51 protein-coding genes (2 of these 51 running past the window's edge) are annotated in these 57108 nt (G+C 65.7%); 22 read left to right on the top strand and 29 right to left on the bottom strand.

The genetic code is table 11. The annotated features are described in order from the left end of the window. The 4 genes from ACW17U_RS18450 to ACW17U_RS18435 form a co-directional block, all read right to left on the bottom strand. On the bottom strand, positions 1-8 hold the 5' portion of the coding sequence (locus tag ACW17U_RS18450) for a DUF418 domain-containing protein (RefSeq protein WP_492054305.1). The gene continues 1189 nt to the left of window position 1, outside the view; only the first 8 of its 1197 coding nucleotides appear in the window; it begins with the start codon at positions 6-8; the stop codon falls past the left edge of the window. Positions 9-77: 69 nt separating this feature from the next. Beyond that, complete coding sequence (locus ACW17U_RS18445) at positions 78-1397, bottom strand: MFS transporter (protein WP_492054304.1); 1320 nt, start codon at positions 1395-1397, stop codon at positions 78-80. Positions 1398-1447: 50 nt separating this feature from the next. Then, positions 1448-6301: an NAD-glutamate dehydrogenase gene (locus tag ACW17U_RS18440; RefSeq protein ID WP_492054303.1), complete on the bottom strand. Its 4854-nt coding sequence runs from the start codon at positions 6299-6301 to the stop codon at positions 1448-1450. Positions 6302-6575: 274 nt separating this feature from the next. Then, on the bottom strand, positions 6576-7706 hold the full coding sequence (locus ACW17U_RS18435; protein ID WP_084746111.1) for an AI-2E family transporter: 1131 nt from the start codon (positions 7704-7706) through the stop codon (positions 6576-6578). A gap of 97 nt (positions 7707-7803) precedes the next feature. Here ACW17U_RS18435 and ACW17U_RS18430 point away from each other — a divergent pair, with 97 nt between their 5' ends. Beyond that, positions 7804-9333, top strand: coding sequence for a helicase HerA-like C-terminal domain-containing protein (locus ACW17U_RS18430; protein WP_062150283.1), 1530 nt, complete (start codon positions 7804-7806; stop codon positions 9331-9333). Between the two features lie 31 nt (positions 9334-9364). Here the strand turns inward: ACW17U_RS18430 and ACW17U_RS18425 are convergent, their stop codons facing one another. After that, positions 9365-11809 (bottom strand): EAL domain-containing protein, encoded by a 2445-nt coding sequence (locus ACW17U_RS18425; protein ID WP_492054302.1) that lies wholly within the window; start codon positions 11807-11809, stop codon positions 9365-9367. A gap of 131 nt (positions 11810-11940) precedes the next feature. Beyond that, on the bottom strand, positions 11941-12924 hold the full coding sequence (galE, locus tag ACW17U_RS18420) for a UDP-glucose 4-epimerase GalE (RefSeq protein ID WP_492054301.1): 984 nt from the start codon (positions 12922-12924) through the stop codon (positions 11941-11943). A 201-nt stretch (positions 12925-13125) separates the two neighbouring features. Between galE and ACW17U_RS18415 the strand changes: the two genes are divergently transcribed. Together ACW17U_RS18415 and ACW17U_RS18410 are read left to right on the top strand one after the other, a co-directional pair. Next, entirely contained in the window at positions 13126-14433 is a 1308-nt protein-coding gene (locus ACW17U_RS18415; protein WP_492054300.1) for a UDP-glucose dehydrogenase family protein, read from the top strand. A gap of 1 nt (position 14434) precedes the next feature. Beyond that, the gene (locus ACW17U_RS18410; protein ID WP_492054299.1) at positions 14435-15409 is read left to right on the top strand and encodes an NAD-dependent epimerase/dehydratase family protein; all 975 of its coding nucleotides are present in this window, start codon (positions 14435-14437) and stop codon (positions 15407-15409) included. Here the strand turns inward: ACW17U_RS18410 and ACW17U_RS18405 are convergent. The 4 genes from ACW17U_RS18405 to ACW17U_RS18390 all read right to left on the bottom strand — a co-directional run bounded on the left by ACW17U_RS18405 (position 15394) and on the right by ACW17U_RS18390 (position 19270). Further along, entirely contained in the window at positions 15394-16299 is a 906-nt protein-coding gene (locus ACW17U_RS18405; RefSeq protein WP_492055764.1) for a DMT family transporter, read from the bottom strand. The two genes, ACW17U_RS18410 and ACW17U_RS18405, sit on opposite strands and share 16 nt — an antisense overlap. A 5-nt stretch (positions 16300-16304) precedes the next feature. Then, a complete protein-coding gene (locus tag ACW17U_RS18400; protein ID WP_492054298.1) occupies positions 16305-17192 on the bottom strand; it encodes an SDR family NAD(P)-dependent oxidoreductase in 888 nt (295 codons plus the stop codon). Between the two features lie 80 nt (positions 17193-17272). Beyond that, complete coding sequence (locus ACW17U_RS18395; protein ID WP_062150305.1) at positions 17273-18148, bottom strand: WecB/TagA/CpsF family glycosyltransferase; 876 nt, start codon at positions 18146-18148, stop codon at positions 17273-17275. Between the two features lie 123 nt (positions 18149-18271). Next, complete coding sequence (locus tag ACW17U_RS18390; protein ID WP_492054297.1) at positions 18272-19270, bottom strand: NADPH:quinone oxidoreductase family protein; 999 nt, start codon at positions 19268-19270, stop codon at positions 18272-18274. A 69-nt stretch (positions 19271-19339) separates the two neighbouring features. Here ACW17U_RS18390 and ACW17U_RS18385 point away from each other — a divergent pair, with 69 nt between their 5' ends. The 6 genes from ACW17U_RS18385 to ACW17U_RS18360 all read left to right on the top strand — a co-directional run bounded on the left by ACW17U_RS18385 (position 19340) and on the right by ACW17U_RS18360 (position 26698). After that, positions 19340-20215 carry an isoaspartyl peptidase/L-asparaginase family protein gene (locus ACW17U_RS18385; RefSeq protein ID WP_492054296.1) on the top strand — a complete coding sequence of 292 codons (876 nt, stop codon included), beginning with the start codon at positions 19340-19342 and terminating at the stop codon, positions 20213-20215. 63 nt (positions 20216-20278) lie between these two features. Then, positions 20279-21919, top strand: a complete 1641-nt coding sequence (gene pgm / locus ACW17U_RS18380; protein WP_492054295.1) for a phosphoglucomutase (alpha-D-glucose-1,6-bisphosphate-dependent) — start codon at positions 20279-20281, stop codon at positions 21917-21919. 80 nt (positions 21920-21999) lie between these two features. Continuing rightward, positions 22000-23619 carry an AbgT family transporter gene (locus tag ACW17U_RS18375; protein WP_492054294.1) on the top strand — a complete coding sequence of 540 codons (1620 nt, stop codon included), beginning with the start codon at positions 22000-22002 and terminating at the stop codon, positions 23617-23619. Positions 23620-24182: 563 nt separating this feature from the next. Further along, positions 24183-24515 carry a ribonuclease E inhibitor RraB gene (locus ACW17U_RS18370; protein WP_492054293.1) on the top strand — a complete coding sequence of 111 codons (333 nt, stop codon included), beginning with the start codon at positions 24183-24185 and terminating at the stop codon, positions 24513-24515. 64 nt (positions 24516-24579) lie between these two features. Then, the gene (locus ACW17U_RS18365) at positions 24580-26235 is read left to right on the top strand and encodes a lysine--tRNA ligase (protein ID WP_492054292.1); all 1656 of its coding nucleotides are present in this window, start codon (positions 24580-24582) and stop codon (positions 26233-26235) included. Positions 26236-26488: 253 nt separating this feature from the next. Beyond that, the gene (locus ACW17U_RS18360; protein ID WP_062150317.1) at positions 26489-26698 is read left to right on the top strand and encodes a hypothetical protein; all 210 of its coding nucleotides are present in this window, start codon (positions 26489-26491) and stop codon (positions 26696-26698) included. An 18-nt stretch (positions 26699-26716) separates the two neighbouring features. Here ACW17U_RS18360 and ACW17U_RS18355 read toward each other — a convergent pair whose 3' ends face one another. Continuing rightward, positions 26717-27358: a S24 family peptidase gene (locus ACW17U_RS18355; protein WP_492054291.1), complete on the bottom strand. Its 642-nt coding sequence runs from the start codon at positions 27356-27358 to the stop codon at positions 26717-26719. Positions 27359-27548: 190 nt separating this feature from the next. Between ACW17U_RS18355 and ACW17U_RS18350 the strand changes: the two genes are divergently transcribed. The 8 genes from ACW17U_RS18350 (at position 27549) to ACW17U_RS18315 (ending at position 35766) form a co-directional block, all read left to right on the top strand. Then, positions 27549-28028 carry a MerR family transcriptional regulator gene (locus ACW17U_RS18350; RefSeq protein ID WP_492055763.1) on the top strand — a complete coding sequence of 160 codons (480 nt, stop codon included), beginning with the start codon at positions 27549-27551 and terminating at the stop codon, positions 28026-28028. 55 nt (positions 28029-28083) lie between these two features. Next, positions 28084-29877 carry an acyl-CoA dehydrogenase C-terminal domain-containing protein gene (locus tag ACW17U_RS18345; protein WP_492054290.1) on the top strand — a complete coding sequence of 598 codons (1794 nt, stop codon included), beginning with the start codon at positions 28084-28086 and terminating at the stop codon, positions 29875-29877. A gap of 2 nt (positions 29878-29879) precedes the next feature. Beyond that, entirely contained in the window at positions 29880-31043 is a 1164-nt protein-coding gene (locus tag ACW17U_RS18340; RefSeq protein ID WP_492054289.1) for an acyl-CoA dehydrogenase family protein, read from the top strand. A 17-nt stretch (positions 31044-31060) separates the two neighbouring features. Next, positions 31061-31423 carry a hypothetical protein gene (locus ACW17U_RS18335; RefSeq protein WP_492055762.1) on the top strand — a complete coding sequence of 121 codons (363 nt, stop codon included), beginning with the start codon at positions 31061-31063 and terminating at the stop codon, positions 31421-31423. Further along, entirely contained in the window at positions 31423-31902 is a 480-nt protein-coding gene (locus tag ACW17U_RS18330) for an OsmC family protein (protein WP_492054288.1), read from the top strand. Before ACW17U_RS18335 ends, ACW17U_RS18330 begins: the two co-directional genes overlap by 1 nt. Before the next feature lie 24 nt (positions 31903-31926). Further along, a complete protein-coding gene (locus tag ACW17U_RS18325; RefSeq protein ID WP_062150336.1) occupies positions 31927-33132 on the top strand; it encodes an acetyl-CoA C-acetyltransferase in 1206 nt (401 codons plus the stop codon). Positions 33133-33157: 25 nt separating this feature from the next. Next, on the top strand, positions 33158-35356 hold the full coding sequence (locus tag ACW17U_RS18320; protein ID WP_492054287.1) for a 3-hydroxyacyl-CoA dehydrogenase NAD-binding domain-containing protein: 2199 nt from the start codon (positions 33158-33160) through the stop codon (positions 35354-35356). A gap of 209 nt (positions 35357-35565) precedes the next feature. Continuing rightward, entirely contained in the window at positions 35566-35766 is a 201-nt protein-coding gene (locus ACW17U_RS18315) for a hypothetical protein (RefSeq protein WP_062150342.1), read from the top strand. Positions 35767-35828: 62 nt separating this feature from the next. Here ACW17U_RS18315 and ACW17U_RS18310 read toward each other — a convergent pair whose 3' ends face one another. The 4 genes from ACW17U_RS18310 to ACW17U_RS18295 form a co-directional block, all read right to left on the bottom strand. Beyond that, on the bottom strand, positions 35829-37841 hold the full coding sequence (locus ACW17U_RS18310) for a TonB-dependent receptor plug domain-containing protein (protein WP_492054286.1): 2013 nt from the start codon (positions 37839-37841) through the stop codon (positions 35829-35831). 26 nt (positions 37842-37867) lie between these two features. After that, positions 37868-38398: a hypothetical protein gene (locus tag ACW17U_RS18305; protein ID WP_492054285.1), complete on the bottom strand. Its 531-nt coding sequence runs from the start codon at positions 38396-38398 to the stop codon at positions 37868-37870. 599 nt (positions 38399-38997) lie between these two features. Then, the gene (locus ACW17U_RS18300; protein WP_492054284.1) at positions 38998-39558 is read right to left on the bottom strand and encodes a polysaccharide biosynthesis/export family protein; all 561 of its coding nucleotides are present in this window, start codon (positions 39556-39558) and stop codon (positions 38998-39000) included. Between the two features lie 119 nt (positions 39559-39677). Then, complete coding sequence (locus ACW17U_RS18295; RefSeq protein WP_062150352.1) at positions 39678-40472, bottom strand: metallophosphoesterase family protein; 795 nt, start codon at positions 40470-40472, stop codon at positions 39678-39680. Positions 40473-40734: 262 nt separating this feature from the next. Here ACW17U_RS18295 and ACW17U_RS18290 point away from each other — a divergent pair, with 262 nt between their 5' ends. Then, complete coding sequence (locus tag ACW17U_RS18290) at positions 40735-41565, top strand: transglutaminase-like cysteine peptidase (protein ID WP_492054283.1); 831 nt, start codon at positions 40735-40737, stop codon at positions 41563-41565. A gap of 170 nt (positions 41566-41735) precedes the next feature. Here ACW17U_RS18290 and ACW17U_RS18285 read toward each other — a convergent pair whose 3' ends face one another. Beyond that, on the bottom strand, positions 41736-41897 hold the full coding sequence (locus tag ACW17U_RS18285) for a hypothetical protein (RefSeq protein WP_492054282.1): 162 nt from the start codon (positions 41895-41897) through the stop codon (positions 41736-41738). A 190-nt stretch (positions 41898-42087) separates the two neighbouring features. On the opposite strand from ACW17U_RS18285, the gene ACW17U_RS18280 reads away from it, so the two are divergent. Further along, positions 42088-42741: an exopolysaccharide biosynthesis polyprenyl glycosylphosphotransferase gene (locus ACW17U_RS18280; protein WP_269465177.1), complete on the top strand. Its 654-nt coding sequence runs from the start codon at positions 42088-42090 to the stop codon at positions 42739-42741. Positions 42742-42819: 78 nt separating this feature from the next. Here ACW17U_RS18280 and ACW17U_RS18275 read toward each other — a convergent pair whose 3' ends face one another. The 3 genes from ACW17U_RS18275 to ACW17U_RS18265 all read right to left on the bottom strand — a co-directional run bounded on the left by ACW17U_RS18275 (position 42820) and on the right by ACW17U_RS18265 (position 48336). Beyond that, a complete protein-coding gene (locus tag ACW17U_RS18275; protein WP_492054281.1) occupies positions 42820-44736 on the bottom strand; it encodes an O-antigen ligase family protein in 1917 nt (638 codons plus the stop codon). A gap of 22 nt (positions 44737-44758) precedes the next feature. Then, positions 44759-46978, bottom strand: a complete 2220-nt coding sequence (locus tag ACW17U_RS18270; protein ID WP_492054280.1) for a GumC family protein — start codon at positions 46976-46978, stop codon at positions 44759-44761. Positions 46979-47040: 62 nt separating this feature from the next. Next, positions 47041-48336 (bottom strand): outer membrane beta-barrel protein, encoded by a 1296-nt coding sequence (locus ACW17U_RS18265; RefSeq protein ID WP_492054279.1) that lies wholly within the window; start codon positions 48334-48336, stop codon positions 47041-47043. A 178-nt stretch (positions 48337-48514) separates the two neighbouring features. Between ACW17U_RS18265 and ACW17U_RS18260 the strand changes: the two genes are divergently transcribed. Further along, positions 48515-48706, top strand: coding sequence for a hypothetical protein (locus ACW17U_RS18260; protein WP_492054278.1), 192 nt, complete (start codon positions 48515-48517; stop codon positions 48704-48706). Positions 48707-49301: 595 nt separating this feature from the next. On the opposite strand, the gene ACW17U_RS18255 is transcribed toward ACW17U_RS18260, so the two are convergent. The 4 genes from ACW17U_RS18255 to ACW17U_RS18240 form a co-directional block, all read right to left on the bottom strand. Further along, the gene (locus tag ACW17U_RS18255; RefSeq protein WP_166504289.1) at positions 49302-49517 is read right to left on the bottom strand and encodes a hypothetical protein; all 216 of its coding nucleotides are present in this window, start codon (positions 49515-49517) and stop codon (positions 49302-49304) included. A 72-nt stretch (positions 49518-49589) separates the two neighbouring features. Beyond that, positions 49590-51053: a bifunctional 3-(3-hydroxy-phenyl)propionate/3-hydroxycinnamic acid hydroxylase gene (locus tag ACW17U_RS18250; protein WP_492054277.1), complete on the bottom strand. Its 1464-nt coding sequence runs from the start codon at positions 51051-51053 to the stop codon at positions 49590-49592. A gap of 1 nt (position 51054) precedes the next feature. Beyond that, positions 51055-51894, bottom strand: a complete 840-nt coding sequence (locus ACW17U_RS18245) for a fumarylacetoacetate hydrolase family protein (RefSeq protein ID WP_492054276.1) — start codon at positions 51892-51894, stop codon at positions 51055-51057. Next, positions 51891-52910: a VOC family protein gene (locus ACW17U_RS18240; RefSeq protein WP_492054275.1), complete on the bottom strand. Its 1020-nt coding sequence runs from the start codon at positions 52908-52910 to the stop codon at positions 51891-51893. The genes ACW17U_RS18245 and ACW17U_RS18240 overlap by 4 nt, the downstream gene beginning before the upstream one ends. A 79-nt stretch (positions 52911-52989) precedes the next feature. Between ACW17U_RS18240 and ACW17U_RS18235 the strand changes: the two genes are divergently transcribed. Then, entirely contained in the window at positions 52990-53616 is a 627-nt protein-coding gene (locus tag ACW17U_RS18235) for a TetR/AcrR family transcriptional regulator (protein ID WP_492054274.1), read from the top strand. A 49-nt stretch (positions 53617-53665) separates the two neighbouring features. Here ACW17U_RS18235 and ACW17U_RS18230 read toward each other — a convergent pair whose 3' ends face one another. The 4 genes from ACW17U_RS18230 to ACW17U_RS18215 all read right to left on the bottom strand — a co-directional run bounded on the left by ACW17U_RS18230 (position 53666) and on the right by ACW17U_RS18215 (position 55778). After that, a complete protein-coding gene (locus ACW17U_RS18230) occupies positions 53666-54190 on the bottom strand; it encodes a DUF2867 domain-containing protein (protein ID WP_492054273.1) in 525 nt (174 codons plus the stop codon). 508 nt (positions 54191-54698) lie between these two features. Continuing rightward, the gene (locus tag ACW17U_RS18225) at positions 54699-55001 is read right to left on the bottom strand and encodes an Hpt domain-containing protein (protein WP_492054272.1); all 303 of its coding nucleotides are present in this window, start codon (positions 54999-55001) and stop codon (positions 54699-54701) included. Next, positions 54991-55365: a response regulator gene (locus tag ACW17U_RS18220; RefSeq protein ID WP_108505461.1), complete on the bottom strand. Its 375-nt coding sequence runs from the start codon at positions 55363-55365 to the stop codon at positions 54991-54993. Before ACW17U_RS18220 ends, ACW17U_RS18225 begins: the two co-directional genes overlap by 11 nt. Beyond that, a complete protein-coding gene (locus tag ACW17U_RS18215; RefSeq protein WP_492054271.1) occupies positions 55362-55778 on the bottom strand; it encodes a response regulator in 417 nt (138 codons plus the stop codon). The genes ACW17U_RS18220 and ACW17U_RS18215 overlap by 4 nt, the downstream gene beginning before the upstream one ends. Positions 55779-55982: 204 nt before the next feature. Here ACW17U_RS18215 and ACW17U_RS18210 point away from each other — a divergent pair, with 204 nt between their 5' ends. Next, positions 55983-56627: a response regulator transcription factor gene (locus ACW17U_RS18210; protein ID WP_492054270.1), complete on the top strand. Its 645-nt coding sequence runs from the start codon at positions 55983-55985 to the stop codon at positions 56625-56627. Here ACW17U_RS18210 and ACW17U_RS18205 read toward each other — a convergent pair. Continuing rightward, on the bottom strand, positions 56624-57052 hold the full coding sequence (locus ACW17U_RS18205; protein ID WP_492054269.1) for a response regulator transcription factor: 429 nt from the start codon (positions 57050-57052) through the stop codon (positions 56624-56626). The genes ACW17U_RS18210 and ACW17U_RS18205 overlap by 4 nt on opposite strands. Then, positions 57039-57108 carry the end of a PAS domain S-box protein gene (locus ACW17U_RS18200; RefSeq protein ID WP_492054268.1) on the bottom strand. It continues 2690 nt past the right edge of the window, so the window shows 70 of its 2760 coding nt (coding positions 2691-2760); its start codon lies off the right edge, out of view — the gene reads right to left on this strand; it ends in the stop codon at positions 57039-57041. The genes ACW17U_RS18205 and ACW17U_RS18200 overlap by 14 nt, the downstream gene beginning before the upstream one ends.

Raw genomic sequence — 57108 nt, 5'->3', positions numbered from 1 at the left:
TTGATCATGTGCCCCCCCAGGCATTTCCGGGGCAGCCTAGACCTGACAGGCCCGGATTTACAACCTCAGGCTCAAGCTCAGGCGGCGGGCGGCCGGTCCGGCGTTCGGAACAGGACCAGGGCTCCGGCGATCATGAAACTGGCGGAAACGGCCACCGCGATCCGCTGATCGCCAAAGGCACTGGTGCCGATGGCGATGATCAGGGGGGCCAGAAAGGCCGTGGCCTTGCCGGACAGGGCGTAGAGGCCGAACCAGCGGCCGGACTCTCCGACCGGGGCCAGCTCGGCCATCCAGGCCCGCAGCGACGCCTGGGCAGGCCCGAAGGTCAGGCCGACAAACAGGCTGAAGAACAGATAGACCTGCTCGGACGTGCTGGCGAACAGGGCTCCGCCGTCCACGGGCGGTGCGACCGGAATCAGGAAGAACAGCCGGTCCGTGCCGACGCAGCCGATCCCGGCAGCACCGAACAGCACCACGGCCACGGCGATCAGCACGGTCTTGCGGGACCCAAGCCTCTGATCCACACGACCGCCGATGAAGGTCCCGATGCCGGCCGTCACCGAAAGGGCGATGGCATAGAGGCCCAGCTCCGTCGTCGTCCAGCCGAACAGTCCGGCCGCCAGCACACCGCCAAAGGCGATGAAGCTGGAAATCCCGTCGCCCAGCAGCATCCGGCCGACCAGGAACTTCAACATGTGGGGCCGGGACGGAAGGGTTTTGATCGTCGTCCACAACTCGGCCAGGGGTCTGGCGTCCGGCGCGACGGCCGGCGGCGTCGGGGCGCTGATCATCAAAGGCCAGCTGAACAGCAGGAACCACAGGGCGACCATCGGGCCCACAATGCGGTCCGGCTCGTGCAGGGCCTTGTCCAGACCGAGCATCGGCTTGTCCGGCAGCGAGAAGGCGAACAGCACGATGAACAGCGAGATGAGGGCCCCGACATAGGCCATGGCCCAGGCCGTACCGGACAGCCGGCCGACCTGGCCCGGTCGGGCGACGAGCGGCAGCAGGGCGTTCATCACCGAGCCGCCGAGCTCGGCCGTGACCCCCGCCACGACCAGGCAGGCCAGGACGGGCAGAATACGCGAGGTATCGCCCGGCGTCGCCAGCCACAGGCCGGCGCTGGCCAGAACAAACGGAACAGCAAGGGCGATCAGCCAGGTGCGTGGATTGCGCCGGGCGTCGACGGCTGCGCCGACCAGGGGACTCAGCACCGCGATCGCCAGGCCCGACACCGCACCGGCATAGCCCAGCAGACTCTGGCCCCGCGCCGCATCGCCCACAAAGCCGGCCGCGAAATAGGGGGTGAAGATGAAGGTGGCGATCAGCGCCCAGTAGGGCTGTTGCGCCCATTCATAGGCAGCCCACGCCACGCGGCGCCGATCATCCTGGTGCATCCCAAGCCCCCCTTCGGCCTCCCCCGGCTGGGGGAGACCGAAATCCAACCCTAGCCTGCGTTGGCCAGTTCGCGCAGCGCCGCATTGGCGATGGTCAGCTTGGCGAAGGTCCAGCCGCCACCGGCGGTCTCGATGTCCTCGACCGTGCGCTTGGCCGAGCGCACCCGATCCATCCGCAGGGCGGCCCAGGAGGTCACCGCCGCCTTGGCCGAAAGCTCATCCTCGCCGGCCTGGGCATTGGCCGAGAACTTCAGCACCGCCTGGGTGATCGCGGTCTGCTCACTGAGCAGGTCCTCGATCAGGCGGCGCACGGCCAGACGCTCGAAGGCGTCGCCGCCGACAAAGGACCCGGCCGCGCCGCGCAGTCGGTCGAAGCCGAAAGCGGCCCCGGCCTGGTGATAGAGCCGAGCCACGGCCTTGACGGTCCAGCTGGAGCCGCCGGCCAGGTCCACCAGATCGGCGGCGATGGTCAGGGGCTGCAGGGCCGCCACGGCCTGGGCCAGGGCTTCCGGCGCACCCTCGGCGACGTAGCCCTTGACCCGCTTGGCCACGGCCTTCTGCTCATAGGGTGACAGCACGGCCGGGGTCATGTCGCGCAGCTCCGCAACCGCCGGACCGTAGTTGTCGACCAGGGTCTTGACCGACGCCTTGTCGCGGAAGGCCCGTCGGGCCAGCCAGAAGGTCAGGCTGCGCAGGGCATAGGCCAGGGCCTTGTAGAGCGCCGTCTGACCGGCGGCCGAGGCGTGGTTGTCCAGCGCGCCGACCTGGGCCCACAGGGCGTCTGCGCCGAGAATCCGGCGCGCAGCCGTGAAACCGGTGACCAGGGCAGTGACATCGCAGCCCGCGGCGGCCTTCAGGCGCGTCGCAAAGGTCGGGCCACACATGTTGACCATCTGGTTGCCGACTACCGTGGCGATGATCTCGCGCTTCAGCCGGTGCTTCTGCATCTGGTCGGCATAGCGATCGAGCGCCGCGGGGAAATAGCCGCGCAGGGTCGCCTCAAACCAGGGATCGTCCGGCGCATTGGAGGCAACGATCTCGTCGAACAGGTCGAGCTTGCCATAGGCCAGCAGCACGGCCAGTTCCGGCCGGGTCAGACCCTTGCCTGCCGCGCCGCGTTCCAGCAGCACGGTATTGGTCGGCAGACCTTCGACCTTGCGGTCCAGGCGTCCGCGGCTTTCCAGATTGACCATGTAACGGATCTGGGAGTCGACCTCGCTGGTGGCATCGCTTTCCAGCAGGGTCAGGGCCAGGGTCTGGTCGTAATTATGCTCCAGCACGTGATGGGCGACATCGTCGGTCATCGAGGCCAGGAGGATGTTGCGGCTGGGGCGATCCAGCTCCCCGGCCCGTTCGAGCAGGCCGGTCAGGATCTTGATATTGACCTCATGGTCGGAGCTGTCGACGCCGGCCGAATTGTCGATGGCGTCGGTATTGATATGGCCTCCGGCCGCCGCGAACTCGATGCGGCCGGCCTGGGTCAGACCCAGATTGGCGCCCTCGCCGACCACCTTGACCCGCAGCTCGGAGCCATTGACCCGCACGGCATCATTGGCCTTGTCTCCGGCGTCGGCATGGCTCTCGCCCCTAGCCTTCACATAGGTGCCGATGCCGCCGAGATAGAGCAGCTCGGCCTTGGAGGTCAGGATCGCGGTCATCAGCTCGGCCGGGGAAACGGCCTCGGCCTTGATCTCGAACAGGGCCCGAACCTCGGCCGACAGCGGAATGCTCTTCAGGCTGCGCGCGAACACACCGCCGCCCGGCGAGATCTTGCTGCGGTCATAATCGTCCCACGACGACCGCGGCAGCTTGAACATGCGGTCGCGCTCTTCCCAGGACGAGGCGGTGTCCGGATTGGGATCCAGGAAGATGTGACGGTGATCGAAAGCGGCCAGCAGACGGGTCTGCTTGGATAGCAACATGCCGTTGCCGAACACGTCGCCGCTCATGTCGCCGACCCCGACCACGGTGAAGGGTTGGGTCTGGATGTCCTTGCCCATTTCACGGAAGTGGCGCTTGACCGCTTCCCAGGCCCCGCGGGCCGTGATGCCCATGACCTTGTGGTCATAGCCGACCGAGCCGCCCGAGGCGAAGGCGTCGCCCAGCCAGAAGCCGTAGTCTTCAGCCACGCCGTTGGCGATATCGGAGAAGGTCGCCGTGCCCTTGTCGGCGGCCACGACCAGATAGGGGTCCTCGCCGTCATGGACGACGACTGAGGGCGGCGGCACGACCCGGTTGTCGGCGTCGATGTTGTCGGTGATGTCCAGCAGGCCCGACAGGAAGGTCTTGTAGGCCCTGATCGCCTCGTTGCGCACCGCTTCGGGGGTTCCGCCGCGCGGCAACTGCTTGGGATAGAAGCCGCCCTTCGAGCCGACCGGCACGATGACCGCATTCTTGACCTGCTGGGCCTTGACCAGCCCCAGCACCTCGGTGCGGAAATCATCCCGGCGATCGGACCAGCGCAGACCACCGCGGGCCACCGGCCCAAAGCGGAGATGCACCCCTTCGATGTGCGGCGCGGAAATGAAGATCTCGCGATAGGGCTTGGGCGCAGGCAGGTCCTCAAGCTCGCGGGAGGCGATCTTGAAGCTGATATAGGGCTTGGGCTGACCGTCGGCCCCGGGCTGATAGAAGTTGGTGCGCTGGATCGCGCCGACCAGGGCGGCGATCCGGCGCAGGACCCGGTCGGCGTCCAGGCTTTCGACGGCTTGCAGAGCCTCGCTGATCTTGGCCTCAACCGCCTTGGCCTGCTCCTTGCGGGTCGGCAGGTCGACGAGAATGGCCGGATCGAACTTGGTCTGGAACAGGTCGAGGATCAGGCGCGACACGCCGGGGTGATCGGCAAGCGCCTGCTCCTGCACGCCCTGGCTGGGGTCGAGCCCCGATTGCTGGCGATAGCGTGCCAGACCCCGGATCAGGGCGGCTTCGCGCCAGCCGATCCCCAGTTCCAGCACCAGACGGTTGAACCCGTCGCTCTCGGCGCGACCGGTCCAGATGGCGACGAAGGCCGCTTCGAAGGCAAGCTTCACATCGCCGAAGGTCAGGTGTTCGCCCTGCTCGTCGGCCAGCACGAACTCATGGACCCAGACCGGCGCGGGTTCACCCCCGTCACCGACGGGCGAAACCTTGTGGCCATCCTCGATCAGGGCCTTCAGGCCCATGTGCTCGAGAATGGGCAGCACGTCGGCCAGGGGCGCGGCGGCAGTCGGTCGATAAAGTTTGAACCGGAAGGTCTTGGCGCTGTCTTCGGGACGGCGGAAGGCCCGGACACGAACGGCCTCGCCTTCGGTCAGGGCATCGATGACCTCGATATCGGCCAGGGCTTCAGCGGCGTCATACTGGTCGCGATAACCAGGCGGGAAGGCGCCGGCATACCGCGCCAGGGTCGAGCCGACCCGTCCAGGCGCGCCGCCGTCGCGGATTGCTGCATCGAAGCGGTCCTCCCAGGTGCGGGCCGTCTCGGCAATCGCCGCTTCCAGCTGGGCCATCTCCGGTTCGCGATGGTCCCCCGGGGTCACACCGATGATGAAGTGAACCCGCGCGAGGGGCGCATCGGTGAAGCTCGGATAATAGGCGGAAACCCGGCCGCCAAAGGCTTCTGCGAGCAGTTTGCCGGCCCGCTCGCGGACGCCGGAATCATAGCGCTCCCGCGGTACGAACAGCAGGGCGGATATGAACCGGTCAAACGGATCACGGCGGGAGAACAGGCTCACCCGCGGGCGGTCATAGAGGTGGAGAACCCCCAGCGCCATGCTCAGCAACTGGTCGGTGTCCGTCTGAAACAGTTCGTCGCGCGGCCAGGTCTCGAGGATGTTGCGCAGCCGCTTGCCGTTGTGGCTATCGGGGTCCTTGCTGGCGCTCTCCAGAACCCGCGCCACCTTGCGGCGGATCAGCGGCACGTCATAGGCGCGGGTTTCGTAGGCTTCGGCCGTGAACAGCCCGACAAAGCGCACCTCGCCGGAGGGCTTGCCGTCAGCGCCGTACCGCCGCACGCCGACATAGTCCATGTAGCCGCGGCGATGGACGCGCGAGCGCAGGTTCGACTTGGCGACGACAATCGGATCGCCGATCTCGATATGGTCCCGAATCTGGCGCGACAGGATGGCCGGCTCACTGCCGCGTCGCAGCACGGTCCGGACTTCATCCCGAAGAACACCCAGATTTCCCTCGGGGCGGTCCAGCGGCTCTTCGGCCGCATAACCACCATCGCTGGTCCGGGGATAGTCATAGACCCGCGCACCGAGGAACACGAAGTGGTCGTCAGCCAGCCAGTCGAGGAAGTCGAGGTCTTCAGCCCGCTCCTCCGCCGGAATGGCGACCTTGGTGTCTCGCAGTTCGGTAATCGTCCGGCGCATCAGGTTGCGCATGGCCTCGAAGTCCTGAACGGCCAGTCGGACATCGGCCAGGGCTTCACTGACAGCCTGGATCAGGGCGGCTTCGCGATCCTCGCCCACCGGCGCAAGATAGATCTGGATCATCGAGCGGCGCTGACCGCCGACCTCGGCCACGGGGTGGAACATGGCGCGGACCTGGAAGCCGGCTTCGGCTACGGCGCCCATGATGCTGTCGACAAGGAAGGGCCGATCCAGCTGGATGATCTCAAGAAGATCTCCGCGCAGAGACGTTCCGTCGGGCTTGCGGGCCGGCCGGAGGCGAATGGCCGGCTCCTCGACGTCAGCGACCGTCTCGCCGAAGCGCCAGAAATCGGCAAGCGCAACAGCGGTATCGTCGGCGTCAAAGCCGGGCAGTTCGTCAGCGGACCAGTCATCCTGGGCCTGGGCGAGAAAATGACCGGCCTGGGCCGGCAGGGACTCAACCGACGACCCCAGGGCTTGGGCGAAAGCCGAGATCAGCTGGCCGCTACCTGGCCCCTGAATCTGGGGGTCATTTTTTGCACCAACCATGGGTTTTCCTCGCGTTTTTTTGGCAGCAACCTAGACTTTTTGGGGCGCGATTCAACCAGGCCGTCAAAAATACGCAAAGGATCTTGCGAATTCAGGAGCTCTGGGAATGTCTTGCAACAACGGAAGCGCCGCCGGTGGGGGAACCGGCGGCGCAGACCCGCCGGGGGGGGCTGGCGGGCATTATCCGCAGCGGGCGCGCCGGAGAACCAGGCTGCGTCGCGCGGGGTCCGACCAATGGGGGGGGCGTCGGACACTTCAGAGATAGGGGCCACTTTCAGGATTTTAAGTCCCCGTCGGCGACTTTCTGTTGGGTGTCGGTGGAAGGCGTGGGGATAGCCGAGCTAGATCCGTCCGAGGCCGCACCGGCAACCTGCGGATCGCCGTCTTCCGACAACAGGATGGCGATCCAGCGCGAGCCGTCAAACTGGGCCAGAATGACCATGAAGGCCACGGTCAGCGGCGTTGACAGAAACATGCCCGGCACGCCCCACAAGGCACCCCAGAGGGCCAGGGAGAGCAGAACCACGGTCGGATCCATGTTCAGGCTGTCGCCCTGCATGCGCGGCAGGACGATGTTGCCAACCACGAAATAGATGGCCTGCAGGGCCAGGAACAGGACGACGGCCGGCACGAAGCTGTCGGGGAACTGCACGAGGGCGAACAGCGGCGGCAGGAAGCAGCCGATCGCACCGCCGACAATCGGGATGTAGCTGGCCAGGAAAATCAGGAAGGCCCAGAAGAAGGCGTTGTCGAGCCGCAGCAGGGCCATGACGAGCCAGGCTCCCACGGCAATCATCAGGCCCGTTACGGTCTGGATCCACAGATACTGCTCGATGCCGTCGCGGATCCGGTGAAACAGCACCATGGCCCGGCCGCGCTCGATCGACTGCGGAAACAGGGCGACGATCTTGCGGCTGAACCCGCGGCGGGACGCGATGATGAAGCCCAGATAGATCAGAACCAGCACCGCGCTGGCCGCGAAGTTCTGCAGGCTCTGGGCGGCCGCGCCGACAAAACGCTGCGGATTGAGCTGGGTGATCAGGTCACCCATCGTCGGGGCCACATGGATGCCGACCGCATGGGCCAGGTTGGCGATCACATCATTGAGCCTCGGCGCATAGGTCTTCAGCTGGTCGACGAAGCCGGCACTGTTCTCGGCGACCAACCATACGGACAGGCCAAACAGCAGGATCAGGAAGACGATCGCGGTCGGCAGGGCCACGTGCTTCGGAAATCGGGCCTTTTGGATCAGGACGCGCGAAAAGCTGTCGATCATCACGGCGAGGAACACCGCCAGGGCCAGGGGCGTCAGAATGTCCCGCATCCAGAGCAGGGCTGCACCGCCCGCGATCACCGCCAGGAAAACCACGGCATTGCGCGTTGCGGCCGAGGAGGAAACGGTCATTCAGCGACTCCAGAAGGGCGCGATACTCTGCCCGCCGCGATTGGCGCGACGCAAGGGCGCGGTTAGGGTCGAACTGCAAGTTTGAAGGAAGTTTCATATGACGCTGACGATTGGTGAAGGTGAAATCCTGATCGGACTGGGGGAAGGACCCGTGACCCAGCGTCTGGACCGGTCAAATCGGCATGGCGTCGTGGCCGGCGCGACCGGCACGGGCAAGACCGTCACCCTGCAGATCATGGCCCAGGCCTTTTCCGAGGCCGGCGTGCCCGTCTTCGCCGCCGACGTGAAGGGCGACCTGTCCGGCATCGCCGTGGCCGGCACACCCAATGACAAGATGCTGGCCCGCGCCGCGACGATGGACCTGACCCTGACCCCCGGCGCGCCCCCGACCGTCTTCTGGGACCTGTTTGGCCAGAAGGGGCACCCGATTCGCACGACCATCTCGGAGATGGGGCCGGTCCTGCTGGCGCGCCTGCTGGAGCTCAATGATGTTCAGGAAGGCGTCCTGACCATCGTTTTCCACGTGGCCGACAAGGATGGACTGCTGCTGCTGGATCTCAAGGATCTGCAGGCCGCGCTGAAATATGTCGCCGACCACGCCGCCGATATCGGCACCCTATATGGCAATGTTTCGCCAGCCACCGTTGGCGCGATCCAGCGCAAGCTTTTGACCCTGCAGAGCCAGGGCGCCGAGAACTTCTTCGGTGAACCGGCGCTGAAGCTGGCGGACATCATGCGTACCGACGTCGCCGGCCGCGGCTATGTCAATTTGCTGGCCGCAGACAAGCTGATCCAGTCCCCCAAACTCTATTCGACCTTCCTGCTTTGGCTGCTGTCAGAACTGTTCGAAGAGCTGCCCGAGCTGGGCGATCCCGAAAAGCCCCGCCTGGTCTTCTTCTTTGACGAAGCCCACCTGCTGTTCAATGACGCACCCAAGCCCCTGCTGGAGAAGATCGAGCAGGTGGTGCGCCTGATCCGCTCCAAGGGCGTGGGGATCTATTTCGTCACCCAGAACCCGGCCGACATCCCGGATGCCGTGCTGGGTCAGCTGGGTGCCCGCATCCAGCATGCCCTGCGCGCCTATACCCCTGCCGATCAGAAGGGCCTGAAGGCGGCTGCCCAGTCCTTCCGGGTCAATCCCTCCTTCGACACCGCCGAGACCATCCAAGGCCTCGGCGTCGGCGAGGCCCTGGTCTCGACCCTCGACGCCAAGGGCGCGCCCTGTGTCGTGCAGAAGACCATGATCCGGCCACCGGCTTCGCGACTGGGACCGCTTACGCCGGAAGAGCGCGCCGCCCTGATCGCCCAGAGCCCGGTCGCCGGGCTCTATGACACCGCCCAGGATCGCGACAGCGCCTACGAAATCCTGCAGGGCCGGGCGCGGGAAGCCCAGCGCGAAGCCGAGGCCTCGCAGGAGGCGGCCGAGGCGGAAAAGCGTCGCGAGGCCGAAGACAAGGTCCGGGCCCGGGAAGAGGCGCGAGAGGCGCGCACCGCGCCGCGACCGAGGGCTTCAAGCCGCCAGGGCATGGCCGAGACCTTCGCCAAGTCGTTGCTGCGCACCGTCGCCAGTCAGGCGGGCCGCGAAATCATGCGCGGCCTTCTGGGGAGCCTGAAGCGCAGTCGCTAGCGAGGCGGCAGGGTTTTGACCCGGTCCGCGGTCAGGCCGCGGACCGCCGCGAACGCCGGGTGGCCTGCGGTTCGGACGGAGCCTGCGTCTGGTCCGGGGCTTGGGCTGGTGCCGGGTTGGCCCGGGTCCAGGCCTCGAGCGTGTGCAAGGGGCCCGGCCGACCGATGGCATAGCCCTGCAGCTCCGCGCAGTCCTCGCTGCGCAGGAAGTTGATCTGTTCCTGGGTCTCGACACCCTCGGCCACGACCGGGATCTCGAGGCTGCGGCCCAGTCCGAGGACGGCCCGGACGATCACGGTGGCGCGGTCGTGGCGATGGATGTTTTCCACGAAGCTCTTGTCGATCTTGATCTTGTCGAACGGGAAGGACTGCAAGGTCGACAGGGATGAGAAGCCGGTGCCGAAATCGTCCATGGCGATGCGGACGCCAAGCGCCTTCAGCCGGCGCAGGTTGTCGAGTGCCCGCTGATAGTCCTTGAACAGGGCGCTCTCGGTGATCTCCAGCTCGAGACGATGCGGTGACAGGCCCGTCGAGATCAGCACCTCATGCACGAGGGTCGGCAGGGCGGGGTTGTTGAGCTGTAGCGGCGACAGATTGACCGCAATCCGCAGGGGTTTCTCCCAGGCAGCGGCATCGGCGCAGGCCTGGCGCAGGACCCATTCGCCCAGCGGGGCGATCAGGCCGTTCTCTTCGGCCACCGGAATGAAGTCGAGCGGCGGGATCATGCCGCGGGTCGGATGCTGCCAGCGGACCAGCGCCTCAAAACCGCAGACCTCACCATCAGCGGCGCGCGCCAGGGGCTGGTAGTAGACCACCAGCTCCCCGTCCGTGATGCCCTGTTTCAGGTCACGGGCCAGGGACCGGCGTTCGCGGATCGACTCGTCCATCTCCCGCTTGAAGAAGCGATAGATGCCGCGGCCGCCCTCCTTGGCGCGAGACAGCGCCATGTCGGCATTGGCCATCAGAGACTCGGCGGTGCGACCATCATCCGGGTAGAGACTGACTCCAAGGCTCGCGCCCATGGTCAGATCCTGGCCCTCGAACATGACCGGTGTTGCCAGGGCATCGAGCATCCGCCCGGACAGCTCGGCGGCGGCCGTCGGTTGATCGCCGCCCCCCACCTGCACCACAATGAACTCGTCGCCACCCAGGCGCGCGGCAAAGGACGGCGCAGTAACGGAATCCTGCAGGCGGCGCGCGGTCTCGACCAGCAGGGCGTCACCGGCCAGATGACCATGCTGGTCGTTGGCTTCCTTGAAGTGGTCGAGGTCGATGCAGATCACCGACAGCGTTTCGCCCGAGGCCTCGACCCGTTCGATGGTCGCCGCCAGACGGGTCTGGAGCGAATTGCGGTTCAGCAGGCCGGTCAGGCCGTCATGTTCGGCCAGGTAGCGGATCTTTTCCTCGGCCGAACGACGCTCGCGCAGATCCCGGACGGCCAGCACGGTCAGACCCGAAGTCTCGGTCCGGGCCCCGTCGTCCATCAGACGGGCAAAAACTTCGACCGGAATTTCGCGGCCACCCTCAACCGGCTGCAGGACGCCTTCGCGGCGGACGTCGTCGCGAGAGCCTTCGCCGCCGCTGAACCGCAGGATCTCGCCGTACAGGGGCTTGCCGGTGATCTCGGCGAGTGGAGCGCCCAGCAGCTCGCAGAAAGCGGCATTGGCATCATTGATGCGGCCATCCTGCACCACGACGATGCCTTCATAGGCCGCATTGGCCAGCCGGCGGATGCGTTCCAGCGCCGAACGGGTGGTCTGGGATTCGATGGCAACCGCGCCGAGGCCGCCCAGAATGATCAGGCCGGTGATGCTGGTGACCGCCAGGGTCAGGACGCCGCCCGACAGCAGCTGATCTGGCACGATGATGGCCGCGTCGGGCACGATGGTGATGGCACCCATGCCTGTGAAATGCAGGCCGCAGACTCCGAGGGTCAGCATGACGCCGCCCAGGACCTGCTTGCCGAGGCTGCGGGCGCGGCCCGCCAGGATCAGGGCGGCCGTACAGCCGGCGACGCCGAACAGGACCGAGGCCCCGACCGTGGCATGTTCCCAGACCAGATGGCCCTGGGTCACGAAGGCAGTCATGCCCGTATAGTGCATGGACGCGACGCCCATGCCGAGGATCAGGCCGCCGGCCATGTCGTTGGTGCGGGTGCGCTGGGCCGAAGCGACGACGAAGCCCGAGCCCATGAACAGCACGGCGATCATCAGGGACAACAGGGTCCCGGTCGGGCTGTAACCGGTTTTGAGGCCGGGATCATAGGCGACCATGCCGATAAAATGGGTGGCCCAGACCCCCGAGCCGCAGACAAGCCCAGTCAGCAGAAGCCAGGCCGCCCGGACCAGCCCCTTGGCGCCGCGCATGCGCGAGTAAAGTCTGAACGCCGTGAAGCAGGCCGCAAAGCAAACGACCGCTGCCACGCCGACCAACCGATAATCATGCTCGGTCGTCAGACAGGTCAAAACCTTTAACACACGCGGTTCCCCCGGATCACAGACCTCAAACGATACGGCAGGAGTTACAAATAAACAGTTTCAACGCGGGGTCGTGCGTGAAACCTCCGCCATCCAGACGAATTGGGGGCCGGATCAGCCCCAATCGCCGGTCACCGGCCCGCTGCGGCCTGGGCCTGATGCCAGCGCCAGGCGCTGCCGAGGATCACATCGAGGTCGCGTGACGGCGACCAGCCCAGATCGGCACGGGCCTTGGCATTGTCGCCAACCAGAATCGGGGCATCTCCCGGACGTCGACCGGCCATCTGCACCGGGAGGGGCCGGCCGGTGGCGCGCTCAACCCCGGAAATCAGCTCCCTGACGGTCGTGCCATGACCCGTACCCAGATTGTAGCTGGTGCTCGACGCCCCGGAGAGAAGCCGGTTCAGGGCCGCGACATGGGCATCGGCCAGGTCCAGAACGTGGACATAGTCGCGCACCGCCGTGCCGTCGCGGGTATCGTAGTCGTCGCCGAAAATCGTGAAATGCGGGCGCTGGCCGAGGGCTACCTGGATGGCCAGGGGAATGGCATGGGTCTCGGGCTCGTGCCATTCGCCGATTCGGCCCTCGGGATCGGCCCCGGCGGCATTGAAATAGCGCAGCACCGTGCTGCGGAAGCCGGCATAGCGGCCATAGTCGGCCAGGGCCTGCTCGACCATCAGCTTGCTGCGGCCATACGGATTGAGCGGGGCCTGGGGATGGGTCTCGTCCATCGGCAAGGTCACCGGATCGCCGAAAGTGGCGCAGGTGGACGAAAAAACCAGGGCCTCGACGCCGGCCCGGCGCGCGGCCTCGACCAGGGTGATCGTGCCGGAAACATTGTTGTCAAAGAACGCACCCGGATCCTTGACCGACTCACCAACCTCGATACGGGCCGCGAAGTGCAGTACGGCAACCGGCTTGTGGGCGTTGAACACCGCATCGAGCCGGGCTGCGTCGCGAATGTCACCAATCTCCAACGGCCCCCACTGCACGTGCTCCCGGTGGCCATTGGACAGGTCATCCAGGACGACAGGCGTGAACCCGGCCTCAGCCAGGGCCAGACAGGTGTGAGAGCCCACATAGCCGGCACCGCCGGCGACCAGAACGGTCCGCATCTTTTTTCCTTCGCACGTCAGGCTTCTGGCTATCGACTTTGGATCAAGGTTGAAAGTCTGCGGTGGCGCATCACGAAGATCGTCATGATGATGTCATCAGCTTGAGTGTCTTAGCCGCGCGGCTTGCCTCGGCACCGCGATTGCTGGATTAGGCAGAGACGTCGCCCGCCGGGCGGCGATCGATCGGATCAGGATGTTTCGATGCGCGTAGCGATGATTGGCACGGGTTATGTCGGCCTGGTGTCCGGGGCGTGTTTCGCCGACTTCGGGCACGTGGTGACGTGCATCGACAAGGATCCCAGCAAGATCGAGCGCCTGGAGCGGGGCGAGATCCCGATCTTCGAACCGGGCCTGGACGATCTTGTGGCGCGCAATGTTCGCGAAGGTCGGCTGTTCTTCACCCTCGAAGGGGCGGAGGCGATCAAGGCCGCTGACGCGGTGTTCATCGCCGTCGGCACCCCGACCCGTCGCGGCGATGGCCACGCGGACCTGTCCTATGTCTATGCCGCAGCCGAGGAGATCGCCGGCCTGATCGAGGACTTTACGGTGATTGTCACCAAGTCGACCGTGCCGGTCGGCACCGGCGACGAGGTTGAGGCGATCATCAGGCGCGTTCGCCCCGACGCCCAGTTTGCCGTGGTCTCCAACCCAGAATTCCTGCGCGAAGGCGCGGCGATCGAGGATTTCAAGCGCCCCGATCGCGTGGTGGTCGGCACCGAGGACGAGCGGGCCCAGGCGGTGATGCGCGACCTCTACCGGCCGCTGTCGCTGAACGAGACCCCGATCGTCTTCACCGGTCGCCGGACCAGCGAGCTGATCAAATATGCGGCCAACGCCTTCCTGGCTATGAAGATCACCTTCATCAACGAGATGGCCGACCTGTGCGAAAAGGTTGGGGCCGACGTTCAGCAGGTGGCCAAGGGCATCGGCCTGGACAAGCGGATCGGCGGCAAGTTCCTCAATGCCGGACCCGGCTATGGCGGATCCTGCTTCCCGAAAGACACCATCGCCCTGGTCAAGACCGCCCAGGATTTCGGGGCTCCGACCCGGCTGATCGAGACGACCGTCGAGGTCAATGACGCCCGCAAGAAGGCCATGGCCGGCAAGATTGCCGCGGCTATCGGCGCGACCGATCTCACGGGCAAGACGATCGGCGTGCTCGGTGTGACCTTCAAGCCCAATACCGATGACATGCGCGACGCCCCCAGCCTCGACATCCTGCCGGCCCTGCAGGCCATGGGGGCCCGCGTCCAGGCCTATGACCCAGAAGGCGCCCGGGAGGCCGCCCACATGCTGCCCGGCGTGGACTTCAAGGCCGGTGCCTATGAGGCCGCCGAAGGCATCGATGCCCTGGTGATCCTGACCGAGTGGGACCAGTTCCGCGCCCTGGACCTGGATCGCCTGAAGCTGTTGATGAAGGTCCCGGTCGTGGTCGACCTGCGTAATGTCTACAAGCCCAGCGAAATGGTCCGCCACGGCTTCACCTACGCCTCGATCGGACGCGGCTGATATGTCCCATCCGATCATTGTCACGGGCGCGGCCGGCTTCATCGGCATGCATGTCGCCGAACGCCTGCTGGATCGCGGCGAGACGGTGATCGGGATCGACAGTTTCAACAGCTACTATGATCCGGCCCTGAAGGCCGCCCGGGCCGCGCGGCTGGAAGGCCGCCATGGCTTCACCATGGTCCGGCTGGACATCGCCGAGCACGAGGTCCTGCTGGATCTGGTCAAGTCATCCGGTGCCCGCCGGGTCGTGCATCTGGCTGCCCAGGCCGGCGTCCGTTACTCGATCGACAATCCCTTTGCCTATGAGCGGAGCAATCTGGCGGGTCATCTGGCCGTGCTCGAAGCCTGCCGACATGCCGGGGTCGAGTACCTGGTCTATGCCTCGTCCAGCAGCGTCTATGGCGACCGCCCCCTGAACGGCTCAGGCTTCCGGGAAACCGATCCGGCCGAGACGCCGGTGTCGCTCTACGCGGCCACCAAACGGTCCTGCGAGCTGATCAGCCAGAGCTATGCCAGGCTCTACGGCTTGCCCCAGTCGGGCCTGCGCTTCTTCACCGTCTATGGCCCCTGGGGCCGCCCGGACATGGCCTATTTCGGCTTTACCCAGAAGATCCTCGCCGGCGAACCCATCGAGGTCTTCGGCGAAGGCAAGATGGCCCGCGACTTCACCTATATCGACGACATCGTCGACGGCATTGTCGGGGTGCTCGACCACCCGCCGGGCGAAGGCGGGCATGAGGTCTACAACATCGGCGACAATGACCCGGTCGGGCTGATGGAGATGATCTCCACGCTCGAAGCCGCGCTCGGCGTAGAGGCCGTCAAGATCATGCGGCCCATGCAGCCGGGCGATGTCACCGCCACCTATGCCAATATCGACAAGCTCCAGGCCCTCACCGGCTACAAACCGAAGGTGCAGCTAGCCGAGGGGCTGGCGAGGTTCGTGGCGTGGCGGCGGGCCTATTCCGGTGCCTGAGCGACGGGGGCCAGGGCGCGCTTTGAAACCTGGTGTTCCCGCCAGGAAATGAACAGGGTTGAGCCGACCACGATGGCCGCGCCGATCAGGGTCGCTGTCCTGGGAACCTCGTGGAACAGCAGAAAGCCGACCAGAACCGCAAAGACCAGCCGGGTATAGTCGATCGGGGCCATCACGGCGGCCTCCCCGGCCTGCATGCCCTTGATATAGGCCCCCTGGGTCAGGGTGCCGATGACGCCCATGGCCGCCAGCAGGCCAAGGTCGGGCCAGCTGGGCCAGCGCCAGACGAACAGGGCCGGCGGGATCGAGAAGACCAGGCCCAGCACGGCGGCATAGACCAGCAGGGTGAACGGCGAATGGTCGCGGGTCATCACCTTCATGCCGGTAATGGTCAGGGCAAACAGCAGCGCCGCCGCCAGAGCCGCCGCCTGCGGCCAGCCCATCCAGCCGGCGGATCCGCCCGCGCCGGGCTGCAGCATGATCAGCACGCCGAGAAAGCCGATCACGGCAGCCGAGATCCGCAAGGGTCCGATCGGTTCGCGCAGGATCAGGCCGGCGAAGGGCACCAGCCACAGGGTCCGGGTAAAGGACAGGGCATTGGCGTCGGCCAGGGGCAGTTCCTGATAGGCATAGAAGCTCAGGATCAGCGCGAGAACGCCGGCGCTCGACCGGAAGATCAGAATGCCGGGCCGCGTGGTGTAGAACGTCCCCCGCCAGTCACGGGCCATCAACGGCAGCAGGATGATCACCCCCGCCAATTGCCGATAGAAGGTCTGCAAGGCGGCGGGATAGCCGGGGCCCAGATACTTGATCAGGGTGGTCATGGCCGTGAAACCGACGGCCGAGGCCAGCATCCACAGCGCGCCGCGCAGGTTCGGTGTCAGGGTGATTGCTGTCACCCCGGCGCGCCGGCCGTCATGGCCACCCGCATCTGCTCGGCCTGTTCCGGCGTGATGCCCATGGCCGACAGGATCGGCGAGGGCGCGGACTTGTCCCAGCTGCTGCGGCCACCGACCGTGATGCCGCCATCGACGACAATATGGGTGCCCGTCACGAACTCGGAGTCGTCGCAGGCCAGATAGAGGGCGGCACGGGCGATATCCTCCGGCAGGCCGGCCTTGGGGATCGGCTGGATCTTCGGACCGACCTCGGCGACGCGGGCCGCCATCTGGTCGGCAACCTCGCGCGGCAGACCCATCGAGGCCCCGAAGATCGAGGTGGCGATCAGGCCCGGGCAGATGGCATTGACCCGGATCCGGTCCGGCGACAGTTCGGCGGCCGCGCAGCGGCTCAGATGGATCACGGCGCACTTGGCGGTCGAATAGGCCAGGGGCCCGAACCCGGCCTGCAGGCCGGCGATCGAGGCGGTGTTGATGATCGAGCCGCCACCGCGCTCGAGCATCAGGGGCACGGCATGCTTCATGCCCAGGGCCGGACCGCGGACCAACAGGGCAAAGGTCTGGTCCCAGCCCTCGGCGGTCATGTCCGCCACGCCCAGGGGCGTGCCGCCATGGCCGGCATTGTTGAACAGGATGTCGAGGCCACCAAAGGCGTCCTTGGCCATGGCCACGGCCCGGGCAATATCGGCCTCGACGGTGACATCACAGCGGGCGAAACGGACCCGGTCGGGGAAACGCTTTTCGAGCATCGCGCCCTTGTCGTCCTGCAGGTCGGCGGCGATGACGCTGGCCCCCTCGGCGACGAACAGTTCGACCGTCCCGAGCCCGATCCCCGAGCATGCCCCGGTGATCACGGCCACCTTGCCGTTCAGACGTCCAGCCATGTGCAGTCCCTCCCTATGACACCCCGACCTCTGCTGGATCGGTGATCAGTGTTCATATTCGCGGAGGACCCGGGGCTTGGCTAGCCTGGAAAGGCGGTCGCGCCATCGATGCGGGTATCGGATCGGGTCAGGAAGGCCTGGCGCAGGTCGCCCAGGGCCGGGCCGATGAGGAACCAGGGCTCGATGCAGTAGCGCGAGAACAGCCGGCGCGGATCGGCGAGCAGACGAAACAGCCATTCGACGCCGAGCCGCCCCATCCAGCGCGGGGCCGCCTTCTGGACCCCGGCCTCATAGTCGAAAGCTCCGCCGACCGTGAAGTGGGCACAGGGGTGGGTGATCGCCTTGTGGTTCTCCAGCACCCAGATCTCCTGGCGCGGCATGCCCATGCCGACCAGCAGGATATGGGGCTTGAACGCGTTGATCGCCTCGACCACCGCCGTGTTCTCCGCCGAGCCGCAGCGGGCATCGAAATAGCCGTGGTGGGTCGCAAGCTCGACGCCGGGATGGTCGGCCAGGATCCTCTCGCGGGCCGCATCGGCTACGCCGGGGGCCCCGCCGACGAAGAAGACCCGCCAGTTTTCCTGTCGGGCCCGCGCCCAGAAGAAATCCCGCCAGTCGAGATAGGTGCAGCGATGGAACTGCCGGCTGTTGCGGCCGATCACCCGGGCCCAGGCCAGCAGCGGCGTCGAATCCACCTCGACCAGGTCGGCAGAGTCGAAGAAGGCCCGGATCCTGGCATTCCTGCGGACCAGATAGAGGCTGTGCAGATTGTGGTTGGCGATGATCGAGGACACGCCCCGGTTCAGGCGCGCCGCCACGAAGTGGAAGACCTCCTCGTGCCGCACAAGATCCATGCGCTCGCCCAGCAGCCGGACCCGTTCATTGGCGCGACGCTTCAGGCGGAACGGACGGGTGGCGACTGGCGGCGACGGAACGGAAGGGGCGATCTCGGGCATCTGCGGCTTTCTCAAGAACCGCGTTCAGCCTTACAAAGACCCGGTAAGCATCCCGATAAATTTCATCCTTAGCGGGGCTTAACCCTGACGGCACAAGGGCTTGGCCGTCAGGGTCAGCACGTCCTAGTCGTTGGTGACGACGACCTTGCCCATCGCCCTGCGGCTGGCCAGATGGGCGATGGCTTCGCCGGCCCGCTCCAGCGGGAAGCGCTCGGAAACGTGCGGCTTGATCTTGCCCTCGGCATAGAGAGCCATCAGTTCCCTGACGTTCTGGGCATGGCCGGCCGGATCGCGGGCCACCGCCGCGCCCCAGAAGACCCCGACAATGTCGCAGGACTTCAGCAGGGTGAGGTTCAGCGGCACCTTGGCGATCCCCGACGGGAAGCCGATCACCAGGAAGCGGCCGTTCCAGCCCGCAGCGCGGATGGTGGCCTCTGAATAGTCACCGCCGACCGCGTCATAGGCCACGTCCCAGCCATTGGGACCGCAGGCCTCCTTGATCAAATTGGCCAGGGCCTTCTGACCGTCCTTGTCGAACGGACCGCGCGGATAGACGACGCCGCTGTCGGCACCGTGGGCGATGGCCAGATCGACCTTTTCCTGGCTGGAGGCCGCCGCGATGACCCGCGCCCCGGCCGCCTTGCCCAGTTCCACCGCCGCCAGGCCGACGCCGCCGGCCGCGCCCAGCACCAGCAGGGTCTCGCCGGCCTTCAGGCTGCCGCGATCCTTCAGGGCATAATAGGAGGTGCCATAGGTCAGGATGAAGGCCGCCGCCTCGTCGAAGGGCATGTTGTCGGGGATCTTGGTGCAGCGCCCCTCCTCCAGGGCCAGCTTCTCGGCCATGCCGCCCCAGCCAGTTGAGGCCAGGACCCGGTCGCCGACCTTGAATTTCGTCACGCCTTCGCCGACGGCGGCGATCAGGCCCGAGACCTCACCGCCCGGCGCGAAGGGACGGGTGGGCTTGAACTGGTACTTGTCCTCGATGATCAGGACGTCCGGATAGTTGACGCCACAGGCCTTCACATCGATCAGCACCTGGCCGGGACCGGCCACGGGATCGGGCAGTTCTGACAATTCCAGGGTTTCGGGGCCGCCGACCGCCGTGCTGAGAACCGCCTTCATCTGTCATCTCCCGAGGTTTTTCTTTAAGAGCCGGGACGCTAACGCAGGGCGCGCGGCCAAGGAAGCAGAATGTCAAACAAGCGTTTTAGTCTGGCCCTGCATGGTGGTGCCGGCTCGGCACCCGGTCACGATTACAGCCAGGAGATCGCCCACATGCGCGGCCTGGTCGAGGCGGCGCGGGACCGATTGGCCGCCGGGGCCAGCGCCCTGGACGTCGCGGTCGAGACCGTCGTCGCCCTGGAGGCCAGCGGCCTCTATATCGCCGGCAAGGGGGCCTCGCCCAATGCGGCCGGGGCCTATGAGCTGGATGCCTGCCTGATGGACGGCACCAGCGGTCGGGCCGGGTCGATCGCCGCCCTGCAGGGCTTCGAGAGCCCGATTCTCGCGGCCCGGGCGGTGATGGAAAAGACGCCGCATGTGATGCTGGCCGGCGAGGGGGCCATGGCCTTCGCGCGAGCCCAGGGCCTGAAGGAAATCGCCGATCCGGACAGCTGGTTCACCCAGGCAGCGGCCTTCGAGACCAATCACCCGCCCGAACTCCCGATCGGGACGGTCGGATGCGTGGTCCGCGACGCCGAGGGCCGGCTGGCAGCTGCCACCTCGACAGCCGGGGTGTTCGGCAAACTTCCGGGTCGAATTGGCGACTCGCCCATCATCGGGGCCGGAGCCTGGGCCGACGACAGGGTCGCCGTCTCCTGCACCGGCCAGGGTGAGTATTTCATCCGCACCGCCGTGGCGGTGCAGATCGCCCATCGCATGCGCTTCGGCGGCGAGAGCCTGGAGAGCGCGGCGGCGGCCGCCATTGCCGGGATCGCGGCCCTGGGCGGCGACGGCGGACTGATCAGCGTCGACCGGGACGGCCATATCGCCATGCCCTTTGCCTCCGACGGGGTCAAACGCGCCGCCCTGATGCCGGATGGCACGATCTTCAGCGCCGCCTTCTGACGGCAGCCGTCCAAGCTTCATACCGAATTGAACGCCCTCCCTTCGATCGATAGGCTTCCCGACATGCATGCACGCGCTGGCCAGCTGGCCCGACCCGAAGACCTGATCGATCTGGCCGCCCTGACCGGGGCCTATCTCGACCTCAAGCCAGACCTGAGCAACCCCGCCCAGCGGGTGGCGTTCGGGACGTCCGGCCACCGGGGTTCCAGCCTCGACGGGGCCTTTAATGAGGCCCACATCCTGGCGATCACCCAGTCGATCGTGGAATATCGCGCCGCCCAGGGCATCACCGGCCCGATCTTCGTCGGCCGCGACACTCACGGCCTGTCCGAGCCGGCCTGGCGCAATGTGATCGAGGTCCTGGTCGCCAATGGCGTCGACGCCCTGATCGACGACCGCGACGGCTTCACCCCGACCCCGGCCGTGTCGCACGCCATTCTCGCCCATAATCGCGGCAGGACCTCGGGCCTGGCCGACGGCATCCTGATCACCCCGTCGCACAATCCGCCCCGCGACGGCGGCATCAAGTATAACCCGCCCTCGGGCGGTCCGGCCGACGGCGCGGCCACCTCGGCCATTGCCAATCGCGCCAACCAGCTGATCGAGGCCGGTCTGGCCGAGGTTCGCCGCGTTCCGTTCGAGCGGGCGATTACCGAGGCCAGGCGGTTCGATTTTCTGGGCCGCTATGTCGACGACCTGCCCAGCGTCCTGGATCTCGACATCATCCGCACCGCCGGCGTGAAGATCGGCACCGACCCGCTGGGCGGTGCCAGTGTCGGCTACTGGGGCGAGATCGCCGACCGCCACCGCCTGGACCTGACCGTGGTCAATCCGGCCGTCGATCCGCGCTGGGCCTTCATGCCGCTGGATACCGACGGCAAGATCCGCATGGACTGCTCGTCGCCCTGCGCCATGGCCAATCTGGTCAAGGCCATGGCCGATGGCGCGGCCTTTGACGTCGCCACCGGCAATGACGCCGACGCCGACCGCCACGGCATCGTCACCCCCGACGGCGGGCTGATGAACCCCAACCATTTCCTGGCCGCCGCGATTTCTTACCTGTTCAGCCACCGCGAGGGCTGGGGCCCGGAGGTCGCCGTCGGCAAGACCCTGGTCTCGTCCTCGATGATCGACCGCGTCGTGGCCGGACTGGGCCGGACGCTTCTGGAAGTGCCGGTCGGCTTCAAGCATTTCGTGCCGGGCCTGCTGGACGGCAGCGTCGGTTTCGGCGGTGAGGAATCGGCCGGGGCCGCCTTCCTGCGCCGCGACGGCACGGTGTGGACGACCGACAAGGACGGCCTCCTGCTGGCCCTGCTGGCCGCCGAGATCCAGGGCCGAACGGGGCGCAGCGCCAGCCAGCTCTATGACGGCCTGGCCGAGCAATATGGTCGCCCCGCCTATGCCCGTGTCGATGCCCCGGCCGACCGGGCCCAGAAGGCCCGCCTCGCGGCCCTGAGCCCTTCGGACGTCACGGCCACCTCGCTGGCCGGCGAGGCGATCACCGCCACCCTGACCGCCGCCCCCGGCAATGGCGAGGCGATCGGCGGCCTGAAGGTGGTCACCGCCAATGCCTGGTTCGCCGCCCGCCCCTCCGGGACCGAGGATGTGTACAAGATCTATGCGGAATCGTTCCTCGGGGAAGAGCACCTGAAACAGGTGCAGGCAGAAGCGCGGGAGGTGGTGGCCGGGGCGCTGAACGGCTGATCGCCACTTTACGCTGCGCCCAAGGCCCTTTAGGCATGCCTTTGAGGGATGGGGGTCTCTTAGAGTCAGGCGAAATCCGCATGAGTGCGATGCAGGCTTCCGACCCGACGCCGTCGGCCCGTCAAAAGGGCTTTCTGGGCGTGGTCGAGCGACTGGGCAATCTGCTGCCCGAACCCGTAATGATCTTCGTCTGGCTGATCCTGGGGCTGATGGTCCTGTCGGCCCTCGGCCAGGCCCTGGGCTGGTCGGCCTCGATCACCTATAGCGGCGACGAGGCACCCCAGTTCGGCGAGCTGGAAAACGGCGTCCTGACCTATGCGGCCAGCAGCCTGTTTTCCGAGGCCAACCTGGCCCGGCTGTTCACCGAAATGCCCAAGACCCTCACGAACTTTGCGCCCCTGGGACTGGTTCTGGTGGTGATCCTGGGCGCGGCCGTGGCCGAGCGCTCCGGCCTGTTCAGCGCCCTGATCCGGGCCAGCCTGCGCGAGGCCCCCAAGGCGATCCTCACCCCGCTGGTGGTGCTGATCGGCATGGTCTCGCACCATGCTTCCGACGCGGCCTATGTGGTGTTCATCCCTCTGGCGGGCCTGCTGTTCGCCGCAGTGGGTCGCCATCCCCTGGCCGGCATCGCCGCCGGTTTCGCCGCCGTCTCCGGCGGTTTCGCCGGCAATCTGACCCCGGGCCAGTTCGACGTGGTGCTGTTCGGCTTCACCCAGGAAGCGGCCCGGATCATCGATCCGACCTGGACCATGAACCCGCTGGGCAACTGGTGGTATATCCTGGCCATCGTCTTCGTCTTCACCCCCATCGCCTGGTTCCTGACCGACCGGGTGATCGAGCCGCGCCTTGGCGTCTGGGGCGGCCAGGCCGATGACAGCCTGAAGGCCGAGCTGGCCAAGTCGGCGGTGACGGCCGAGGAAAGGCGCGGCCTGAAGCTGGCCGGTCTGGCCGCCCTGGCCGTGGTGGCCCTGTTTGCCGCCCTGACCCTGATCCCCGGCTTCACGCCCCTGATCGACGAGACAAAGACCGGTCCCGCCCAGCTGACCCCGTTCTACAGTGCCCTGATCGCCGGCTTCATGCTGCTGTTCCTGTCCTGTGGCGTGGCCTTCGGGGTCGGGGTCGGCACCGTGCGCTCGGACAAGGACGTGGTCATCATGATGGCCGACGGGGTGCGTTCGGTGGCCCCCTATATCGTCTTTGCCTTCTTCGCCGCCCACTTCGTGGCCATGTTCAACTGGTCGCGCCTGGGCCCCATCGCCGCCATCCACGGGGCCGAGGCCCTGAAGGCCATGAACCTGCCGGCCCCGATGCTGCTGGTCAGTGTTCTGGGCTTCTCGTCGGTGCTGGACCTGTTCATCGGCTCGGCCTCGGCCAAGTGGAGCGCCCTGGCCCCGGTGGTGGTGCCGATGTTCATGCTGCTGGGCATCTCGCCGGAAATGACCACCGCCGCCTATCGGATGGGTGACAGCTTCACCAATCTGATGACCCCGCTGATGAGCTATTTCCCGCTGGTCCTGGCCATGACGAGGCGCTGGGACAACAGTATGGGCGTCGGCTCGCTGCTGGCTTTGATGCTGCCCTATGCCCTGGCCTTCATGGTCGCCGGCGTGGCCATGACTTTGGCCTGGGTCGCCTTCGACTGGCCGCTGGGTCCGGGTGCCCAGGTGCATTACACGCCGCCGGGCGGGCTGTTGAAGTAGGGGGTGGGCGGGGCCTGTCCCCGCACTTGCCCCCTACGGGTCGCTTCGCGACCGTCTTCCCCCGGAGGGGGAAGATGAGGTCGGCGCGTTTCATCTTCCCCCTGAAAGGGGGAGGACGACCGCGATAGCGGTCAGGAGGGGGCCTGCGGCGTCGGCCGGGAAAACACCCTCCAACGCTTCGCACTACCCCTCCGTCATTCCCGCCCTTGTGGCGGGAACCCCTGCTTCAGCCGACACGTGAGGCGCCAGCGAAGTGCGCGCGCACTTCGCCACTCCTGCACCTGCAGCGGACAGAGGGCTCCCGGGCCGAAGGCTCGGAATGACGGTTGAAAGGGGCGTGTGAAACGGAAGGCCGCCAGCGGCGAGGCCCCGCCTTAAAGCCTTGGAGGCGAGCTTGCTCTGAGGTCAGGCCGTGTCAATGACCGGCCAGAGGCCGGCCGCGCGCGGCGGCGCGGCGCGCCGTCATTGACATGGCCTGGCCTCAGAGCTCCAATTCCACCAAGGGTTTCAGGGCGCGCCAGCCTCCGCTGCGGCGGAGGGCTTAGCCCACTGAGAAGGCTACCATGACGTCAACTCTTGAAGCTGAAAATGCGGCCGTACTGCAAGGCATGGCCGAGCGCGGCGATGACCTGAGCATCCCCCGCGCTGTGGATTTCACCGCCGTCTTCATGGACCAAGCCAATGCGTCGAGCTTTGCCCGGCGTGCTGCGGAACAGGGGTATGATGTGGAGCTCGAAGAGACAGGGACGGTCCCCACCCACCCGTGGGATGTTGTGGCGGCGCGGGAAATGACGCCGACCGTTGATGCGGTGACACACGCTGAGACAGCTCTGAACCTATTGGCCAACGAGTACGGCGGCATGATCGATGGCTGGGGTTGCCTCGCTCAAAGCTGACAAGCGGCCACACCCCCTCACCCAAAACCTAGCCACCACCGCCGCTTCGCCCTATACCGCCCGCATGTTTGAAGGCCTCTCCCCCCTCGCCCGCGACGCACGCGCCTGGCCGTTCGAGCAGGCGCGCGCCCTGCTGGCCCGCACCCTGCGTCTGCGCCTGTCCGACGCCGAGCGCGATCTCGCCTCGACCCTGATCCACGCCGGCAAGACCGACGAAGCGGTCGCCACGCTGGAGGCCCTGCGCAAACCGGTGGTGCTGGAGACCGGCTATGGTCCGTCGGGCCTGCCGCACATGGGCACCTTCGGCGAGGTGGCGCGCACGACCATGGTCCGCGCGGCGTTCCGCGCCCTGACCGACGACAAGATTCCGACGCGCCTGATCTCGTTCAGCGACGACATGGACGGCCTGCGCAAGATCCCGCCGAACGTGCCGAACGGCGAGGTCATGATCCCCGACCTCGACAAGCCGCTGACCGTGGTCCGCGACCCCTATGGCGAGCACGAGAGCTTCGGCCACCACAACAATGCCCGCCTGCGCACGTTCCTTGACGGCTTCGGCTTCGACTACGAGTTCGTGTCGTCCACCGACTGCTATCGCGGCGGCCGCTTCGACGAGACCCTGCTGCTGGCCCTGGAGCGGTTCGACGCCATCCAGAAGATCATGCTGCCCTCACTGGGCGAAGAGCGCCGGGCGACCTATTCGCCGTTCCTGCCGATCAGCCCCAAGACCGGCAAGGTGCTGCAGGTCCCGACCCTGGAGCGCAATGTCGCCAAGGGCACGATCGTGTTCCGCGACGAGGACGGCGCGCTGACCGAGGTTCCGGTGACCGGCGGCGGCGTCAAGATGCAGTGGCGTCCCGACTGGGCGATGCGCTGGACGGCTCTCGGCGTCGACTACGAGATGAGCGGCAAGGACCTGATCGACAGCGTCCGTCTCTCGAACCAGGTCTGCAAGGTGCTGGGTGGCTCGCCGCCGGAAGGGTTCCACTACGAACTCTTCATGGACGAGAACAACCTGAAGATCTCCAAGACCAAGGGCAACGGCCTGACCATGGACGAGTGGCTGCGCTACGGCGCGCCCGAGAGCCTGGCCTACTACATGTTCCAGAGCCCCAAGTCGGCCAAGAAGCTCTATTTCGACGTCATCCCCAAGGCGACCGACGAATATCTCCAGCAGCTGGAGGCCTTCCAGAAGCAGGAACCGGCCAAGCAGATCGACAACCCGGCCTGGCACGTTCACTCCGGCAAGCCGCCCGAGCAGGGCTCGCCGGTGTCGTTCAGCCTGATGCTGAACCTGGTCTCGGCCGCCGACGCCTCGACCAAGGACATCCTGTGGGGCTTCCTCGGCCGCTATGTCGACGGCGCCACGCCGGAAAGCCAGCCGCTGCTGGACCGCCTGGCCGGCTATGCGATCAACTATTACGAGGACTTCGTGAAGCCCTCGAAGACCTTCCGCGCCCCGACGGATGTGGAGCGCGCGGCGATCGTCGACCTTCGCGCCCGTCTGGCGGCCCTGCCGGACGGCTGCCAGGACGCCGAGCTGATCCAGAACGAGGTGTTCGCGGTCGGCAAGGACCACGCCTTCGACCCCCTGCGCGCCTGGTTCCAGGCCCTGTACGAAGTGCTGCTCGGCCAAAGCCAGGGCCCGCGCTTCGGCTCCTTCGCGGCGATCTTCGGCCTGGACCGGACGATCGCCCTGATCGACGAGAAACTGGGTTAGTCTGAACCAGATCCTCCCCCTCCGGGGGAGGTGGCCCAGCGGGCCGGAGGGGGCAGCGCGGCCTATGCCCAGATAGCCCCCTCAGTCGCTCCGCGACAGCTCCCCCAGAAGGGGAGCAGCGTCTCCCGCCTCCGGTGAGTCTCCGTGTCTGCGACACCGTGTCCCTTAAGGTGAACGGTCCCTGAATTGCCGGTTAAGGGAATGTCCGCAATTGCGGGCGTAAGGTTCCCAGATCAGAACCAAGGTTAGTCTAATGGCTTCTTTCACCCTTCGCCCGTCGGACCGTTCGCAATTCGACACTCTGCTCGGCGATCTGACCAGCAAGTTTCCGGCCGCCCATGTGGAAGCCGCCCATAACGACACCTGGAACTCTTACCGGGTCGACGTTTCCTGTGATGCGCCGTGGGAAGGCGACCTGATCGCCTTTATCGAGGGCGAGCACGCCGGCTGCCCGCGCACCTGATTACGGGCTAGTCGCCCCCTACTGGCTGGCCCAGAGGATCCGCGCGATCCAGGCCACCTCGCCGCGCTCCAGCACCCGATCGCCATAGTCACGGTTCAGCGAGGTCAGCTCGATGGTCCGGGCGGTGACCCGCGCCAGTTCCTTGGCCATCACCTCGCCGGCATGGGTCTTGACCACCACCCGGTCGCCGCGGCGCGGCTCGATCGAGGGCGAGACCAGGATACGGTCGCCGTCGCGAAACACCGGCAGCATGGAATCCCCGGCAATCTCCAGGGCATAGACCCCGTCCTCCTGCAGGCCGGGAAAGGCGATCTCGTCCCAGCCCTCGCCGACCGGAAAGCCGGCATCGTCGAAGAAGCCGTCGGATCCGGCCTGGGCAAAGCCCAGTAGCGGCACGCCCCGCTGGACGGGGCGTTTATGGGTTTCCGTCAGGGCGGCGAATTCTGAAAATCCGACCCCGGTGGCTTCCAGCACCTTGGCCAGGCTCTCGGTGGAGGGCCAGCGCGGCCGCGCCTCGGCATCGGCCGACACCCGCTTGGAGCGGTTGAAGCTGGTCGGGTCCAGCCCCGACATCCGGGCCATGGCCGAGGGGCTCATGTCGAACCGCTTGGCGAGGGCGTCGATCGCCGTCCAGATTTCGGTGTGCGAGAGCGCCGTCATGTCGCGGAATCCGGGCCGGGGAGGTGGCAGGAAAATATGCCTCAGCCCTAGGAAAGTAAACCTATCACGCCCCGCTAAGCTTGACGTTTACGTAAACGTTGACGTCAACGGAAACCCGGAATAGGGTGATCAGCGATAACAAAGCGGCCCCGCCGCGTAGCCGGGCCTTTCCTCTTGGGAGGTTTCTATGTTGGCCGACCTGCGTCGCCCCGAGCGGACGTTCACGATCCGCAATCTCTGCAACGAATTCAAAGCCACGCCCCGCGCCCTGCGTTTCTATGAGGACAAGGGCCTGCTGTCCCCGGCCCGCGAAGGCCTCAACCGCGTCTATTCCCACAAGGACCGCGTCCGTCTGCAGCTGATCCTGCGCGGCAAGCGTGTGGGCCTGTCGCTGTCGGAAATCCGCGAGCTGCTCGACCTCTATGACGAGAACGATGACGGCGCCGCCCAGATGGCCCGGTCGCTGAAGAAGTTCCGCGAGCGCGCCAGTGCGCTGGAACAGCAGCGCGAAGACATCGACGGGGCCCTGATCGAACTGCACCAGGCCTGCGCCCGCCTCGAGCAGCGCCTGGCCGAGATCCGCCCCGACCTGCTGCCCCGCGCCGCCGACTATGACCAGGTGCTGCGCGCCCGGCTGGACGGTCACGCGGATGCCGCGCTCGGCAAGTAATAGGGCAGGCCAGCCGGCCTAACGCCCTCGACCCTTCCCACTTCCAGGACCTTCCATGACCTACCAGGCCCCCGTTCGCGATCACGTCTTCATCCTGCGCGATATGCTGAACATCGATCAGCATGGCCAGTTGCCGGCCTTCGCCGACGCCTCGTTCGATACGGTCGAGCAGATCCTGGAGGCCGCCGCCCAGTTCACCGGCGAGGTCCTGGCCCCGCTGAACACGATCGGCGACAAGACCGGCTGCGTCCTGGATCCGGCGACCAACACCGTCACCACCCCGCCGGGCTTCAAGGAAGCCTACAAGCAGCTGTGCGGAGGCGGCTGGACCGGCCTGGGCTCGGACCCGGCCTATGGCGGCCAGGGCCTGCCCCATGTCGTCAACCTGGCCTTCAGCGAGATGTCGAGCTCGGCCAACATGGCCTTCTCGATGTATCCGGGCCTGGCCCACGGGGCCTATTCGGCCATCCATGAGGGCGGCACCGACGCCCAGAAGGAACTCTACCTGCCCAAGATGGTGACCGGCGAATGGACCGGCACCATGAACCTGACCGAACCGCATTGCGGCACGGATCTGGGCCTGCTGCGCACCAAGGCCGTTCCCCAGGCCGACGGCAGCTACAGGATCACCGGCCAGAAGATCTGGATCTCGGCCGGCGAACACGACATGGCCGACAACATCATCCACCTGGTCCTGGCCCGCATCGAAGGCGCGCCGGCCGGGGTGAAGGGCATTTCGCTGTTCATCGTGCCCAAGTACCTGCCCAAGGCCGACGGCAGCGTCGGCGAGCGCAACGAGGGTGCCAAGTGCGTGGGCCTCGAAGAGAAGATGGGCATCCACGGCAATGCCACCTGCGTCATGCAGTATGACGACGCCCAGGGCTTCCTGATCGGCGAGGAAAATGCCGGCCTGCGGATCATGTTCGTGATGATGAACGAGGCCCGCCTGGGCGTCGGCATGCAGGGCGTGGCCCAGGGCGAGGCCGCCTATCAGGCCGCCGTTGCCTTCGCCCGCGACCGCCTGCAGGGCCGCTCCCTGACCGGCCCCAAGAACGCCGAGGGCCCGGCCGATCCGATCATTGTCCACCCCGACGTGCGTCGCATGCTGCTGGAGAGCAAGGCCCTGATCGAGGGCGGTCGCGCCTTCCTGTTCTGGACCGCCCTGCACGGCGACCTGGCCCATGGCCACCCCGACGAGAAGGTCCGCGAAAAGGCCGCCGACTATATGGGTCTGATGACCCCGGTGCTGAAAGGCTACCTGACCGACAAGGGCTTCAAGATCTGCTCGGACGCAGTTCAGGTCCATGGCGGCAGCGGCTTCACCGAACACTTCCCGGTCAGCCAGTTCATGCGCGATTGCCGCATCGCCCTGATCTATGAGGGCACCAACGGGGTCCAGGCGCTCGACCTGGTGGGCCGCAAGCTGGCCTCCAAGGGCGGCCGCGCGGTCATGACCTTCTTCCAGGAAATCGACCAGTTCATCGGCGAGAACGATACCGACGAAGGCCTCAAGCCCTTCCTCACCGCCCTGGCCGAGGTCAAGGCCCAGATGCAGGAGGGCACGATGTGGCTGATGCAGAACGGCCTGCAGAACCCTGACAATGCCGGTGCCGCCTCGACCGACTACATGCACCTCTTCGGCCTGACGGGCCTGGCCTATATGTGGGCCCTGCAGGTCAAGGCCGCCCAGGCCAAGATCGCGGCCGGCTCGTCCGATCCGTTCTATTCGACCAAGTTGGTCACGGCACAATATTTCATCGAGCGCATCTTGCCTGACGCAGGGGCGCATCTGACCAAGCTCAAGACCGGCTCGGCGACCCTGATGGCGCTGCCCGCGGAGGCTTTCTGATCATGAGCGTGCTCGACGTCGCAAAACCCGCCTTCATGGCCGAGGAAGACATCGTCATCTTCGAGGATGCGGTGGGCAAGTTCTTCGACGAGCACGCCCCCGAGGCCGTCGTGGCGACCTGGCGCAAGAACCACTGCGTCGATCGCTCGATGTGGACCAAGGCCGGAGAGGCCGGCTTGCTGGGCCTCTCCACTCCGGAAGAATACGGCGGGGCCGGTGGCGACTATCGCCACGAGGTCGTGCTGATGGAGCAGCTGGGCCTTAAGGGCGTCGATGGCTTCGGCATCAGCCTGCACAATGCGATCATCATGCCCTATTTCGTCCATTACGGGACGGAAGAGCAGAAGCGTCGCTGGCTGCCGCGTCTGGCCACCGGCGAGCTGGTCGGTGCCATCGCCATGACCGAGCCCGGCGCCGGTTCGGACCTGCAGGGCATCAAGACCACGGCCAAGAAGGTCGGCAACCAGTATGTGATCAACGGCTCCAAGACCTTCATCACCAATGGCCAGACCGCCAATCTGATCATCGTGGTCTGCAAGACCGACGCCAGCGCCGGGGCGCGCGGCACCTCCCTGATCGTCGTCGAGACCGACGGGGCGGAGGGCTTCGAGCGGGGTCGCAACCTCGACAAGCTGGGCCAGGAAGCCCAGGACACCTCCGAGCTGTTCTTCAACGACGTCAAGGTTCCGACCGAGAACCTGCTGGGCGTCGACGAGGGTCAGGGCTTCTTCCAGCTGATGGGCCAGCTACCGCAGGAGCGCCTGAACATCGGCGTTCAGGGCATGGCCACCATCGAGCGGGCCCTGGAGCTGACCATCGCCTATGTCAAGGAACGCAAGGCCTTCGGCAAGGCGATCCTCGACTTCCAGAACACCCAGTTCGTGCTGGCCGAATGCAAGACCGAGGCAACCGTGGCCCGGGTCTTCATCAATCACTGCATTGAGCTGCACCTGGCCGGCAAGCTCGACGCCTCGACCGCCTCGATGGCCAAGTACTGGGTCAGCGACCTGGAGAACAAGATCGTCGACCGCTGCCTGCAGCTGTTCGGTGGCTATGGCTTCATGAACGAATATCCGATCGCCCGCATGTACCGCGACAGCCGCGTCCAGCGGATCTATGGCGGCACCAATGAGGTGATGAAGATCCTGATCGCGAGGACGCTGTGATCCTGACGCTCGCCCTAATGGCCCAGGCCGCTGCGGCGGCGCCCAAGTCCGCCCCCGCCCCCGACGCCCGTGCGGCCGTGGTCTGCGTCCGCGCCGAAAAGGGCGGACGCCGGCCCCTGACCTTTGCCGGCCAGCTGGTGGGCAAGCGCCCGCAGCCCGGCGAATTCAAGCTGCCCCTGACGCCGGGCACCGATGTCTGCAACAACCTGCTGCGCTCCAAGATCGCCACCTGGAACCTCGAGGTCACCACCTCGGGGTTCACGCCCTGCGTCCTGCCCGCGCCGGAATTCGGCCAGCGCGTGACCTACAGCGCCAAGGCCGGGGCCCGCGGCCTGAAATGCGCCCAGATCGCCAAGAGCCCGATCGGGGCCTGGAAGTAATGTCCACCCACGTCGCCACCGTCAGTTGGGCCCTGAAACCGGACGAAGATTTCGCCCGGGGGCGCTATAGCCGCGCCCACACCCTGTCCTTTGACGGCGGCGTGACGGCTCCGGGCTCGGCCTCGCCGTCGGTGGTGCCCCTGCCCTGGTCCGATCCGGCCGGTGTCGATCCCGAAGAGATGTTCGTGGCGGCCCTGTCGTCGTGCCACATGCTGACCTTCCTGGATCTGGCCCGCCGGGCCGGATTCCGCATCACCGCCTATGCCGACACGGCCGAGGGGGTGATGACCAAGAATGACCATGGCGCCCACTGGGTCAGTACCGTGACCCTGCACCCCGCCATCACCTATGAGGGCCCCTCGCCCGACACGGCCGCCGAAACGGCCCTGCACGAGGCCGCCCACCACGCCTGTTTCATCGCCAATTCGGTCCGCACGGATGTGCGGGTCGAGCCGGCGGTCCGCTCACACCCCGTTTAAAGATACGCAGGAAGGAGCCATCACATGGCCGACGCATACATCTTCGACGCCGTGCGCACCCCGCGCGGCAAGGGCAAGAAGGACGGATCTCTGCACGAGATCACCTCGCTGTCCCTGGCGACCCAGGTCCTGGAAGCCCTCCGTGACCGCAACAATCTCGACACCTCCTATGTCGACGACGTCGTGCTGGGCTGCGTCGCCCCCGTCGGCGAGCAAGGTTCGGACATCGCCCGCACCGCCGTCCTGACCGCCGACTATGCCGAGAGCGTGGCCGGCGTGCAGATCAACCGCTTCTGCGCCTCGGGCCTGGAAGCCGTGAACATGGCCGCCGCCAAGGTGGCCTCCGGCGAGGCCCAGCTGGCCATCGGCGGCGGCGTCGAGAGCATGAGCCGCGTGCCCATGGGCAGCGACGGCGGCGCCTGGCCGACCGACCCCTCCTCGGCCTTCAAGACCTATTTCGCCCCGCAGGGCGTCTCGGCCGACCTGATCGCTTCGCTCTACGGCTTCAGCCGCGATGACGTCGACGCCTATGCCGTCGAAAGCCAGCGCCGCGCCGCCGCCTCTTGGGCCGACGGCCGCTTCAAGAAGTCGGTCATCGGCGTCAAGGACCAGCTGGGCATCACCATCCTGGATCACGACGAGACCGTGCGCGGCTCGACCACCATGCAGACCCTGGCCTCGCTGAACCCCTCGTTCACGGGCATGGGCGAAATGGCCTTCGACGCCGTGGTCACCCAGCGCTATCCGCAGGTCGAGAAGATCAATCACGTCCACCATGCCGGCAACAGCTCGGGCATCGTCGACGGCGCAGCCGGCGTGCTGATCGGCACCAAGGAAATGGGCGAAGCCCTCGGCCTCAAGGCCCGCGGCCGCATCAAGGGTGCCGCCTCGATCGGCAGCGAGCCCTCGATCATGCTGACCGGCCCCTCGCTGGTCACCGAGAAGCTGCTGAAGAAGCTGAAGATGGAGGTCAATGACATCGACCTCTATGAGCTGAACGAAGCCTTCGCCGCCGTCGTCCTGCGCATGATGCAGGCGCTGAACATCTCGCACGACAAGATGAACGTGAACGGCGGCGCCATCGCCATGGGTCACCCCCTGGGAGCCACCGGCGCGATGATCCTGGGCACCATGCTCGACGAGCTGGAGCGCTCCGACAAGGAGACCGCCCTGATCACCCTGTGCGTCGGCGCCGGCATGGGCACCGCCACCGTCATCGAACGCGTCTAAGCACCGACCTTAAGGAACTAACACCATGGAAAACTTCAAGATCGAGGTCGATTCCGACGGCGTGGCCCTGGTCACCTTCGACGTGCCGGGCCGGACGATGAACACCCTGACCGCTTCGGTGATCAAGGAAATCGGCGAGGTGGTCGAGACCATCAAGTCGGACGCCGCCATCAAGGGCGCGGTCATCACCTCGGGCAAGACCACCGGCTTCTGCGCCGGCGCTGACCTGGGCGAACTGGGCGGCAGCGGCGGAATCGGCGGCGGCGGCTCGGGCGAAGAGGGCCTGAAGGCCGCCTTCGAAGCCGGCTTTGCGCTCAACAAGGCGTTCCGCGCCCTGGAAACCTGCGGCAAGCCGGTGGCTGCGGCCATCAACGGCCTGGCCATGGGCGGCGGTCTCGAGATCGCCCTCGCCTGCCACTATCGCGTCGTGGCCGACAACCCGAAGATCCAGCTGGCCCTGCCGGAAGCCAAGGTCGGCCTGCTGCCCGGCGCCGGCGGTACCCAGCGTCTGCCGCGCCTGATGGGCGTGATGAACGCCGCGCCCTACCTGCTGGAAGGCAAGTCGATGAAGCCGGCCGAAGCCCTCGGGGCCAAGGTCGTGCATGAGGTCGTGGCCGCCGATCAGGTGGTCGAGGCCGCCAAGACCTGGGTCAAGACCAAGGGCGACCCCGTCGCCCCTTGGGACAAGAAGGACTTCAAGCTGCCCGGCGGCGGTCCCTACAGCCCCGGCGGCAGCCAGGTGTTCGTGATGGGCAATGCCATGCTGCGCAAGAGCACCTATGGCAACTATCCGGCCCAGCTGAACATCATGAAGGCGGTCTATGAAGGCACCCAGGTGCCGTTCGACGCCGCCCTGCGGATCGAGACCCGCTACTTCCTCAAGACCATGATGACGCCCCAGGCCAAGGGCATGATCCGCACCCTGTTCCTCTCCCTCCAGGAGCTGGGCAAGGGTTCGGGCCGTCCCGCCGGCGTGCCGCACTATGACGTCAAGAAGGTCGCCGTTCTGGGCGCCGGCATGATGGGTGCGGGCATCGCCTATGTTCAGGCCATGGCCGGCATCGAGAGCGTGCTGATCGACCAGACCCAGGAAGCTGCCGACAAGGGCAAGTCCTACGCCGAAGGCCTGGTCAAGAAGGCCGTCTCGCGCGGCAAGATGACCGCCGAAAAGGGCGAGGCCATCCTTGCCCTGATCACCCCGACCACCGACTACGCCTTGGTCAAGGGTTCGGACCTGGTCGTCGAGGCCGTGTTCGAAAACCGCGAAGTGAAGGCCGACGTCACAAAGAAGGCCGAGGCCCAGCTGGCCGAGACCGCCATCTTCGGCTCCAACACCTCGACCCTGCCGATCACCGGCCTGGCCAAGGCCAGCGTCCGTCCGGCCTCGTTCATCGGCATCCACTTCTTCTCGCCGGTCGACAAGATGGGCCTGGTCGAGATCATCATGGGCGAACAGACCAGCCAGGAAGCCCTGGCCAAGTCGATCGACTACGTCCTGAAGATCAAGAAGACCCCGATCGTCGTCAATGACAGCCGCGGCTTCTACACCTCGCGCTGCTTCGGCACCTTCGTGCAGGAAGGCCTTGAGATGATGGCCGAGGGCATTGCCCCGGCGATCATCGACAATGTCGGCCGCGCCACCGGCATGCCGCGTGGTCCGCTGGAGATGAACGACGACGTCGCCCTCGACCTCTCCTACAAGATCGGCGAGCAGACCAAGAAGGACCTCGGCGACAAGTACGAGGAGCGTCCCTTCGCGCCGGTCCTCGAAAAGATGGTCGTCGAGATGGGTCGCCTGGGCCGCAAGAACGGCAAGGGCTTCTATGACTATCCGGAAAGCGGCGCCAAGCGCATCTGGCCGGGCCTGGCCGAGCTGATGCCGGTGACCACCGCAGACGCCGACAAGGCCCTGATCGAGGAGATCCGTACGCGCCTCCTCTATCGCCAGGCCGTGGAAGCCGCCCGCTGCTTCGAGGAAGGCGTCATCGTCGATCCGCGCGAAGCCGATGTCGGTGCCATCCTGGGCTGGGGCTTTGCGCCCTGGACCGGCGGCCCGGTCAGCCTGATCGACGGCGTCGGCCTCAAGGCCTTCGTCGAGACCTGCGACAAGCTGGCCCAGAAGTACGGCAAGCGCTTCGCGCCGCCGGCCCTGCTGCGCGAAATGGCCGAGAAGGGTGAAACCTTCTACAGCCGCTTCGGCGTCAAGACGAAGGCGGCGGCGTAAGCCTCTTCCAAACCTGAGACAGGAGAGGGCCCGGCGGCGACGCCGGGCCCTTTTCATGTCCGGGCGGTGATGTTGCGGCCAGGCCTGGACCGCACCCAGGCCCTCTAGGCGGTGATTGATCCCGGCAAAAGGCCCCTATCCGGGGCCGATGGGCCTGGTCCGAAAGAAAAGGCGCGACGGATGGTGAGCCAGGGGCCTAGGCTCCCTCCATGCGCAATTCCCTCACCGGCGAAGATCGTGTCCTGCTGGACCGCTATATCGAGAGCATCCTGCTCCGGTTCAGCGACAACCGCTATTCCCTGGGCGAGGCGACCCAGGAACTGGCGGGGACCTTTGTCCAGGTCGCGGCCGGCGAGCCGGACTGGCTGGTCCACATCCGCGGCGTGGTCGAGGCCGGCGACGACGCCTGACCCCCAACGGAAAAGGGCCCCGCCTTGCGGCGGGGCCCCTCGCTCTCCAGCGATAGTGTCGCTTACCAGCTCTTGGACAGCGACAGTTGCACCCGGCGCTCGGCATAAAGGCCGGTGGTCTGGCGCTGGCTGTCGTCGAGCAGGTTCTGGCCGCTCAGAGCGACGGTGAAACCGTCATTGAAGTTGTGGGCGACACGGCCCGACACTGTGGCAAATCCGTCGACCTTCGACTGGACCGAGCCGATCCAGCTGGTGAACTCGCTGACATAGCGAAGATGGCCATCCACGGTCCACGGACCCTTTTCCCAACCGACGATCAGATTGCCGCGGCCTGCCGGCGAGCTGCTGGCATAGGCCGTCAGACGCACAGCGGGATTGTAGCCCGGCGCCGGATCATCGGAGACGTCGGTCCAGGTGTAGTCGCCGCCCCAGTGCAGGCCACTGGCATATTTGCCATTGGCCGAGATTTCGACACCCGACATCTTGGAGTCGCCGACATTGCGATAGCTGGCGGTCGGATAGTTGGTGGCCGAAGGCGCTATATCCAGTTGCGACGCGCTCAGCTGACCCTTCACGTCCTCGGTCTTCTGGGTGAAGAGCTTGACACCGGCGCGGCCATTGATGACCGGCAGGCTGCGGTCATAGGTCAGCTCATAATTGGTCACGACCGTGGGCAGCAGCTTGGGATAGCCCATGACCGCGAGGGTGAACGGACCGGCCGGGAAGTAGAGCTGGATGCCGCCCAGATCGACCAGGGTCGGGACCTGAACGCCGCGGGCAGCAGTGGCCCGAACGGTGTCAGCCGGGGTGGCCCGCCAGACGGCGCCCAGATTGTAGCTGGTCTCGCTGATCTCGCGATCCCAAAGGGCGTTGTTGGCCAGGGGGAAGCCGACCGGGAAGCTGCCGGTGCGCTCCAGGGACAGCTTGTCGGCGCGGGCTGCGGCCGTGACGCTGAACTGGTCGGTGACCGCCCAGTTCCACATGCCCGAGAAGGCATTGACGTCATAGCTGACCGTGCCACCGGCCAGGGGGGCGGTGTCGATCGTGTTATGACGGTGCTCGAAGCCCACCCGGAAGGTGTGGCGCGCGCCGATCTTGAACAGGTCCTGGGCGCTGAGCACCGTGATCTTGTTGTCGAACACGGCCGGGATACCGCCCGTCAGGCGATATTTGCTGGTCAGGCTGTTCTGATAGGCCGTGAACTCCAGCGAACCGATCTTGCTTTCCGAGGCCAGCGAGACCTTGGTCGACGAGGTCAGGTACTTGGTGGCCGAATAGGCATAGGCCGAGGTCATGCTGGAGAGACCAACGTTCGAGGTGGTGGCCTCGAAGCGCAGCTCGGTCTTGGGCGTCAGGCTGGCAATGGCGTCGACACTGAGATTGATGCGCGACGGATCCTGGATGCCAAACGACCGCGTGCCGATGGTGTTTTCCCACTCGTTCTCCTCGCGTGCCCCGAAGGACAGGCGGGCGGCCAGGTTGTCGCCCAGCTTGGCGGTGTGGACCAGGGACACCTCGCGCTGGCCCTCGGTGCCGACCCGGGCGGTGGCGATGTTGGTCGAGTCATACTTCGGATTGAATGTGATGATGTTGACCACGCCGCCCACGGCGTTGAAGCCGAACAGGGCGCTGTTGGGGCCCTTGACCACCTCGATCTGACGGATCTCGTCCAGCTGCACCGGCAGGGTCGCCCAGGCGGTGTAGCCATAGTGGTCGAGATAGACCTGGCGGCCGTTGATCAGCACCAGCAGGCGCGGCGACATGGCCTGGTTATAGCCACGGACGCTCACATCGGCGCCGGCGGCACCCCAGTTCATGACGTCGAGGCCGGCGACGCGGCTCAGAATGGCCGGCAGGTCGCTGGCGCCCGAGCGCTTGATCTCGGCGGCCGAGATGATCTGCATGTCGACCGGCACTTCGGTCGAGCGCTGGGGCGAGCCGGTCGCCGAGGTGGTGACGGGCTCGTTGAACAGCTGCTCCATCGCACCATAGTCGATCGACTGGGCGGAGGCTGCAGTGGCCGAGGCCAGGATGATGAGGCCGACCGAAGCGCCGGCGAAGAGAGTCGTTTTCATGTGTTTATCTCTTTCGATCGCTGGGGTCAGACTTCGCGGATCATCATGCGGAAGGCGGCCTTGAAGACCGCACCGACCGCGCTGGCTGCCGAGCGGCTGACAACGATCTCAACCTTGGGATCGGCCGAGACGCTCATGACGCAGGCACCGCTGGTGACGCAGGACATGTCCGAACCGATGGTGATCAGCTTCTTGCCCTTGGCGGCGGCGCCGACCGGAGCGGCATTGACGCCCGTGGTGATATAGAGGGCTGCGACACCCGAGACGCTGCCGACGTCGCCGGCTTCCACCGGCTTGCCGACGACCGTCAGGGCCCCGGCGCTCATGCCACCGCCGATGGCAGCCATGATGGCGTTCTTTTCGGCGACGGAGGCCGGCTTGGACGGGTCGAAGACCACGCCGAGCGTGGCTTTGCCGGTCGGGCCGTTTTCAAGGAAGGTGAGCGCGCGGCCGGCGACCTGCAGATCCTTGGCGGCGTCAGCGTGGGCGCTCAGCGGCGCAGCGACGAGGGCCAGGGCGCAGAGCGCCAAAACATGAGGTTTGGTCTTGTTCGACATTTTGTAGTTCCCCTGCCCGGTTTCTGTCGGGCTTTCGTGAAGGGGAAGAAGGCCAGGACCCGTAAACAGACAGTAACCGCATTTCTGCACAAGGCATTCACTGACCTTTATTTGGTCTTAACGATCAATGTGTTCGCAGAAGAAACGAATGTTGTTTTCCAAATTCTGACTTTAGAGCTTCCTTTGCGATGCCGATATAATGAATAGTACAAGATTATAGACTTTTCTTGAACTTGACGCACCGTCGGATGCACAATTTTTAGCCAGAAAATGACCGGAAAGACCCAACAGGGGCAGTTTTGGCGCCGACACGGCAGGCCTTTTTAGCGGACGAATATCTGAAACGGACATTTTGTCGCAGTAGGCGACGTGCGCTGCAAAGTCGCGCACCCCTGACTGGGAATGGTGGCCGGTGGCATATGGCTTGCGGCGAAGAACTGGGACTGAGCCACGGCTTGCTGCGCGCTGAACCTCAGCCTCTTTTTTGAAGGGCTTTCGGACAGGCCTGGACCGGCGATCGGGCCGATAGCCGTTTAGAATGTTTCGCTCGGGCGACTTATTCGCCCGAGCCTGTCGCCGCCGTCCGTCTGGAGCGGACTCTAGAAGAACCGCTCGCCGATCCGGATGGTGTCACCCGGGGCGACCGTGACCGTGGGATCCAGGGCCAACTTCTGTTCTTCGGTGGCCCCATTGCGCTTCACGAACACCTGCTTCTTGTCCGCGCGATAGGTGTAGCCGCCCGCCGTGGCGACGGCGTTCATCACGGTCAGGCCGGAGGTGTAGGGATAGGTGCCCGGCTTGCTGACCTCGCCCAGGATATAGAACGGACGGAAGGTCAGAACCTCGGCGCTGACGCGGGGGTCCTTCAGGTAGCCATCGCTGAGCGAGGACTGCACGGCCTGCTGGAATTGGCTGAGGGACAGGCCGGCGGCCTTGACCTCGCCGATCAGGGGCAGGGAGACGACCCCGCTGCCGGTGACAAAGAACTCGCCCGACAGGGTCGGCTCGCCATAGACAGTGACCCGGACCTTGTCGCTGGAGCCCAGAAGATAGGCCCCATCCTGGGCAATGGCCGGGGGCGCGGCGGCGGCAGGCGGCTGGGCCCGTCGGGCTTGCGCCGGCACGGCACCCAGGGTGGCCAGAACGAGCGCACTCACCATCAGGGCAAAGAGCCAATTTAGGTTTCGTCTGACGATAGTCATCGGATTGCAGTCTCTGAATAAGCGTGTCCCTGTCCGCGTGTCATGGCACGGGCGCAGAGCATCGACAAGTATGCGGCTCAGGTCCGGCGAGACTTTCGCGCCTGAAGAATAAACGGCGCCCCGTCAATCAACCGAACGGCGGTAAGAACGCCTGTCGCATAGGCTCCTGTATCAATATTAATACGGTCGGGCCCGATGAAAGGTTCCTCGTCTGGCGTATGGCCATGGACGACGACGCAGGCCAGTCGGTGGGGCTGGGCCAGGAAGTCATTGCGGATCCACATCAGATCTTCCGGTGTCTGACGGTCCAACGGCACGCCCGGCCGGACCCCGGCGTGAACGAAGAGATAGTCGCCGTAGCGGGCCGAAAGCTCCAGTCCCTGCAGAAACGCCACGTGACTGGTCGGGACCTGGGCCTGGAAATGGGCCTGGATATCACGCCAGGCCTCCTGGTCCACGCGGCCAACCGGTCGGGTAACGCCGTAGGAGGTCAGGGTCTCACCGCCCCCGAACTCAATCCAGGCCGCACCGGCCTCGGCATTGTCGAGGAAGGACAGCATGGTCTGCTCGTGATTGCCCATCAAGGCGCGAACCTCGAAACCGCCCTGCTGCGCTGAAGCGGTAACAAGCGCGATCAGACGATCCACCACCCCACGCGAGGCCGGGCCGCGATCCACATAGTCGCCGACAAAGACCAGCACAGGGCGGTCCGTCCGCCCTAGCCCCGCGAAATCCCGGGCGATCAGGTCGAGCAGATCATCCAGCAGGTCGAGGTAACCGTGGATATCGCCGATCGCATAGACGACCCGGCCGCCGGTGGACGCCATGGCGGCAACCGGCTGCGGTTTGGAGCGGAAAAACTTGAACTTCATTACCTGTCCACCCGGGCGCACCGACCGCCTCTGAGGCGGGCCGCAACTTGCCTGAGACGGGCCGTCGCTTCAACCACCCGCTCGATATCCTTACCGGTCAGTATACCACAGTCCTGAATTTTGTTTTTACCCTAGTTATTTGCCTATCATTATCACTAATGGACTAATTACCAATAGTATTCACATTCAAATTACCAGCCTTTTTAAGATGATAATTGGACCTTAATAGCATTGTTGCATCGTCATTAAGGGCGATGTTTCGATGAATATTCGCAAGTCCATCATCAGTCTGTTCAGCGTTGCTGCCATTGTCGGCATCGCAGGCATGGCCAATGCGGAGACCCGTCCGTTCATGGCCCGCGGCGAGGTGGTCGAGGCCCCTCCGGGCTACACGGATCTCTGCCTGCGCGATGAAGCCCACTGCGGATCATTCACGCCCCAGACCACGGCCGCCACGCCCCTGGTCATGGCGGCGCTCAGCACTGCCTCACTGGGCCAGGCTTGGCCCCTGGCCATGGCTGCCCTGCAGGATCAGGTTCCTGCGGTCACTGAAGACACCGAGCAGCTCACCTTGCTCGAGGTCGAAAGCCTGTTGGTCTACCAGCCTGAAGCCGCCGTCGATTTTCTGCCCGCTGGGGTGGTCCGGCCGATCGCCGAGGCGGCGGTCAAGGCTCCGGTCATGATGGCAGACGGCTCCGCCGCCCTGGCCAAGGGCCAAATGAAGTTGATCACCAAGATCAACCAGGCGGTCAATCGCGACGTCCGCAAGTCCAGTGACCTCGACCTCTATGGCATGCCCGAATTCTGGTCCCTGCCCCGGGTCATCGACGGCAAGATGTACGGTGACTGCGAGGACTATGCCCTCGAGAAGCGCCGGCGCCTGATCGAGGCGGGGGTCTCCGCCGACGCCCTGACCCTGGCCGTGGTGATCACCCGCAGCGGCGAGCGCCATGCGGTCCTGGTTGCGGCCTTCGACGCCGGCGACGTGGTCCTCGACAACCTGACCCCCTGGCCGACGCCCTGGGCCGAGCTCGGCTATACCTGGGTTCAGCGCCAGGTCGCCGGCACCTCGACCTGGACCACGGTGGGCTAGGGCTCTTTTCAGCCGTAGGTCAGGGCCGGCGCCCCCGGAATGCAGAAAAGCCCCGGAGCTTGCTCCGGGGCTTTTTCAATAGTTCAGGACGCTGGAGGATCAGGCCCTGATGAGGCAGTCAGAAGTGCGGGCCAACCCGGCGAAGGGAGCTCGCCAATGGCCCACGACGTCTAGAGGGCCAGCCTCAGCGCCTGAACGGCAAGGATCCAAAGTGCTGCCGAGGCGACCCCCGCGGTCAACCAGCCGATCGCGCGTGGTAGCCGGTCGCGACGGCTTGCGACGGGGCCGACGATACAGCCTGGATCGTTGTACTTGGCCGGGAAGATGGTCATGGAAGCGCTCCTGAGAGCGCCACCTTAGGACTTGACGGCTAAGGCCCATCTAATGAACAGCGTTAAGGCAGCCCTAACACAATCTATGGTTAACCAATGGTTTCGAAGTGACGCCGGCGCCGCACTGCGGTAAACAGGGCGCTGAGGACTTAGATATGTTTCCGGGTCCAGGCTGTTTGGGGAACTGCCGGTGAGTGGGGGTTGCGACACCGACATTCTCAAGCGCGAACCGGCGTCCTTTCTGCCGCGCGTGGCCGTTGATCCCGTCAAGCGCTTCTGCGACCTGATCGCGGCCTTGGCCCTGCTGATCTTTTTCCTGCCCGTCCTCCTGCTGGCCAGCCTGCTGATCCGGCTGGAGTCGCCGGGCCCCATCCTGTTTCGCCAGACGCGTGGGGGCCTCAACGGCAAGGCCTTCACTATCTACAAGCTGCGCTCCATGCGTTGCGAGGACGATGGGGACCAAATTGTTCAGGCCCAGCGCGACGATGACCGGATCACGCGCATTGGCCGGATCATCCGCGCGACCAGCATCGACGAACTTCCCCAGTTGCTGAACGTGCTCAAGGGCGACATGTCCCTGGTCGGTCCCCGACCGCATGCCCAGGCCCACGACGCCTACTACGGCGCTCTGATCCCGGCCTACCCACTGCGCTTTCAGGCCCGGCCCGGTCTGACGGGCCTGGCCCAGATCCGCGGCCTGCGCGGCGCGACCAATGATGTGGAAGACATGGCCAACCGGGTGAAGGCCGACATCGACTATATCGACAACTGGTCCTTGCTCGGGGACCTGCGGATCATGGTGCTGACCGTGCCGCATCTGCTTCTGGCCGAGAACGCCTATTAGATCCCACAGCCGGGTTCGCGGCCCGGGACAGGCGCGTCTCAGGCGCAGCACCACCGCGAGGCCTGCGCCTAGCCCAACCTAGGGAGCCCGTGGTGGCTCCAGCTGCAGGAAGAAGATCTGCAGGGCCATCGCCACCCGACCGGCCTGATTGCGCAGGCTTTTTGCGATCTCGGCGTAGCGCGCGGTATCCGGGCGCCGGTGCCACTCGGTCTCGAACTGATAGATTGCGGCTTCACGAGCCTCGGGGCTGATCTGGTCCCAGTGCTCATAAGCAAATTTCGTCCGGCTCACGAACAGGCTCGTCTGCAGCGGAGCGACCGCATAGGACCGCTCTAATGCCTGGCTGGCGTCCTTGGCCTGACCACGGGCTGCGGAAACGGCCGCCCGCCTCAGCCAGGCTGCACCAGAGGCCGGTCGCAATGCCACTTCCCTCTGGCTTAGCTGCTCGAGCCGGGTCAGGTCGGCCGGCGGGAGATTGGGTCTGGCAAGGCTGATCTCAATCTCACGGCCCAGGGCATCGGCCGGAGCCGTTGGCCAGGCCGTGAGGTCGGAGCCGACCCGCGCCGCCAGCAAAGGCGTAGTGCCCAGAACCGAGACGGTCAGCACGACGGCGGCGGCGACGGCGGCCGTCCAGACGGTTGGAGGATCGGTCTTGCGCGCCGAGCCGGTGCCCAGGCTCAGGGACACCGCCAGTCCTAGGACCAGCGCGACAAGAGCCTGGATCGCCGGGACTTGCAGCGCAAAATCCGTCAGGCCATGCAGCAGAAAAACGACGGCAGCGCAGACCGTGGCCCGGGCCCAGGTGGCGGTAACGCCTTCCCTTAGGCCCCCGCGCAGGATGGGCCACAGCAGGACCAGAAACAGCAGGGCCATGGCCGCAGCCCCGGCCACGCCGGCGTCCTCAAGCCATTGGACATAGAGATTGTGCACGGCCCGGACGTCAAACAGCACCGGCAGGTTCTGCTGGTTGGACACCATGTGATTCAGGGTCGGGAAGGAACCGAGGCCATACCCGAACCAGGGCGATGCCAGGAAGGCTTCCCAGTGGGGCGCAATGATCGCCGCCCGAACCTCGGCATCCTGCTGGGCATTATTGAAGCGCTCGGCGACCTGTTCGGTGCTTCTCAGGCTCAGGGCCCCGATCACCAGCAACAGGGCAGCCGAACCGAGGCCGGCCACGACCCGGAACCGCTGGCGCTGGGCAATGGCCTCCCAAATCAGCAGCAAGCCCAGCCCAACAAGGGTGGCGGCAAGGCCGGCGCGGGAGGCGGTCATCAACAGAGCGGTCAGGCTCACCCCGGCAATCGCCAGACAGATCACGGACTCCGGATCGCCGCGCCGGAGCATGACCAGCCCCTTCTGTCGGCGGACGCGATTGGCGGTCGCGGCCACAGCCAGCAACAGTCCGCCGCCCAGCATCGTCGCCGCGCTGTTGGGGCTCAGCAGGGTCGCGACCAGCCGGCTCGAACGGCGCATGAGGACATGGTCGAGAAAGGCCAGGGTCGCAAAGGCCCCGAACACCATGACCGCGATCCGCAGACACCAGCGGCCACGCGCCTCCGAAGCCCCGAGAACCCGGCCGGCCGTAAAGAGACAGGCGAGACCCAGAAGTTGCAGGACATTGAGCAGCAGGGCCGAGCGGTCGACCGTCACGGACCCGGTCTGGTCCGGAAGATAGGCCCAGACCGGATGGGGTCCGCCCGGAGCCCACGGCGTGAGGGGCCAGAGGACGGCCAGGAGCAGCAGGGCAAACAGACCCGCCTGGAGCGCCTTGCCCCGCATCCGGACGAGGTCGCGCCGCGCCCAGTTGCAGGTGGCCAGCAGCCCGATCAGATAGGCGGCATAGACGCCGCTGAACAGGGCGGCCGTACCGATCTCGCTGGCCCCGAAGGCGATCACCGCCAGAAACACCAGCACGACGAGCAGGCCGCCGGCGACCTTTTCAGACAGGGCGAGACGGCGGCCCGGGCCGCGGGTCGGACGCGCCGACGACACTGCCGCCGGCCGCGCCGAGGCCCTAGTCGGCATAGTACTTACGATAGCTCTTATAATAGTAATAGGAGTCGCCGTAGCCGTAGCGGGTCTGGGCCTTCAGATCGACCTGGGTCAGGGCGAGGCCCGCCACGAAGACGCCGCGACCCTGAAGCAGGCTGAGGGCCGAGGTGATGGCCTTGACCGGGGTCTTCTTCCAGCGCGCCAGCATCACGACCGCGTCGGTATGGGGCGCGAGGATACGGGTATCGGCGATGGCCAGCAGAGGCGCGGTGTCGAGCAGGACCACGTCATAGCGCAGACGCAGCTCGGCCAGCAGCTTCAGCATGGCCGGCGAGCCCAGGACGTCGCGCGGCGTATAGGCCGACTTGGTCAGGGCCAGGACCTTGGCCCCGCTGGGGTCGTCGATCAGGGCCTGTTCGAGGGTGCAGACGCCGTTCAGGACTTCCAGCAGGCCCAGGGCGGGCACTTCGGGCAGGAAGCGGTTGATGGCGCTCTGGCGCAGGTCGCAGTCGACGATGATGACATTGGACCCCGAGGTTGCCAGGGTGCGGGCTAGGGAGAAGGTGGTGGTGGTCTTGCCCTCGCCCGGCAGGGACGAGGTGACCGCGATCACCTTCACGGCCTCGCCGACCTTGGAATAGAGGATCGCCGCCCGCAGCTTGCGGAAGCTTTCGGCGAAGGTCGAGAGGGGCTTGGCCAGCAGATATTCCGGCGGCGTCAGGGTTCGCGCGACCTTGGAGTCCTCGATGGTCGAGCTCAGCAGCGGGATCGAGCCGAGATAGGGCAGGCCGATGCGGCGCTCGACCTCATCCTCGGTGAAGATGCCGGCCATCAGAATCTCGGCCAGAACGATCGCGGCGGCCCCGGCCCCGAGGGCCAGAACCAGGCCGAGGGCCAGGTTGAGGGACGGCTTGGGATAGCTTGGCGTAGTCGGGATCTTGGCGCGCGACACGACGCGGGCGTCGGCCTGCTCAATGCCCTGGCTGCTGGAGGTCTGCTTGAAGCGGGCCAGCAGGGATTCATAGAGGGTGCGGACCGACTCGGCCTTGCGCTCCAGTTCACCCAGCCGGATGCTGGCGCGGTTGTTGCCGGCCAAGGCCCCCTTGGAGGCCGAGACACTACCGGCCATCGAGCCTGTGCGCTGACGGGCCACCTGGGCCTGGGCCTCAAGGTTGGAGATGATCCGGCGGATTTCCGCCTGGATCTGGCCGTCGACATCGGCCAGCTCGCGCTTGGCTTTCAGAAGGTCAGGATGGCGCTCGCCATAACGGCCGCTCATGTCGGCGACCTTGGCGCTCTGCTCGGCGCGCTGTTTGCGCAGCTGCTGGACCACAGGCGAGTTCAGGGACTCGCCGACATCCTCGCCGGTGCTGCCGCGGGCCAGCTGATTGCGGGCGATGTTGAGGCGGGCGTCGGACTCGGCTTGCTGGGCCCGGGCTGCGGCCAGCTGCTGGTTCAGGCCCGAGATCTCCTGCTCGGTCAGGGTCGCGCCCTCGGCGCTCATCAGATTGTTGGCGATCTTGTACTGCTGCACGGCCGCCTCGGCCTCCTGCAGCTGGTCGCGCAGTTCGGCGACCCGGGTGTCGAGCCACTCATTGGCCTTGGCCGTGGCGTCGAACTTGGCCTCGAGCTGTTCGGTCAGATAGAGGTCGGCGAAGGCATTGGCGATCCGCGCGGCTTCCACTGGATTGGTGTGGGTATATTCGACCGAGATCAGATAGGTCAGGCCGGCGCGGCGAACCTTCAGGCCGCCGAGCAGGTTGTCGACAACCTTTTCCTGCTGGCGCTGGGCTTCGGCCGAGCCGACGGCCGCCGTCGGGGCAACCACCTTCTTGATCCAGGGCAGCCAGGTGGCCGTGCCCTTGGCCCCCGCCAGATTGGGATTGAAGTAGGGGTCCTCGGCCAGTTTCAGCGACTTGACGACGCGAGCCGCCAGGGACCGCGACTTCAGCACCTCGACCTCGGTATCAACCACCGAGGAGTCTGCCGGCAGGCCAGAGAGCACCGCGCTCATGTCGGTGACCTGTTCCTTGCGGACATCCAGCATCACCTGGGAGGTCGCCGTATAGCGCGGGGTTTCCTGCAGGGTGTAGAGCAGGACCGCCACGAACACCGCCAGGGCGATGGCCGCAAACAGCCGCAGCCGCCGCCGGAAGGTCGCAATGGCGATGTTCAGGTCAAAAGACATCGCTCCGGCGCCAGGCGCCGGAGCGTGTTGAGTCTCGTAGGAAGAGCCGTCCATGGGTACTCTCAAGGGTGGCCCTGCTCGGACCTCGTAAGTCCTTCTACGATGAGAAGGGTAACCTAGAACTGAAGAGCGACCGAGGCGGCCAGCTTGTTGTCCTTGAACGACGAGGCCTTGGCCGCGCCCGACGAGTCCTGCTTCAGATAGGTGTAGGTCAGGAAGAGACCGACGTTGCGGTTCAGCAGATAGCTGCCCGAAGCGTTGAAGGACGTGCGCTTATCATCACGATCGATAACAGCGTACTTGTCCTTGCCGAAGGTGGCCGAAGCCGAGAGCAGAACATTGCGCAGCAGTTCGTGATCAATACCGACCGAAGTGCTGTTGGCGATAAAGCCCGCCGAACCTGCCGCCACGGAGTCTTCGATGGTGCGCGAAACCGCAACATTCATGGTTGTCAGTTCGGTGGGGAACCACTCGACCCGACCCTTGGCGTTGAAGCCGTCAAGGTCGGCATAGTTGTCGTACTTCTGTTCCATATAGCCGGCCTCGACTTCGCCGCGCAGAGCCTGCGAGAGGTCAAAGTTGGCACCCACACTGGCCACATAGCCCTCGGAGTCGCGGGCCCGATTGGCGGCGATAGCAGGACGGCCCGGCGATGCGGCGCGACCAACTGTGTCGATGTCATAGGACTTGGTGTTGCCGACCACGGAAACGAATAGCGCCGTATCCGGGCTGACCGAGTACTCGGCCTTGCCGCCATACGCGAACTCGTCACGGTCACGGGTGTTCTGATTGAACGCCCTACCCTGGTCTTTGTAGTCAAACTTCTTGGCGTCGAGCTTACCGGTCAGGCGAAGGCGGTTGAACTCCTTCACTGCCGTCAGGTTCTGCGACCCCACGGTGTACTCGACCGGCTTGGCCGTCGCGCCAGCCGGGGTGCCGGCCGTGATGGCCGAACGGGGCTCGACCAGGCTCTGCCACTGGGTCGAAGCGGTGATGTAGGAGCCACGCTCGACGTCGACACGGCCATTGACGCCGAGGGTGTATTCCTCGCTGTTTTCCGTATCGAAGTCGGAATAGCGGTTGATCCCGGCCGAGGCGAAGGCCCCGAGGGCATTGCGCGACCAGTTCGAACGCACCGCCACTTCCGGCTTCAGCTTCCAGACCGTATCCGACTGCTCACCCGCAGCGACGGCATAGATATTGTCGTCGTTCACAGCCTCGACCGTGGCACGCGGATAGAGAGTGAAACCTCCCGCCTTTATGCCAGCCGCTTCATAGTCCGGACGCGGACGCTGACGAACACTGGTGTTCTTGTCGCGCTTGAAGTTCGAGCCCGAATCCTGCGCCGAAGCCGCAGCCGGAACGGTCGCAACGAGTACCGCCGCAAGCGCGGCCGTGGTCAGAAGCTTCATCTTGGTATCCCCACCAAGGGCGCGTTTGCCGCGCCCGTTACAAGTCAACACACACAATTCCGGAAAGACCGCCGTCCGGATCGGAGTTCGAAAGACCTAGCCGCAATAGCCGGCGGTAACACCCGCACAGGGATCAAAGGCTGGTGGCACCGTCGGAGCCGCAGGGGCGACCGTATTCGTGTCTGGGGCCGGCGCAACTGAGGCCACAAGGCTGGTCAGCACGCTGATGGCCGCCGTCGTGCTGGTCGTGGCGGTCGCCGTCGTGATTGCGGTCGAAATGGAAGGGTTTGACGCCACGGCTGCAGCCGATGTCGGCGAAACGGTTGCGGCCGTCGCCACGGCCACAGCCGGACTGATGATGTTCGATTGAACGGCAGCCACCAAGGCGGCTTCCTTGGCCGCAGGAGGGGCATCCGAATTTTCGAGCGCCGCCTTCACGGCAGCCTGGACCGCAGCCAGCTTTTGCGCCCGCGTAAGCGTGTTAAACCCGGGCGCCTTGGCGGCCGCTTGGGCCGCTGTTGAAATTGCAGCCTTCAGTGCAGCGGCCTGCGTCGCCGCCGGAGTCGCGGGAGTCGGCTGAGCGAACACCACGCCCGACCCTACAGGACCGGCCACCATCGCCACACTCAGCACTACGGCGCTCAAAAAATGCTTCGACATGACGGTCCCCAGGACAATAAATTAATTGCAGCCTAACCTATATCGCAACAGCGAAGACCGCTCCAGTGTCTTTCTGCAAGTTTAGGGTGAGAGCTGCAAACTGGCCTGTTTGACCCCTGTTCAGCGCGAAACTTGAGCGAACAGGCCGCAATAACGTCACGGAAATTGCACAATACACCCTGCCGGGGAGACCCGCGGCCGTCCTGCCGGCTGAAGGGCGTTGCTTTATTCGCTCTTGGCGCGAGTCAGCCACCAGGTCCGCGCGACAAACCTTGCTGTTGTGACCGGGGGGCCACAGGCCAGCCTCAGGGCCGGCGACGCCGCAGGTGTCGCAAGGCGCGCAGCAGCGGACGCTCGACGCTCGGCCAGAGCAGCAGCAACACCAAGCCCAGGATGACGATTCCGGCCAGCAGCACGCGTTCAGTCCCCTCGCCTGTCAAAGGCTTAGCCACCTTCCATGACAAAACCATCGGAGCGCAAGCCTGCGGGACCAGAAAACACGACATCCAGATACGGCGCATAGACTCCGGGCACCCGAAAAGCCCGATCGCTCGCCAGATCGACGCCGGCGACGGCGCGCAGCGGCCTAGCGGTCACGCTGCGGCATTGGCTCCGAGACGGCCCCAGGATGCGGCCCAGGCCTTGCGCAGGAAGTCGGGCGGGCCGGTGCCGAAAACATAGCGGTCCGGCCGGACCAGCACCGCCTCGGCCCCGTGATGGTCAAGCCACCGGGTGAGCGGCTCGGCAAAGGCGCTCAGATCCGGGGTTTGCAGGTCCTGGCGGGACAGCAGCCAGGGACCCTGGCCCAGCCGGTCGTCGAGGCGCGTCCCCTCTGCCGAGAGGGGCTGCGGAAAATAGGACCCGGCACCCGGACTGCCCGCCAGGATCGCGCCGGTGGCGATGGCGGGATAGTCCGGCGGCCCGGCCGGCAGCTTGCCCATGATCCGCCCCAGGGCAATGGTCAGATCCCGCACCAGGGCAGACCAGGGACGGGTCATGCAGACCATCCGCCCCATCATGATCGCCATGTCGATCGTGGCGCGCAGATGCGGGCCGCGCTCGGGCTGATAGGTGTCGAGCAGGCTTTCCGGCGCGCCCGCCTTGAAGACGGCCGCCAGTTTCCAGGCCAGGTTTGAGGCGTCGCGCAGGCCCGAGCACAGGCCCTGGCCGGCAAAGGGCGGCGTCTGGTGCGCGGCATCCCCGGCCAGCAGCACCCTTCCCCTGCGCCACCGGTCGGCGATGCGGGCGCGGAACATATAGACCGCCTTCCGCTCGATCCGGATCGCGCCCCTGACGTCCCAGGGTTCCAGCAAGGCCTCGATGAAGGCGTCGTCCAGCACCTGCTCCGGGGTTTCGCCGGGCAGGATCATGAACTCCCACCGGTGACGGCCCTCGCCCATCAGGACACAGGTGGTCGGGCGTTTGGGGTCACAGATCTGCAGGTTGGCGGAGGGCAGTCTGGACGCATCATCGACCAGGACGTCGACTACCAGCCAAGGCTCCTCGAAGCGCAGGTCCTCGAAGGCGATGCCGGCCGCCGTGCGGACCGGCGACCGGGCACCATCGGCACCGACCAGATAGCGGCTGCGAACCCTGCGGAGGCCCTCCGCCGTGGCGATCTCGGTGGTGATGCCGGTAGCGTCCTCGACGAAGGAGCGCACCTCCCAGCCCTGCTGCAGATCGGCCAGGAGCTGACCCGACAGCGACCGGCGCAGGGCGGTTTCGACCGAGGGCTGATGGATCATGTTGGCACTGGGCCAGCCCCCGGCCCCGATCCGGTCGGCGCCCTCGAAGCGCATCAGGACCTTGCGGCGGGCATTGAGGAAGTCATAGCGGGCGACGCGACGGCTGGTGGCGAAGACCGCTTCGGCCGCGCCGGCCGCCTGCAGGATGCGCAGGCCCTCGTGGTCGATATGGGCGGCGCGTGGCAGCGGAAAGATCGCCGCGGCCTTCTCGGCGACCCTGACCCTGACGCCCCGCCGGGCCAGCAGGATGGCCAGGGTCACGCCCGTGGGTCCGCCGCCGGCGATCAGGACATCACAATCAAGGTCTGCCACCTCAGGCCTCGGCCACCATGGCGGCCTCGATGTGACCGAGCCCGTCGATCTCGCAGCGCACGATGTCGCCGGGCTTCAGGAACTGACGGGGATCCATGGCCGCGCCCACCCCGCCCGGCGTGCCCGTGAACAGACAGTCGCCGGGCTCCAGGGTCATGCCGACGGACAGATGCTCGACCTGCTGCCAGATGTTGAAGACCAGATGGCTGGTACTGGAGTCCTGCCGCTTCTCGCCATTGACGAAACAGCGCAGACCCAGGGCGTGGGGATCACCGACCTCATCGGCGGTGACGATCCAGGGCCCCATGGGCGCATGGGTGTCAAAGCTCTTGCCCAGCGACCATTGCGGCCCGGCGTGCTGCCACAGCCGCTCGGTGACATCATTGCCGACGCAGTAGCCGAAGATGGCGGCCGGAGCGTCCGCAGCCGAGATGTGCTTGCCGCCCTTTCCGACGATGGCGACGAGCTCGACCTCATAGTCGGCAGTCATTGTGCCCCTGGCGATCTCGATCGCGTCATGGGGTCCGTTGACGCTGGTCTGGGCCTTGGTGAACCAGACCTGGCGCTGCGGCGTCTCCATGTTCGACTCGGCGATGTGGTCGGCATAGTTGAGACCGATCGCCCAGATCTTGCCCGGGCGCGGCACCGGCGCTTCCAGCTTCACCGCCGACAGGGGCAGACCACCGCCGGCCGCGGCCCTGGCCTCAAGGGCCGGGCGGTGGGTGTCCCAGTCGCGGATCAGGTCGATCATGGTGCCGGCGATCCCGGTGTCGATCACGGTGTCGCCGACGACGATCCCGGTGCGGGTGCGGCCCTCGACGGTATAGGTGGCCAGTTTCATGCGGCGGACTCCGGGGCTTTGCGGCGGAACAGGCGCTCAAGGCGCAACAGCATGGCGGTGACGAAGGAGACGAGGCCGGGGGGCGGTGGCCGCCTGCCCGCGAACATCGGATGGGGGCTGCCCCACTGCACCGACAGCAGGGCGCTCATGGGCTGTTTCTGGGGCGGATCCCCGGCCGTGAAGAGATCGCCGTCGGTCCAGTGCTCCAGTTCGTTGCCGAACGGATCCTTCCAGTAGTCGAAGACCTGGCTGCCCATGATGTGGCGGCCGACGCCCCAGGCCGACTGGCGCTTGCGCGACTTCAGATACTGGTGGCCCACCATCAGGTCATCGAAACTAGCGACCTCGAAGGCCGCATGCAGCAGTCCGACCGGGCCCGGCAGCTGGGCGAGGAACAGGGTATGGTGGTCGGTCGGCGTGTCGCCCCGGTCGCACCGCATGAAGGCCCCGACCGGCACATTCTCAGCCGCCTCGACCTCGTCGGAGGTCAGGAAACCGAAGCGGTCCTTGTACCAGCGCTCCGAACGATGAAAGTCGCGCACCTTGAGCACAGCATGGCCCAGCCGCACCACATGGGCCGGCGCAGCCTGCAGCCGGATGGTCGTATTGGCCCTGGGCCTGGCCGCCGCCGTGTTCCGCGGCAGTTCGACCGGCAGACTGGCCGCAGCCTCCCTCGCCTGCCCCGCAACGACCTCGACCCGATAGCCGTCCGGATCGGTCAGCCGGAGGATCTTGCCGCCGCCGGGTTCACGGAGATCCTCGAGCGGAACGCCCTCATGCGCCGCCAGAGTCTCGAGATCGGCCAGGGACTCGGCCCTGAAGCCGACGGCGAGGAACCGGGCCGGGCCGGTCTCCGTCACATGCAGGAACGGGCGGCCATCGAGGCCCCGGCCGTAAAGCCGACCGTCGGCCTCAAGGACCTGCAGCCCGAAATCTTCGAGGAAGGCCCGCATGACGCCGAGATCCGGCGCGGCAAAGCGGACATGGGCAATATCCTCAATCCTGATGACCGACATATCGCGCGCCCCACCCCTCCAAGTTGACTATCTGGTCACTTTGATTGCAAGTGACCAGATAGTCAACTAGACTCGGACCATGCAGGCCCGTCCCGATCTGTCGCCCCGCGCCGTCCGCACCCGAAGCGCGCTCATCGCCGCCGGCTTCGATCTCCTGGCCGCCAGACCGATCGACGCGATCCCCATCGATGATGTCGTGGCCCGGGCCGGTGTGGCCAAGGGAAGCTTCTTCAACCACTTCGCCGACAAGCAGGCCTTCGCCGCCGCCATCGCCTCGGAGGTGCGGCTCGAGATCGAAGACCATGTGTCGCGGGCCAATGCCGGGGTAGCCAACCCCGTCGAGCGCATCACCAACGGCATGCGGATCGGGGCGGCCTTCGCGATCCACAATCCCAAGCGCGCAGCGGTCCTGCTGCGTGACCCCAGCGCTGCCACGGCCCGGTCGCATCCGCTGAACAAGGGGGTGGCCGAAGACTTCGACGACGCTGGCCGGCTGGGCCTGATCAGCCCGGACGCTAGGGGCTCCGGCGTTCTCTACTGGCTCGGCCTCTGCCAGGTGCTGATGGCCAGCCTTCTGGACACCCCGGAAGCCCTACCGGAAACGCGACTGCGCATTCGCGAGATGATGATCCTCGGACTCACGGGCCTGGGCGTTGACCGTGATCTCGGCGCGGAGCTTGCCGACAGGTCCTGCCAGAACCTCTGACGCCCGGCCGGTCGAAGGTCGGGGCTCAGTTCAGGTTGAGCGCCCCGGCCTAGATCCGGCCGTGCGCCGCAGCGTCGGCGAGCAGGCCCCTGACGCCGAGCTTGTGGAACGGCGCAACCGCCAGCAGATAGGCCTTTCCGGCCAGTCCATGTGGATGGCAGACGGTGCTGACCGTAACCGTCGGGCCGCCCGGTCCCATCTGGCGGGATATGGACAGGCGAAAATTCAGGTGGCCATTGTCGCGACCCGCGACCAGTTCCTCGGGCCAGAGCGCAAAGATCGGCCAGGGGCCGATGGTCTCGCCCACCCGATAGTCTGCGCGTTGCACCGGGTTGCGGATATCGGCATCGCTGGGCACCTCCAGCCCAAAGCGCGCCGCCACCCGGTTGCGGACCATCAGCAGGGCCTTCAGCCAGTCCGGATGATGGGCAAAAATGGCGAAGAACAGATCGGGCATCGACAGGTCGCTGCGGGTCAGGGGCGCGACATAGCTGTCCTGAAACCAGGCCCCGGTCGGAAAGATCTCGGCCAGCCGCGAGCTGTCGGGAAACGCCGTGCTCTGAACCCTGGTCATGACTCAAACCTCCGGTCTGGCGCTTGAGCCCGGCTTGAAGACTGCAAGCCCCAGACATCGCCCAGTAGGGGCCGCGGTTCTCGGCCCGGGCGGCCTGCGCCCTGACCTTGACCGACAATCCACAGCTCTACAGCGCTTTCGGAGCATGTCTACACACCGGCGACCGGTGGCGAACAGGGTGGTGGTGCCGCTTAGGTGACTCGAACACCTGACCCCATCATTACGAAATCTAGTCAAGCAAAGCTGAAAAGCTCAATATTCATATCAATTTAGCGTGTTTTTGGCGCTGTCAGCTGATTGCACCCATATACTTCCCAGACCGGCCGAAATGACTGGATCGGCCGTTCCTAAGTTATGCGCTTTGACGTGGGAAACACGAAAAATGCGACCTGCGCTATACCCATATAGGACCTCCGCGCAGCTCGATCAGCGCAGGGCGGGCTCATAAGCGCTGAAAACTGCGGAGCGGTGGCTATGAGCACACACCGCGAGAGAGCTTGGCGAACAATCATGGTTCCTCTGAGCCCAAAGCCTCGCTGATGATCCGCTCCAGAGCCGTCACAAGTTCGGAGAGCTTCTCGTCGGTCACCAGCTGATCCTCGGTGAGGGCATAGTCCATATCGCCGGCCAGGGCGCTCAGCGAGGCGTGTCCGAAGCTGCCGGCTATGCCGGAGAGGCCGTGGACCAGCATGCGCAGCGGCTCACGGCGAACGACTGCGTCCTGGTCCAAAAGCGAGCGGAGCGTAGCAATATCGTCCACGCACCTTTGCGTAAAACGAGCCCGCAGGGGCGCAAGCGGATCATTGACCATGGCGGCCCGCAAGCGCGGCGCGCACGTCCTGAGCCAGCAGTGTCGGATCGAACGGCTTGGCAATGACGTCAAGCGCCCCCAGGTCGAGCAGTCGTCGACGCTCATTGGGTAATGCCCGGGCTGTCACGAATATGACCGGCGGACTGGCCCCGATTTCCGCGCGCAGCGTCGCAAGCACGGCGGGTCCATCCATCTTCGGCATCATCACGTCCAGCAGCACAACATCAACGGCGGCTTCGCGCAGGTGCTCCAGGGCTGCGGCACCGGAAGCCGCAGTCGTCACCCGCATCCCGGGGTCCAATTCCAGCGAAAACTGTGCGAGCTCGCGCAGGTCTCCTTCATCATCGACATAGAGAACGTTCACTGAAGGATTCCACCTCTTTGACCGCCGAGGCCTTCGCGCACTCGGGCAAAATCATCGAGCGTTGCGCGAACCGCTTTGGAGATTGTTCCGGGTGTTACTGGCTTTTGCAGGAACGGCACCCCTTCTATGACGCTTCCCGCAAACATGACCTGCTCGCGGCGTCGGCCTGTCAGCAAGATGAAGGGTAGCTCAAACCCGCAAGGCAGGGCTCTGGCTCGCCGCAAAAATTCAAGGCCATCCATGATCGGCATATCGATGTCGGTTAGCACGAGGTCAAAGGTTTGGCGCGCGAGCCTACCCAGACCCTCTTCGCCATTATAGGCGATAACTACTGAGTGACCGTCCTGAACCAACACATCGTGAATAAATTCACAGAACAGTATGTCATCGTCTAAAGTGAGGATCGTGGACATAGATTGTTCTCGTGGACGGCACCACCCGCCCTCACTTGAACGACGATAGATGGCCTCGCACAATTGCCGGTTGTTGCTAGGTAATTGTACCGATAGGCTCATCCAATGGCTGGTTGTATGTGCGCGCTCTGCTGGCCGCAGCCCCAAACGGAGAGATGTGGCGTGGCGCAGTGCGGCGCCCCGAAACCCTGATAGAGTAAGCGGATGACGAACCCGGGAGGCCAGCGGCAGGTCTATATTGTCGATGACGACGCGCTGATGCGCGACGTGATCGCTGCCCATTTTCCGCCAGCGGAGTTTTCCGTGGAAACCTTTGGCGCGGCGCGTGACCTTTTGAGGCGCCTGCCGGCCGATGCGGTCGGGTGCGTTGTAACCGACGTACGCATGTCGCCCATGGACGGCGTGGCTTTGACAGAGGCCCTTCGCGCGCAGGCTCCGAAGATCACGGTAGTGGTTGTCACAGCGCATGCAAACGTGGCGCTGGCCGTTAGCGCCATGAAGGCCGGCGCGCGCGACTTCTTTGAAAAAACCGAAGATCTTGCTCGCTTGGTCGATGCCGTCCGCTCGCTCAACGATCCACCGCCGGAGGATCCCGCGACGGCCGCCGAGAGAGACAGGGTCAGGCAGCGGCTGCAGACCCTGACCGCAAGAGAGTTGGAAATCCTTGTGGAAATCGGTCAGGGGCGCACCGGACGCCAGATTTCTGACGGGCTGGGCATCAGCGCACGGACTGTGGAAGCCCACCGCCGGGCGCTGATGTTGAAGATGGGCGCCGCAAGGCTGGGTCATCTGGTGCGGATGGCGACCCTGTGCGGTTTGGACTCGCGACCGTTCGGCGCCGAGGGCTAGCACGACAGGATGACCGGATCCTTTTGCCCTGGCGGCGGACGGCGCCTGAGCATGCGCGCAACGCGCGACAGGAGCTGAGCGTCCTCGAAGGGCTTTGCCAGGAAGTCTCTGGCGCCGAGCTCCATCGCGCTGCGCACCTCCATCGGCGTATTGCGCGCTGTGACCATCATAACGGGCAAACTGGCGAAGCTCGGCGTTTTGCGCAGGTGGCGCAGCACGCCAAGGCCATCAAGTCGCGGCATGCCGATATCCAATACGACGGCAGCCGGCCGCGACGCGTAGATGCCTTCGAGCGCCGCCCATCCGTCCCGGGCCTGCACCGTATGATAACCTGCAAGATCAAGCCGGGTGGTAATCAGGTCGAGGATCGCGCGATCATCATCAGCCACGAAGATCCTGGACGGGTTGCGATCAGGCTGGCGCAAGTTCAGCCTCCTGCTCAAAAACAGCCGATAGTGCAAGCAAGAGCGCGGCTGGGTCG

It is taken from the genome of Caulobacter sp. AVps16 (assembly GCF_058681455.1).
The sequence above is the reverse complement of the archived record's forward strand: the minus strand, read 5'-3'. Positions and strand labels throughout refer to the sequence as shown.

Coding starts and splice junctions, on each gene's coding strand:
- ACW17U_RS18445 (WP_492054304.1), bottom strand. CDS start 1,397: ATGCACCAGGATGATCGGCGCCGCGTGGCGTGGGCTGCCTATGAATGG.
- ACW17U_RS18440 (WP_492054303.1), bottom strand. CDS start 6,301: ATGGTTGGTGCAAAAAATGACCCCCAGATTCAGGGGCCAGGTAGCGGC.
- ACW17U_RS18435 (WP_084746111.1), bottom strand. CDS start 7,706: ATGACCGTTTCCTCCTCGGCCGCAACGCGCAATGCCGTGGTTTTCCTG.
- ACW17U_RS18430 (WP_062150283.1), top strand. CDS start 7,804: ATGACGCTGACGATTGGTGAAGGTGAAATCCTGATCGGACTGGGGGAA.
- galE (WP_492054301.1), bottom strand. CDS start 12,924: ATGCGGACCGTTCTGGTCGCCGGCGGTGCCGGCTATGTGGGCTCTCAC.
- ACW17U_RS18415 (WP_492054300.1), top strand. CDS start 13,126: ATGCGCGTAGCGATGATTGGCACGGGTTATGTCGGCCTGGTGTCCGGG.
- ACW17U_RS18410 (WP_492054299.1), top strand. CDS start 14,435: ATGTCCCATCCGATCATTGTCACGGGCGCGGCCGGCTTCATCGGCATG.
- ACW17U_RS18400 (WP_492054298.1), bottom strand. CDS start 17,192: ATGGCTGGACGTCTGAACGGCAAGGTGGCCGTGATCACCGGGGCATGC.
- ACW17U_RS18395 (WP_062150305.1), bottom strand. CDS start 18,148: ATGCCCGAGATCGCCCCTTCCGTTCCGTCGCCGCCAGTCGCCACCCGT.
- ACW17U_RS18390 (WP_492054297.1), bottom strand. CDS start 19,270: ATGAAGGCGGTTCTCAGCACGGCGGTCGGCGGCCCCGAAACCCTGGAA.
- ACW17U_RS18385 (WP_492054296.1), top strand. CDS start 19,340: ATGTCAAACAAGCGTTTTAGTCTGGCCCTGCATGGTGGTGCCGGCTCG.
- pgm (WP_492054295.1), top strand. CDS start 20,279: ATGCATGCACGCGCTGGCCAGCTGGCCCGACCCGAAGACCTGATCGAT.
- ACW17U_RS18375 (WP_492054294.1), top strand. CDS start 22,000: ATGAGTGCGATGCAGGCTTCCGACCCGACGCCGTCGGCCCGTCAAAAG.
- ACW17U_RS18370 (WP_492054293.1), top strand. CDS start 24,183: ATGACGTCAACTCTTGAAGCTGAAAATGCGGCCGTACTGCAAGGCATG.
- ACW17U_RS18365 (WP_492054292.1), top strand. CDS start 24,580: ATGTTTGAAGGCCTCTCCCCCCTCGCCCGCGACGCACGCGCCTGGCCG.
- ACW17U_RS18360 (WP_062150317.1), top strand. CDS start 26,489: ATGGCTTCTTTCACCCTTCGCCCGTCGGACCGTTCGCAATTCGACACT.
- ACW17U_RS18355 (WP_492054291.1), bottom strand. CDS start 27,358: ATGACGGCGCTCTCGCACACCGAAATCTGGACGGCGATCGACGCCCTC.
- ACW17U_RS18345 (WP_492054290.1), top strand. CDS start 28,084: ATGACCTACCAGGCCCCCGTTCGCGATCACGTCTTCATCCTGCGCGAT.
- ACW17U_RS18340 (WP_492054289.1), top strand. CDS start 29,880: ATGAGCGTGCTCGACGTCGCAAAACCCGCCTTCATGGCCGAGGAAGAC.
- ACW17U_RS18335 (WP_492055762.1), top strand. CDS start 31,061: ATGGCCCAGGCCGCTGCGGCGGCGCCCAAGTCCGCCCCCGCCCCCGAC.
- ACW17U_RS18330 (WP_492054288.1), top strand. CDS start 31,423: ATGTCCACCCACGTCGCCACCGTCAGTTGGGCCCTGAAACCGGACGAA.
- ACW17U_RS18325 (WP_062150336.1), top strand. CDS start 31,927: ATGGCCGACGCATACATCTTCGACGCCGTGCGCACCCCGCGCGGCAAG.
- ACW17U_RS18320 (WP_492054287.1), top strand. CDS start 33,158: ATGGAAAACTTCAAGATCGAGGTCGATTCCGACGGCGTGGCCCTGGTC.
- ACW17U_RS18315 (WP_062150342.1), top strand. CDS start 35,566: ATGCGCAATTCCCTCACCGGCGAAGATCGTGTCCTGCTGGACCGCTAT.
- ACW17U_RS18310 (WP_492054286.1), bottom strand. CDS start 37,841: ATGAAAACGACTCTCTTCGCCGGCGCTTCGGTCGGCCTCATCATCCTG.
- ACW17U_RS18305 (WP_492054285.1), bottom strand. CDS start 38,398: ATGTCGAACAAGACCAAACCTCATGTTTTGGCGCTCTGCGCCCTGGCC.
- ACW17U_RS18300 (WP_492054284.1), bottom strand. CDS start 39,558: ATGGTGAGTGCGCTCGTTCTGGCCACCCTGGGTGCCGTGCCGGCGCAA.
- ACW17U_RS18295 (WP_062150352.1), bottom strand. CDS start 40,472: ATGAAGTTCAAGTTTTTCCGCTCCAAACCGCAGCCGGTTGCCGCCATG.
- ACW17U_RS18290 (WP_492054283.1), top strand. CDS start 40,735: ATGAATATTCGCAAGTCCATCATCAGTCTGTTCAGCGTTGCTGCCATT.
- ACW17U_RS18285 (WP_492054282.1), bottom strand. CDS start 41,897: ATGACCATCTTCCCGGCCAAGTACAACGATCCAGGCTGTATCGTCGGC.
- ACW17U_RS18270 (WP_492054280.1), bottom strand. CDS start 46,978: ATGGACGGCTCTTCCTACGAGACTCAACACGCTCCGGCGCCTGGCGCC.
- ACW17U_RS18265 (WP_492054279.1), bottom strand. CDS start 48,336: ATGAAGCTTCTGACCACGGCCGCGCTTGCGGCGGTACTCGTTGCGACC.
- ACW17U_RS18255 (WP_166504289.1), bottom strand. CDS start 49,517: ATGCGCCGTATCTGGATGTCGTGTTTTCTGGTCCCGCAGGCTTGCGCT.
- ACW17U_RS18245 (WP_492054276.1), bottom strand. CDS start 51,894: ATGAAACTGGCCACCTATACCGTCGAGGGCCGCACCCGCACCGGGATC.
- ACW17U_RS18240 (WP_492054275.1), bottom strand. CDS start 52,910: ATGTCGGTCATCAGGATTGAGGATATTGCCCATGTCCGCTTTGCCGCG.
- ACW17U_RS18235 (WP_492054274.1), top strand. CDS start 52,990: ATGCAGGCCCGTCCCGATCTGTCGCCCCGCGCCGTCCGCACCCGAAGC.
- ACW17U_RS18230 (WP_492054273.1), bottom strand. CDS start 54,190: ATGACCAGGGTTCAGAGCACGGCGTTTCCCGACAGCTCGCGGCTGGCC.
- ACW17U_RS18225 (WP_492054272.1), bottom strand. CDS start 55,001: ATGGTCAATGATCCGCTTGCGCCCCTGCGGGCTCGTTTTACGCAAAGG.
- ACW17U_RS18215 (WP_492054271.1), bottom strand. CDS start 55,778: ATGTCCACGATCCTCACTTTAGACGATGACATACTGTTCTGTGAATTT.
- ACW17U_RS18210 (WP_492054270.1), top strand. CDS start 55,983: ATGACGAACCCGGGAGGCCAGCGGCAGGTCTATATTGTCGATGACGAC.